The following is a 41,978-nucleotide window of genomic DNA, read 5'->3' as shown; positions in this document are numbered from 1 at the left end:
GGACGCCCCCGCGCCCGCCGCCGACGCCCCGCGCCCGCCGCCGCACTCGCCGTCGACGCGTTCTCGGCCTCGCCCTCGACCGTGTCCTGCGAGGGCGACCGCACGGCCGACCGCCCCGTCTCGCTCTCGTGGTCGACCAGCGGAGGAACGGCCGCCCGTCTCGCGACCGGCACGACCGGCACCGCGGCCGGCGACCCCGTCGAGCTCGCCGCGTCCGGATACGGCCTGACCGTCGCGTGCCGCGACTCCGAGACCCTCGTCGCTCTCACCGTCGAGGCGGCCGACGGCTCCACCGTCCAGCGCACCCTCGTCATCACCGCCGAGGACTGAGCACCCGCTCGACGCGCCCCGCACGGCAGAATGGAGCGCGATGACCTCCACACCGCCTCCGCTCGGCCTCCTCCTCGACGTCGACGGCCCCATCGCCAGCCCGATCAGCCGCACCATCGCGATCCCCACGATCGCCGACGACCTCGTGCGCCTCGCGAACGCGGGCATCCCGATCGTCTTCAACACCGGCCGCTCGGACGCGTTCCTGCGCGAGCGCGTGCTGCCCTCGCTCCTGGAGCGCGGGGTCTCGCCCGAGGCGCGCATCGTCTGCGTCTGCGAGAAGGGCGCCGTGTGGTTCACGGTCGACTACCGCGGCACCTCCGAGCCGATCGTCGACGAGTCGCTCGCGATCCCCGAGCCGGTCGCCCGCGACCTCGAGCGCATGATCCGCTCCGACTACGACGACCTCGTCTTCTTCGACGAGACCAAGCGCGCGATGGTCTCGGCCGAGCAGCTGGTCGACCTCCCCAGCGACGAGTACCTCGCACGCCAGCTCGTCTTCGACGCCGACGCCCTGCAGATCATGACCGCGGCCGGCCTCGGAGTCCAGCGCCGCGGCATCCGCTACCCGAACGACGCGGGCACGGTCGACTACCGCATCGACCCCACCGTCATCTCGACCGACATCGAGTCGAACCGCCTCGGCAAGGATCTCGGCGCCCAGCGCGCCGTCGAGCTGCTCGGCGCGACCGGGCCGATCCCGCAGCGCTGGCGCACCGTCGGCGACTCCCGCAGCGACTACGCCATGGCCGACTGGCTGTACGAGCACGCCTACGAGGTCGTCCACGTCGACGTCCGCCCGGCCGAGGGCGTCCCCGAGAAGCCCTATCCGATCCTCGTGGTCGACGACCTCGTCAACGATGCGGCCGGAGCGGCGGTGCTGCGCCGCTGGACCGAGCTCGTCGACGACGAGACGACCCCCGAGGCGGGCGGCGGGATCTCGCTCCACACGCGCTCCTGAGGGGCACCCGGAGCCGATCCGCCACCCCTCGTCCGCGCGGGGCCCGGCCGCTAGCGTTCGACGCATGAGAATCGCAGTCACCGGTGGATCCGGCAAACTCGGCCGCAGTGTCGTCTCCCGCCTCCGCGCATCCGGCCACGACGTCTACAACCTCGACCGTGCGGGGGAGCGGGGCCCGGGCTTCGTGCGCATCGACGTCGCCGACTACGGCCAGGTCGTCGACGCCCTCCAGGCCGTGGGCGATCAGTACGAGGGCATCGACGCGGTCGTGCACCTCGCCGCGATCCCCGCGCCGGGCATCGTGCCCGACATCGCCACCTTCCAGAACAACATGCTGTCCACGTTCAACGTGTTCCACGCGGCCATCCGCTCGGGCATCCGCAACGTCGTCTACGCCTCCAGCGAGACGGTGCTCGGCCTGCCCTTCGACGTGCCGCCGCCCTACATCCCGGTCGACGAGAAGTACCCCGCCCGCCCGGAGTCGGTCTACTCGCTCACCAAGCACCTCGAGGAGCAGCTCGCGATCGAGCTGTGCCGCTGGCACCCGGACCTGAAGATCATCGGCCTGCGCTTCTCGAACGTCATGGACGAGGCGGACTACGCGGAGTTCCCGTCGTTCGACTCCGACGCCCTGATGCGCAAGTGGAACCTGTGGGGCTACATCGACGGCCGCGACGGAGCGCAGGCCGTCGAGAAGGCGCTCGCGCACGACGCGACCGGCTTCGACCGCTTCATCATCGCCGCGGCCGACACCGTCATGTCGCGCCCCAACGACGAGCTGATCGCCGAGGTGTTCCCCGGTGTCGAGGTGCGCGGCGAGGTCGGAGCGAACCAGACCCTGCTCTCGATCGACCACGCCCGCGAGGTGCTCGGCTACGCGCCCGAGCACTCGTGGCGCGACTCGCAGCAGGGCTGATCGGGCGACTCCGCCCGCAGCACCCTGCAGATCAGCACCCCGCACGAACGCGACCGACCCGCCGGGATCCGAGGATCCGGCGGGCCGGTCGCGTTTCTGCGCGTGCGGCTAGCGCTGCATCAGCTGGGGATGTAGTTGAAGGTGTCGGGGTCGGGACCCGTGCGGTGGCCGCGGTCGAGCGCCGTGATGTCGGTCATCGACTCGTCGTCGAGCTCGAAGTCGAAGAGTGCGAAGTTCTCCTCGACGCGGGCGCGGGTGACCGACTTCGGGAACACGATGTCGCCGCGCTGGATGTGCCAGCGGAGCACGACCTGCGCGGGGGAGCGGTCGACGTTGCGGGCGATGCGGGTGATCGTGTCGTCCTCGAGCACCAGGCCCTGGGCGATGGGCGACCACGCCTCGGTCGCGATGCCGTGCTCGACGCCGTAGGCGCGGAGCTCGTCCTGGACCAGGTACGGGTGCACCTCGATCTGGTTCACGGCGGGCACGATGGTGGCCTCGGCGCGCAGACGGTTGAGGTGGTTGGTCTGGAAGTTGGAGACGCCGATCGCCTTCGCCTTGCCGCTGCGGTAGATCTCCTCCATCGCCTTCCAGGTCTCGAGGTAGTCGCCCACGTTCGGCAGCGGCCAGTGGATGAGGAACAGGTCGACGTAGTCGAACTTCAGCTCGCCCAGGGTCTGGTCGATGGCGGCGAGGGCGTCCTCGCGGGCGTGGAAGCCGTTGTTGAGCTTCGAGGTGACGAAGACCTCGGAGCGGTCGAGTCCGGAGGCGCGCACGGCCTCGCCGACGCCCGCCTCGTTGCCGTACATCTCGGCCGTGTCGATGTGGCGGTAGCCGACCTCGAGGGCGGTGAGAGTCGCGTCCTTCGTCTCGGCGGGATCGATCTGGAACACGCCGAAGCCCAACTGGGGGATCTCCACTCCGTTGTTGAGGGTGATCGTGGGGACCGTCGTGGCGTCCGTGCTCATACTGAGTCTCGTCCTTTCATCGGGGAGGCCGCGCGCTCGCGCCCGCGGCCAGGAGGCCAGTCCACGCCCGGAGCCCTGTCGGCTGCAACCCCTTGAACACTCAGGGAACGCCGAGCGGGCGCCTCTCGGCGTCACGCCCGGGTCGGTCGGGCCGGGGTCGCGGTGGCGTCGAGTCGACGGGCGGAGCGGTCCGCTGCCGACCCGCCGAGCAGCGCGGCGATCGCGAGGGCGAGCAGGAGGGGGAGGTGCCCGGTCACCGGCACCAGCGCCGCGATGATCAGCGGGAAGAAGAAGCCCAGGTAGGTGAGCGTGTAGAACGTCGCCGTGAGCCTCGCGAGGTCGTCGGGCGCCGCCATCGTCTGCACGGCCTTGAGCCCCGAGAGCAGGCAGATGCCGTAGCCGGCACCGAGGAAGGGGGCGGCGAGGAGCACGAGCCACGGCGAGCCCGTGAGGGCGGCCGGTGCGAGCAGGAGCGCCCCGACCGCGAAGCAGATCGTGCCGACCGGTCCGTTCCGCCCGCGCAGCGCGTGGTCGATGCGGGCCGCGAGCAGCTGCACCGAGGTCCCCACCCCGAGGGTGATCAGCATGACGAGGGTCGCGAACGCGATCCCGAGCGTGCCGAGCCCGCCGGTCACGAGGCTCGGTCCGACGGCGAACGAGAGGCCGCAGCTGCCGAAGACGAACGGCGCGATCGGAGCGACCGTGCCGCGGAACCGGCTGCGGTAGACCGCCGGAACGCGCAGGTCGCCCAGGAGCGAGCGCCGGTGCGGGCTCGACGTGCGCGTCTCGGGCGCGCGGAGCACCGCGATCAGGGTGAGGATCGTCACGCCGGCGTGCACGAGGTAGGGCAGCACGGTCGGGTTTGGCGCCCACTGGGCGAGCACCCCGCTGATCGCGGCTCCTCCGCCGAAGCCGATCGAGAGCGAGATCCCGCTGCGGCGCGCTCCGGTGCCCGCCGCCGCCGACAGCTCCTTCACCCAGCTGCTGCCGACCACGGCCGCGACGGCGACGCTGACCCCGGCGAGCAGGCGCGCGACGCAGAGCCCGGCGAGGTCCGTCCCCGCGATCGCGAACACGATGCTCGCGATCGCGCCGAGCGCCACTCCGGCCAGCATGATCCTCCGCCGGCCGAAGCGGTCGGACCACGCCCCGGCGAGGGCGAAGCCCGGCACGATGCCGATCACGTACACGGCGAGCAGCAGCGTGACCTCGGTCTGCTCGAAGCCGGCCACCTGCCGGTACATCACCATCAGCGGGATGAACTGGTTGCCGCCCCAGCCCAGGGCCGCCATCGCGGCGGCCACGAGCAACCACGACGACTCCGGGGTGCGAGGTGCGGACGGGGATCGGTCGGGGCGGGGCCGCATGGCGTCCTTCGGGTCGGGAGCACCCGGGCCGCTCGGCGCGGGAGCGGTCGCCGACCTCCGATTCTCGGGACACCGGCCGTGTCGGCGCAAGCTCCGCTTGCGGACGTGTCCGCAAGCGGACGTCGACATGGGCCGGAGCGCCGTCAGCATCTGGTGCTCGGAGCCCCAGGCCGCCCGCGATGACCGTCCCCGCGACGGCGGGAACGCCTCCCCGACGCGGCCGACCGCCAGGTCGGGCGTCAGACCGCGCTGTCCAACCGCAGCATCGCCTCGCGGGCGAAGGCCGACGCCCCGGAGCGCCACGTGCGCTCCAACGTCAGCACGTCGTCGCCCGCCGCGCGCGAGGCCGGGAGCTGCCGGGTCGCGGCCTCGAGGATCCCGGACGCGCCGTGCAGGCTCAGCGGCACCGCGCTCGCCGCGTGGATCGCGTCGATCAGCGGCCAGTCGAGCTCGGCCTCCGCGGCGTAGGTCCCGTGCACGTTCCCGACCGACGTCGCCAGCACGTGCGCACCCGACGCGGAGAGGAACGGAGCGACCAGGGCCGCGTCGGTGCGGCCCGACGGCAGCGAGGCGAGCGCGCGGTCCTCGTCGCCCGCGAGAGCGCCCAGCTCGGCCTCGACGACGACTCCGGAGCGGCGCACCGCCTCGGCCGTGAACGCCGCGTTCTCCTCGAACGGCAGAGCGCTGCCGTCGGCCAGCACCGCGTCCGTGCCGGCTTCGACCGAGCGGAGGATCAGGGCGAGGTCGGTCGCGTGATCGAGCTGCACCGAGACGGGCACCGCGGCACCGTCCGCCAGGGCGCGCAGCGCGGTGAGGAACCGCGGCCCGTGACGGTCGGCCGCGGTCTTCGGCGTGACCAGCAGGATCACCCCGCGGCCCAGCTCCTCCGCCGCGTCCACGACCGCGAGGGCCGTCGAGAAGTCGTAGCAGGTGAGGGCGCCGACCGCCCCGCCCGCCGCCTGCCGCTCGCGGATCAGGTCGTCCATCCGGACCCTCACGCGAGGCCGCCGGCGACGATCCAGACGACGTAGGTCAGGGCGAACCCGACCACGCCCAGGATCGTGGTGAGCACCGTCCAGGTGCGCAGCCCGTCGGCGACGCTGAGGCCGAGGTAGCGGGTCACGACCCAGAAGCCGGCGTCGGTGACGTGCGAGAGGCCGAGCGAGCCGAAGCCGACCGCGACGGTGATGATCGCGATCTGCAGCGCGGTGTAGCCGCCCTCGGCGACACCCGTGGCGAGCAGTCCGCCTGTCGTCACGATGGCGACGGTGGCCGAGCCCTGGGCGGCGCGCAGCACGAGCGACACCACGAAGCCGAGCACGATCAGGGGCACGCCGAGCGTGTCGAGCGTGCTCGCGAGCGCTCCGCCGATGCCGCTGGCCTGCAGGACCGCTCCGAACACCCCGCCGCCGGCGACGACGAGCAGGATCGACGCGATCGGCGGCAGCGCGCTCTCGAAGATCTCGTTGGTCTGCGTGAGCGACCAGCCGCGCTTGACCGGCAGCGCGAAGAACGCGATGCCGACGGCGACGAGCAGCGCGAGCACCGGGGTGCCGACGAAGACGCTGAGGCCGTGGGCGAAGGTGCCCTCGGGCAGGATCAGGGCGCCGACGGTGCCGACCAGGATCTGCACGATCGGGACGGCGACGAGCAGGATGATCAGCCCGGCGCGCGGAGGGGCGAGCTCGGTGCCGTCGCGGCCGACCGTGCGGATCGCGGAGGTGACCCCGCCGACCTCGGCGAGCTGCGCGGCGACCGCCGGGGCGAGCTCGTAGTCGCGGCGGTTCATGATCGCCGAGACGGCGTAGGAGAGGACGCCGAGGACCGCGCAGATGGGCAGCGCGATCAGGGCGATGAGCCCGACGTCGGCCCCGAAGACGCCCGCTCCGGCGACGATGCCGGGGTGCGGCGGCACGGCGACGTGCACGGCGAGCATCAGGCCCACCATCGGCAGGCCGAACTTCACCGGGCTGAGCCCGGCGACCTTGCTGAACGCGTAGATGATCGGGACGAGGACGATGACGCCGACCTCGAAGAAGACGGGGATCGCGACGAGGAACGCCACGATCGTCAGTGCCACGGCGACCCGCTTGGGTCCGAGCACGCGGGTGAAGTGGTCGGCGAGGCTCTGCACGCCGCCCGACACCTCGATCAGGCGGCCGAGGATCGCGCCGAGCGCGATGATGAGGGCGACCTTGCCCATCGTGCTGCCCACGCCGTTGGCGACGAGCACGAAGATGTCCTCGAGCGGGATCCGCGCCGAGACGGCGACGAGCACGCTGACCAGCAGCAGGGCCACGAAGGCGTGGATCTTGAAGCGGATGATGAGCACGAGCAGCAGGGCGATGCCCGCCGCGGCGATCCCCAGCAGGACCGGGGTGTCGAGGGTGACCGCCGGGGCGATCGGTGCGTCCGCGGCGCTGCGGATCGCGGTGGCGAGGTTCATCGGGCGTCCTTCGGGGTGAGGTGCTGCGGGGCGAGGACCTTGATGACGGCGGAGTCGTCGGCGGCGGCGAGGCCCTGCGCGGCTCCGAGCAGGTAGAGCTGCTCGGCGGCCGCGGCGATCGGAGTGGCGAGGCCGGAGCCCCGGGCGGCGGAGGTGACGATGCCCATGTCCTTCACGAAGATGTCGAGGCGGCTCAGCACCTCGGCGCCGTCCTCGTCGTAGGCCTGCAGCATCCGCGGTCCGCGGTTGCCGAGCATGAAGGAGCCCGCCGCGCCGGCCGAGAGCGTCTCGAGGGTGGCGGCGACGTCGAGTCCGAGCGCCTCGGCCAGGGCGAGCGCCTCGGCTCCGGCGGCGATGTGCACGCCGCACAGCAGCTGGTTGACCGTCTTGAAGGCCTGGCCGTCGCCGGCGCGGTCGCCGATGACGCTCAGCGTCGAGGCGAGCAGCTCGAGCACGGGCTGCGCCTTCGCGCGGGCCTCGGGGGCCGCTCCGACGACGATCAGCAGGTCGCCCGCTCCGGCGCGGACGGGCCCGCCGCTGAGCGGGGCGTCGACCAGGTGCACGCCGAGCGCGTCGAGCTCGGCGGCCACGGCGACGACGTCGTCGATCCCGACGGTGCTCGTCATGATCACGACGCGCCGGGCTCGAGGGTCGAGGCGACCCCGTTGGCGCCGAAGAGCACGTCGCGCAGCTGCGCGCCGTTGCGCACGGCCAGCAGCACGGCGTCGACGCCGGCCACCGCCCCGCGCGCGGAGTCGAACGGGGTGATGCCGGCGTCGGCGGCCAGCGCAAGGCGCGGCTCGGCGATGTCGAAGCCGTGCACGGTGAGCTCGGTGGCGAGGCGGGTGGCCATGGGCAGGCCCATGGCGCCGAGTCCGAGGACGGCGACGCGGTAGGAGGGGGTGGTCACGGTGGTCCTTCTTCCTGGGGAGTGGGGGAGGGGGTGCTCGCGGGTCACGCGACTGCGGTGGTGGGACGGGTCAGCGTGCCGACGACGGCGGCGAGCGAATCGTCGTCGCCGACGTTCCCCGCGAATACGATGTAGGGGATGCCGCGTGCGGGGCCGTCGACCGGCTCCCAGAGCGAGACGATCCCGGGCAGCATCGGGCCGCGCACGATCGCGTGCCTGATGCCGAGCCCGTGGGTGGCCACGTCGCTGGACGTGATGCCGCCCTTGGCGATGACGAATCGGGGGCGCGTGCGGGCGAGGACCCGCTGCACGACCTCGACGATCGCGGCCGAGACCCGGCGCGAGATGTCGAGGCTCTCGTCGGCGTCGTCCGTGCGGCGGAGGAGGCGGCTGGTGTGCACCGCGACGTCGCCGCGGCCCAGCGCGTCGACCGCCGCGTCGATCAGACCGTCGAGGTGGGCCGCGTCGCCGGCGAGCACGGCCTCGACGTCGATCTCGAGGGTCTGCTCCAGCGCGCCCTGCGCTTTGAGCACCGCGAGCTGGCGCGACGTGAGTCCCACGTGCGATCCGACGACGATCAGCCCGCCGACGGCGTCGCTCCCGTCGCGCCGAAGACGTCCTGCACCGTGAGCGGAGGGTGCACCTCCTGCCCGATGCGGGCCCGGACGAACGGCGGGCCGACCCGGAACAGGAACCGCTTGCCCTGCTCCTCCGCGGCCGCGAGTCCGAGGGCCAGCAGGCGCATGTCGTCCTCGTGCACCGCGTCGACGACGACCGGGACGGAGCCCGTCAGGGGCAGGAGCGCGCGGACGATGCCGTCCACTCCGCCGCGCAGGACGCTCAGGTCCAGGCGCACGACCTGATCGGCGCTCCAGCGGCCGTCCGTCTTCTCGGCGACGTAGTCGGCGAGGTCGGAGGAGGAGTAGCCGAACGTCGCATCGCGGGCGAACTCGGTCTCGGCGATCGGAGTGAGGCCGTCCGGCGTGCGCATGAAGTGGACGCCGCCGATCGTGACGCGACCGGCATCGGGGAACGCGGGCACCAGCAGCACGGCGTCGAAGCCGTGGCCCGTCGCCTCGCGCACCGTCTCCTCGATGACGTCGGTCTCGAGCGGGTAGTGGCCGCGCAGCGTCGAGTCGCCGCGGCTGACGAAGGCGATCGGAGTGCCGGTCCGGGCTGCCGCGGCACTCGCGTTCGCCACGATCTCGCGGTTGCGGCGGGCGGCGGACTCGGCGTCCAGGCTCCGCGTGTTGGTGAGCACGTAGACGGCGGGGGCGTCCTGAGCGAGCGCCCAGTCGAAGTCCTGCGGGTCCCAGGCGGTCAGGACCGGCAGGTCCGAGACCGACTGCGTGCCGGTGGGGTCGTCGTCCAGGACGATCAGGACCCGGGTGCCGCGCTCGACGGCCGCCGCGACGTCGGCCGCATCGACGGGGACGTGCTCGGGGTGGCCCGCGAGGGCGCTCGACTCTTCCATCATCACTCCTTTGTAGCTGATAGCAGATATCATACAAGTAGAAGGAGCGGCGTCAAGAGCGGGTCCGCCGGGACCGCTCAGCGCAGCGTCGGCAGGACGTGCTCGCGGAAGTCGTCGGCCGTCTGCTTCATGTGGTCGGCCATCGCGAGGCGGGCCTCCTCGGCGACTCCGCCCCGCAGGGCGTCGAGGACCGCGGCGTGCTTCGCGATCGCGTTGCGCTGGATCCGCTCGACGGCCGAGGTCTGCGCGCGCTTCTCGCGCATGACCCGGGAGAGCGGGGCGAACACCGTGCCGACGAAGACGTTGCCGGTCGAGCGCAGGATCACGTCGTGGAACGCGATGTCGGCCTCGACGAACGCCGCGACGTCCTCGTCGTCGTGCGCCGCGCGCATGAGGCTCAGCAGCCGCTCCAGGTCCTCGAGATCGGAGTCGGAGCGACGGGTCGCGGCGAGCGCGGCCGCTCCGCTCTCGATCATTTCGCGCACCTCGATCAGCTCGAGCTCGGTCGTGCCGGGGTCGGTGCCGTGCGCGGTCACCCGCAGGATCGCGCCCAGATCCGTCCAGAGCGAGAGGGGAGCGACCGTGCCGCGCTTCCCGCGCCGCACGTCGAGCACGCCCAGCCCCTGCAGGCGCTTCAGCGCCTCGCGCATCGTGACGCGGCTGACGTCGTGCTGCTCGGCCAGCTCCGCCTCGCTGGGCAGCTCGGAGCCGATCGCGAGGACGCCGGCGACGATGTCGTCGAGCAGGGCGTCCGCCACGGTCGTGACGAGGGAGGCGCGGACCACGGCAGGGTCTCCCGTCGGTAGAGGGCTTCCAGTGTACGGGCGCCGACCCGGCGCCCCGGGGGAACGACGAAGGCCCCCGGCACGGATGCCGGGGGCCTTCGGTCCTGCACCCGGAGGTGCGGGGCGCGTGACTACGCGCGGGACTTGCGGCCGGTGATCGCGCCGTAGACCAGCAGGACGATCAGGGCGCCGACGATGGCGAGGGCCCAGGTGCCCAGGTCGAAGAACTCCTCGAGACCGCGACCGAAGATCGCGCTGCCGATGAAGCCTCCGAGGAACGCGCCGACGACGCCGAGGACCAGGGTGATGACCCAGCCGCCGCCCTGACGGCCCGGGAGGATCGCCTTGGCGATGGCTCCGGCGATGAGTCCGAGGATGAGGAATCCGATGATGCCCATGATGTTTCTCCTTCGTGTTCGTGCTCGACCGGCCGTTCCGATGCGAGCGTCGACGCCTGTCGTGGGGGCGTCCCGTGAAGTTCTCTTCCGGTCAGCGGAGTGAGCGCTGCACCTTCGCGCGGGCCTTGTCCGCGATGGAGGCGAAGTGCTCGGCTTCGCGCTTCGAGGTCTTCTTGAGCTTCTTGCGCGTCTTCTTCGTGGCAGGGTCGTTCCACACGCCGAGTGCGAGGTGACGCAGCTCTTCGTAGCGGGCACGCCCGGCGCGAGCGCCGAAGACGTACGCTGCGAGAGCGACGAGCGTCAGCAGGACGAGGCGGGGATTCATGCGGTGACCCTTCCATCGGAGAGCACAGGGACGTGCTCGACCCCCATTTGACTCTCCTGCGCAGTGCGTGGCAATTCAGGGCCCGACCATTGACAGCGACCCCTCCGGCCTGGTTCGCGTGCGCGCAGTGGCGCATCCGCGCAGTTCCCGCTCGCCGGCCGTCAGTGCCGTTCCCGCTCGCGGTGCGTCAGGCGCGGGTTCCGGCGAAGCGCTCGTGCAGGTAGCCGCCGTAGCCGCCGTCGACCCGGTTGTCGCGACGCCCCGAGGTGACGACCTCGCCGCGGTCCGTCGCTCCGACCCGCGCCCCGATCGCGTGCAGCCGCTCGACCAGCCGCACGTCCTCGTGCAGCGGCTCCACGCCGAAGCCGCCGGCGAGCAGGTAGCAGCCCGCGCGCACCCCGAGGTTCGCCCCGTGGATGCTCCCGATCGACTGCTCCCGCTCGCGGGTGCGCTGCCAGCGGGCGTAAATCGCGGGGTCGAGATCGGCGGGATCCGGCCGCACGGTGCCGACGAGGACGTCGTGCCGGCGCGCGTGCTCGACGTGGGCGAGGAGCCAGTCGGCCGGGACCCGGGTGTCCGCGTCCGTGTTCGCGATCCAGATCCGCTCGACGGGGGCGGGAGCGGAGGAGAGCGCGTGCGCGATGCCCGCCGAGCGCGCCGCGCCGACCCCGCAGCGCTCGAGCTCGAGCACCTCGCGCCGGCCGCCCTCGCCCGCTCGGCGGTCGCGTCGGTGCAGCCGTCCGCCGCGATCAGCAGCCGCACGGCGAGCCCGGGGTGCGAGCGGAGCAGCCGCGTCGCGCTGGCCTGCACCGAGGCGACGAGTCCGCCGATCCGCTCCTGCTCGTCGTGCGCGGGCACGAGACGAGCACGTGCTCGAGGCGCCTCACAGCAGTCCCGTGCGGCGCGCCACGGAGCGGGGGTCGCGGGCGTGCACCTCGAGCAGCACGTCCTCCTCCTCGTGCCGCACGATCCGGTGCAGTCCGAGCCGGCCGACGGTGGCCTGCACGGCGTCGCCGTCGAGCTCGAGCCCGGCGATCGGGTGCCGCCAGTGCACCGTCACGAGCTCACCGGAGGAGGAGAGCGCGTCGCGGACGCCCCGCAGCACCCGCTCGAGGGTCGGGGCGCCGAGGTAGTAGCCGACCTCCGAGAGCACGATCAGGTCGAACGGCCCCTCCGGGATCCCGCGGGTGATGTCGTGGTGCTCGACCCGCACGTGGGGCAGCGGAGCGAGTCGGCGCGCCGCCCGGTCGACGGCGGCCTCCGACACGTCGACCGCGAGCAGCCGGTCGCAGCGCTCGGCCAGCGCCTCGGCGAGCACACCGATCGACGCGCCGATCTCGAGGGCGGAGTCGTAGCGCCGCTCCGGAAGGCTCGCCAGCGTCAGCGCTCGCTTGCGCTCCTCGTACCAGTGGCTCGTGTAGCCCCAGGGGTCCTCGTGCCGCGCGTAGAGCTCGTCGAAGTAGGTCGTCCGGCCGTCCATCATCTCGACCCTAGGCACGCGGCCCGCGGCGGGCGGCCACTTGTCCGCGGAGCCGCAGTGCGCTATCCGGTGACCCGGATCAGGTGGTCGTCGCCGAGGAAGTGCCGGAGGAAGAGCGGATGCAGCACCGCCGCGGACCCGTCCCCGCCCCGCCGCGTCTGGCTCGCGTACTCGCCCAGAGCCGCCCGGCGCCGCGCCCGCGCGTCCCCGTCGGCCTCTCCGCGCAGGAGGGACGACCACGGCACCGCCGCGTCGTCCGGCCGCGCCCAGTGCCACAGCCAGATCGGGGCGGCGAGCACCGGCTGGCCGCACGCGGGTCCGACCTCGGCGCACACCTCGCCGACCACGCGGTGGTCGCGGTGCCCGTCGCCCGCCCACGTCGAGAGCAGGAGCACCGTGCCCGCGGGTCCCGAGGCGCGACGGCGCACCTCGTCCGCGATGCGGTCGCGGTGCTCGGGGGTCGCGGAGTCGGGTACCTCGAGGAAGGCCAGGCCGATGCCGTCGCCGAGCCGGTCGAGCGCGGCCCGCGCCTCGCTCCGGCGCTCGGCGGCGATCGCGGGGGAGGGCTCGCCGTGGGAGGAGGCTCCGTCGGTCACGACCACCACGTCGACAGCGAGCCCCCGCCGGCGCGCGCGGGCGATCGTGCCCGCGCAGCCGAGCGTCTCGTCGTCGGCGTGCGCGGCCACCACCAGCACGCGCTGCACGCCCGCGAGCACCTCGGCCGAGGGGAGGCCGTCCCGGCGCCCGTCCTCCTGCCACACCTCGAGCGGCGTCCCCTCGAGGTGGCCGTCGAAGCTCACCACGCCGTCGAACCGCCGGAGGCGAGCACCGCCCGCCCGAGCGCCGCGTCGTCGCGCTCGGCGTGGTGCTGCCGCACGTAGAGGGCGAGGTCCGCGACCCGCTTGGCGTGCTCCTCGTCCAGCGCCAGCGGCGCGGGTCCGAGGGCGCGGCCGGCGCGGGCGAGGACCTCCTCGCACGCCGAAGCCACGCTCGCCCGCGTGCGCTTCGCCAGGAGCGCCCCGGCGGATCCGCTCGCCGCGCCGCCGTCGACGAGTGCGGACGACTCCGCCAGCGCCCGTCGGGCCGCCTCGAGAGCCGTGTCGACCGCGCCGAGGTGCGCGAGCAGGTGCGGGTCGTCGCGGCGCGCGGCGGCCGACGCGACGACGGCGCCGATGCCTCGCGCTCCGCCGTACCAGCAGGCCGCGACCGCGATGCCGCCCCAGGCGAACCCGGGACGCGAGAGGTACCAGCCCGCCTCGCCGACCGGCACGGCCGCAGCGCCGGAGAAGCGCACGGGCCCGCTCGGGATCTCCGCGAGACCGCGGGCGTGCCAGGCGCCCTCGAGGGGCGTCGCCGATCCGGCGCCGAGCCCGACGGCGAAGAGGCGGCGCTCGCCGGTGGCCTCGCCCACGTGCGCCGTGACCAGCGCCGCGTCGAGCCGGTCCGCCAGCGAGCACCACGGCTTCACGCCGTCCAGCCGCCAGCCGTCGCCGTCCGGGCGTGCGACGAGCGGGTCCTCTCCTCCCTCCGCCGCGAAGACCCCCCAGACGGCGGAGGGGGAGATGCCCACGTCGGCCGGAGCGAGCCCCGCCTCGGCCAGGATCGCGAGGGCGTCGAGGTGCGGCTCGACGGCGCGGGCGACACCGAGGTCGTGCCGCGCGAGGCGGGCCAGCAGTGCCAGAAGCTCGGCGGTGCGACCGGAACCCGGCAGCGGGGCGTCGGAGCCGAACGCGCGGGCGAAGGCGAGCGCGCCGGCCACGTCCGTGGGCAGCGGCGCGTGCAGGGGGAGGGCGGAGGTGAGCGGTTCCATCGGGGCCGACGCTACGCAGTGGGCGGTCCCCACCGCGCTGATTGCCCGGGCGGCCGGTCGGTGCTAGCCGCCGGATCCCGTCACAGCTCGAGGGCGTTGATCCGGTGCAGGAGGCGCGCGAGCCGCTCGACGTCGCCGTCCCCCCAGCCGCGCAGCTCCTCGTGCAGCTGCGCCTGATCCGAGGAGCGGATCTCGCGCAGCCGCGCGGCCGTCTCCGGCGTGACCGAGAGGATCGTCGACCGCCCGTCGGCGGGATCGGCGCCCGCGAGAGCAGGCCCAGCCGGTCCAGCGCCGTGATCTGCCGACTGAGCGTGGACTTATCGGTCTCGAGCAGCTCGGCCAGGGCCCCGGAGGAGACCGGCCCGCGCCGCTCCAGCGCCGACAGCGTCTTGTACCCGGCCGCCGTCAGCTCCGGATGCACGCGCTCGGCGTAGGAGCGCATCATCGCGCGCACCCGCCGGAAGAGCGTGCTCAGCTCGCCCTCGACGGAGGCGATGGCCGCGTCGACGTCGTGGGCGGGGGTCGGGCTCGCACCGGTCATGCCTCCATGGTGCCCCCTCCTCGACTTGCGTCGCACCGACTGGATGTCGTACGCTCTCCGAAGCCAAAGACCGCCGGTTTCCGGTGTGCGCACGAGCAGGGCCCCGGCCCCGCGAGATCGCCACTCGGACGAAGGATTCGCGAAGCGAATGGCCCGCGCAGGTGTGAACGAGATCATGACACGCGAGAGATCGCGTCTCCCGAAGCTCCGAGCGCCTGCGCCGGAGCTTTTTTCTTTGCGTGCCTTCGGGCTACCGGCACGAGAATTCACAGGAGTAGCCATGGCGAACAAGGAAGCCTCGGTTGCCGAACTCACGGAGAAGTTCCAGAGCTCGACGGCCGTTCTGCTGACCGAGTACCGCGGTCTCACCGTTGCGCAGCTGAAGACGCTGCGCAAGGACATCAGTGAGCACGCAACCTACGCCGTGGTGAAGAACACGCTGACCAAGATCGCGGCGAACAACGCCGGTATCTCGTCCTTCGACGACGAGCTCGCTGGCCCCTCGGCCATCGCGTTCGTGCACGGCGACCCCGTCGCCGTCGCGAAGTCGCTGCGTGCCTTCGCCAAGGCAAACCCTCTGCTCGTGGTGAAGGGCGGTTACTTCGACGGTAACCCCCTGACCGCAGAAGAGGTGGGCAAGCTCGCCGACCTCGAGTCCCGCGAAGTGCTGCTCGGCAAGCTCGCCGGCGCCTTCAAGGCCTCGCTGTTCGGTGCCGCATATCTGTTCAACGCCCCGCTGTCCAAGGCCGTTCGCACGGTCGAGGCGCTGCGCGAGAAGCAGGAGTCCGCGAGCTGACGTCTTCCTCCGGGAGACAGCGCACGCGGTTCGTAGACAAGAAAAACTAGGAGAAAAATCATGGCAAAGCTCACGCAGGACGAGCTCATCGAGGCCTTCAAGGAGCTCACGCTCATCGAGCTCTCTGAGTTCGTCAAGAAGTTCGAAGAGGTCTTCGAGGTCACCGCCGCCGCGCCCGTCGCGGCTGCCGGAGTCGCCGGCCCGGCCGCTCCCGCCGAAGAGGTCGAGGAGCAGACCGAGTTCGACGTCGTGCTCGAGGCCGCCGGCGAGAAGAAGATCCAGGTCATCAAGGAGGTCCGCGCGCTCACCAGCCTCGGCCTCGGCGAGGCGAAGGCCGTTGTCGATGGCGCCCCCAAGGCCGTCCTCGAGGCCGTCAACAAGGAGACCGCCGAGAAGGCCAAGGCTCAGCTCGAGGCCGCCGGCGCGACCGTCACCGTCAAGTAGTACTGCGCCGACCCCGGTCGGACAGCACTACCGCGCCGACCCCGGTCGGACAGCACTACCGCGCCAACCCCGGTCGGCGCATGCGCGCAGGGCGCCGTCTCCTCGGAGGCGGCGCCCTTCGCCGTTCCCGCGCCGTGTTCCCGCGGGCCGTGGAATCGCCCGGGCTCTAGAATCGGTGCGTGTCCGCTCCTGATCCGCTCGCAGGCCTGCCCGCGCGCGACGTGCCGCCGAGCGAGGTCTCGCTCAGCGAACTGCTGAGCGACTTCGTCTCCGTGACCCACCGCATCACCCGACTCGCCGCGCAGGCCACCGACAACCAGGAGTCGCAGGCCGTCTGGCGCACGCTCTCGGTCCTGCTGTCGATGGGGCCGATGCGCCTGGGCGAGCTCGCCTCGCAGAGCCGCGTCTCGCAGCCGACGATGACCAAGATCGTCAAGAACCTCGTCGACAGCGGCTGGCTCGCCCGCATCGCCGACCCGGACGACGCCCGCGCCTGGCAGATCCAGCTCACCGACGTCGGAGCCGCCGCCCTCGCGGCCTGGCGCTCCGAGCTGGGCGACGCCCTCACGCCGATCTTCGCCGACCTCGCCCCCGAGGACCGCCGCGTCCTCGAGCGCGCCGTCGAGATCATGCACGAGCGCCTGGTGGTCGGCCCCCGCCACTGACCGCCGATGTCGGTCCTGCCCGCTACCGTCCCTGCGTGACCCGCTTCCTGCTCCACGCCGACGCCGACGCGTTCTTCGCCTCGGTCGTGATGCGGCGGCGCCCGGAGCTGCGGAGGGTCCCGATGGCCGCCGTCGCGCACGTGTTCGTCGCCAGCGCCAACTACCCCGCCCGCGCGCTCGGGGTGCGCGGTGGCATGCCGGTGTCCGAGGCGCGGTCCCTGTGCCCCTCGCTCGTCCTGGTCGATCTGCCGCGCGACGAGATCGAGGAGGCGAGCGACGCGCTGTTCGACCTCTTCTCCTCCGCGGCCCGGGCTGTGGAGCCCGGCTCGATGGAGGAGGCGTTCCTCGACGTCGCCGCCTCGGACGAGTCGAGCGCCCTCGCCGCGGCTCGCGAGCTGCGCCGGAGGGCCGCCGTCGAGCTCGGCCTGCCCGTGAGCGTCGGCATCGGGTCCACGAAGCTGATCGCGAAGCTCGCGTCCCGGGCGGCCAAGCCGGACGGGCTGGTCCGCATCGACTCGTCCGAGGAGGCGGATCTGCGTGAGCGGCTGCCCCTGGTGGACGCCTGGGGCGTGGGACCGGTGAGCCTCGAGCGGCTCCGGGTCATCGGGGTCGAGCGGCTCGGTGACATCGACGCCGTCTCGGACGGGGAGCTGACGAGGGTCTGCGGTCTCGCGATGGCGCGGCGCCTGCGCGGCTATCGCGACGGGACCGACGACGCGGTCGTCCGTCCGGTCGAGCAGCGCCGCACGCTGAGCTCGGAGGGCACCACCGCCGGGTACGACCGCGCCGATCACTCCGCGTCCGAGCTGATCGGCACCTGCCTCGCCCGCGTCTGCCGTCGTGCCCGCCGCGCCGGGCTCGTCGCGACGGGTCTGTCCCTCTCGCTCCGCCCGGCGTCGGGTGCGCCCGCGATCGTGCTGCGACGGACCCGTGTGGAGGCCTCGGCCGACGAGGAGGAGTGGGGTGCGACGGCGCGGGAGCTGCTCGACGAGGCTCTGCCGCCTCCGCTCGTCGGAGTCGGCGTCGCGCTCACCGGCCTCGTGCCGCGGGAGAGCGCTCCGCTCGCCCTGTTCTGACGACCGGCCGCACGCCACACTGGGGTCGTGCGCATGCGACTCGAGCTCGTCCCCCTGCCCGTCGCCGATGTCGATCGGGCGGTGGCCTTCTACAGCGGCGTCGTCGGGTTCGAGGTCGACCACGACGTCCGTCCGACCGAGGGGATGCGCATCGTGCAGCTGACCCCGCCCGGCTCGGCCTGCTCGGTCGTCCTCGGCACCGGCATGGGCCTGGATCCGGCGGACGGCGTGGTGCGCAACCTCCACCTCGTCGTCGACGACCTCGCCGGAGCGCGCGCCGAGCTGGTCTCGCGCGGGCTCGACATCAGCGAGGTGCACGACATGGGCGGGGTCCTCTACGCGTACTTCGCCGATCCGGACGGCAACTCCTGGGCGCTGCAGCAGATCGGCGCCGACGCCCGCCCGCCGGCCTGACTCGGGCTCAGCCCTCGGGCCACTCCACGCGGGCCTGCACCTCGGGGTGCTTGCGGAGCCACGCGGCGATGAACGGGCAGCGGGGCACCACGGTGCCCCCCGCCTCCGTCACGGCGGCGACCGCGGCGCGGGCGAGGGCGCTGCCGAGGCCGTGGCCCTCCCAGGCGTCCTCGACGACGGTGTGGGTGAAGACGACGCGGTCGCCGCGGAGGGAGTACGCGGCGTAGCCGGCCGTCTCTCCTCCGATCGAGATCTCGAACCTCGATCGCTCGGGGACGTCCTGGACGACGGGGGAGTCGGAGTCGGTGTCGCTCATGCTCCGATTCTGCCCCTCAGGCTCCGATCCGGGCCCCTCGCGGTGCCGAGGTGCTGGTGCGGATCACGAGCGACGCCGGGATCGTGGTGTGCCGTGCCGGGGGAGGAGCCTCCCCGCGGGCGAGTGCCGCCAGGGCCTCGAGGATCAGCTCGACGGCCAGCTCGCCCTGCTGCCGCGGGTCCTGGCGGATCGACGTGAGCCCGAAGAGGTCGGCCAGCGGGTGGTCGTCGATGCCGATGATCGACACGTCCTCCGGGATCGACAGCCCGAGCTCGCGCGCGGCCAGCACGATGCCGATCGCGATCTCGTCCGAGGCGGCGAAGATCGCCGTGGGGCGGGTGCGCGGGTCGCCCAGCACCTGGCGTCCGGCGCGGTGCCCCCCGGGGATGTCGAAGGTGGTCGGGGTGAAGGTGCTCTCGTCGAACTCGAGCGCCGCCGCCTCGAGGGCCTGGCGGAAGCCGACGAGGCGCTTGGTGTGCACGCGGAAGTCCATCTCCTCCTCCGCCAGGCCGCCGATGTGCACGATGCGCTCGTGGCCGAGCGAGAGCAGGTGCTCGGTCGCGAGCCGCGCGGCCGCGACGTCGTCGATGCTGAAGGTGGGGATCCCGGGGAGCTCGCCGCCGATGCCGACCACCGGCTTCCCCAGCGCGAGGAGCGCCTCCGTCTCGCCGGGGGAGATCTCGAGGGTCACGGCGACGATCGCGTCGACGCGCTTGCGGACGAGGTAGTACTCGAAGACGCTGCGCCGCGCGTCGCGGTGCTTGTCGATGTTGTAGAGCAGCAGGTCGTAACCGGCCGCCAGGAGGGCGTGCTCGATGCCGTCGATGATGCCGCCGAAGAACCACTGGTTGATCACCGGGATGATCACCGCGACGTTGTTGCTGCGGCCGGTGACCAGGCTCGAGGCGTTCGCCGAGACCACGTAGCCCAGGCTCGCGGCGGCCTTCTCGACCCGCTGCTTCGTGCCGGCGGAGACGTAGCCGCGACCACTCAGGGCACGGGAGACCGTGGCCTTGGAGACCCCGGCGAGCTCGGCGACCTCTTCGATGCCCGTCACGGCGTACCTCCCGTCCCGTCCGGCGTCGATGCTGGAAACGGTTCCAGGAAGTTATACCCCTTCCGTGGGGTCGCCACCATTCCGCGCCGAGGCCGAGCACCGCCGTTCCGCGGCGCGATCCGCGGTTCGACGCCGAATCGTTATCTGAGAGAGCGCTCTACCGCGGGCGTTGTGGTTTCATCGAAGTTGTGGAAAGGTTTCCCTCCGTGGGAGCCCTGCCCACGTGAAACCGGTGATCCGCACGGAGGACCTCCTTGCGGCACTCGAGTCTGACGGGCCTCGCCCTCGGCTGAACCACCACTCAATGAGGAGGAACCATGCGGTCATCCCTGCACCGCCGTATCACCCTTCCGGTCGCCGTTCTCGCGGCCGCCGGAATCGCGCTCGCCGGCTGTTCCGGCGCCAGCGACCCCAACGACCCGAACGCGGGCGGCGGCACCGGCAACTCCGTCGGCACGGCCGACGGCGTCGTGAACGTCTACGGCACCATCAACGGTGACGAGGCCACGCTCCTCGAGGAGTCCTGGGCCGCCTGGGAGGAGGAGTCGGGCATCGACATCAAGTACACCGGCGACAAGGAGTTCGAGAAGCAGATCGGCATCAAGGTCCAGGGTGGGGACACCCCCGACCTCGCGATCTTCCCCCAGCCGGGTCTGCTCGCCGACACCGTGCCTCCGGCAAGGTCCAGGAGCTGCCCGAGGGCGCCCTGACCGAGGTGCAGAACAACTGGTCCGAGGACTGGCAGAAGTACGGCCAGGTCGACGGCACCCAGTACGGCGCTCCGCTGATGGCGAGCGTCAAGGGCTACATCTGGTACTCCCCGGCCAAGTTCGCCGAGTGGGGCGTCTCTGTCCCCACCACGTGGGACGAGATGGAGGCGCTCGGCAAGACGATCGCCGAGAAGACCGGCGGACCGTCCTGGTGCGCGGGCTTCAACTCCGGTGAGGCGTCGGGCTGGCCCGGCACCGACTGGATCGAGGACGCCGTCCTCCGCGAGGCCGGTCCCGACGTGTACGACTCCTGGATCGCGGGCGACACCCCGTTCACCGACCCCGAGATCAAGGCCGCGTTCGACTCCGTCGGCTCGATCCTCCTCGACCCGACCCTCGTCAACGCGGGCTACGGCGACGTCTCGTCGATCAACTCCACCGCCTTCGGCGACGTCGCGCAGAACATCGCCAACGGCACCTGCGCGCTGACCCACCAGGCGTCCTTCTTCGAGGGCTTCCTGATCTCGGCCGGCGCCGACGTGTCCGAGGACGGCGACGTCTGGGCCTTCCTCACCCCGCCGATGTCGGCCGAGGACCCCCAGGCCGTCACCGGTGGTGGCGAGATGGTCGCCGCCTTCTCGAACGACGAGGACACCGCGAAGGTCCAGGAGTACCTGGCCAGCGCCGACTGGGCCAACAGCCGCGTCGCGCTCGGTGGAGTCATCTCGGCCAACAAGGGACTCGACGCCGAGAACGCCGGCAGCGACATCCTGAAGGACTCGATCGCCATCCTGCAGAGCGAGGACACCACGTTCCGCTTCGACGGCTCGGACCTCATGCCGAAGTCCGTGGGTGCCGACAGCTTCTGGAAGGGCATGGTCGACTGGATCGACGGCTCGAGCACCGACCAGGTCCTCGAGGAGATCCAGGCCGGATACACCTCCTAGCAGCCTGACGACGAGGGCCGCCGCTCCCTGGGCGGCGGCCCCTCGTCGTGACTAGGCTTCACCTGAGTTCAGAGTCGCACTCGAAAGGGCGTCCATGTCCGCATTCTTCCAGTGGCTCGCGAGCATCCCCCCGCTCGCGCAGATCCCGCTCATCCTCCTCGCGTTCGCGGCAGTCGTCGCGATCATCCTGTTCTTCGTCGAGGTCGCGCCCCGCCGCGGCACCGGCTACACGCTGCTGCGTCTCGCGGTCACCGTGCTCCTGCCGGTCGTCCTGCTCCTGGCGTTCGGCCTCTACAACTCCGTCATGTGGGTCGCGGTCGTCGCGGCCGTGCTGGGCGGCGCGCTGTTCCTGCTCGACTTCCGATCCCGCAAAGGCGCGGGCTACGGGCTCCAGCTGGTCGCGTTCATGGCTCCGGCCGCGTTCTTCATCCTGATCGGCCTGATCTACCCGACGATCACGACCGCGCTGAACGCCTTCATGAAGAACGACGGATCCGGCTTCGCCGGGCTCGACAACTTCGTCTGGGTCTTCACGAGCCCCGACGCATCACCGCCTTCCTCAACACGGTCGTCTGGGTGCTCCTCGCCCCGATCACCGCGACGGCCATCGGCCTCGCGTACGCCGTCTTCATCGACAAGAGCCGCGGCGAGAAGTTCTTCAAGCTGCTGGTCTTCATGCCGATGGCGATCTCGTTCGTCGGCGCGTCGATCATCTTCAAGTTCTTCTACGACGTGCGCCAGGGCGAGCAGATCGGTGTGCTCAACGGCATCCTGACCGCGTTCGGCGCCACTCCGGTCGACTGGCTGGGCCTGGAGCCGTGGAACACGCTGTTCCTCGTCGTCGTGCTCATCTGGACGCAGGCCGGCTTCGCGATGACGGTGCTCTCCGCCGCCATCAAGGGCGTCCCCGCGGAGCAGCTCGAGGCGGCGTCGCTGGACGGCACCAACGCGTGGCAGTCGTTCTGGAACGTCACCGTGCCGGGCATCCGCTCCTCGATCGTCGTGGTCCTGACGACCATCTCGATCGCGTCCCTCAAGGTCTTCGACATCGTCTCGGCGATGACCGGCGGCCGCTCCGACACGACCGTCCTGGCCTTCGAGATGGTGCGCCAGTTCCAGCTCGGAGCCCGCAGCGGCTACAGCGCGGCCCTCGCGGTCATCCTGTTCCTGCTCGTGCTCCCGATCGTCGTCTACACGCCCGCCAGCTCGCCAAGCAGAGGGAGATCCGATGAGCGTCACGCCCACCCCGATCCAGGTCCCGGTCGACCGCACCACCGAACGGCGCCTCGCCCGTGGGGAGTCGAGGATCGAGACGGCCAGCGGCAAGGTCCGCAAGGCCACCACCTCGCGCGGAGCGACACTCGCGGCGGCGATCATCGCCGCCATCTGGACGATCCCGACCCTCGGCCTGTTCATCTCGTCGTTCCGCCCCGCGAACGACATCAAGACGACCGGCTGGTGGACGATCTTCGCCAACCCGGGCTTCACGCTCGACAACTACGTCAACGCCATCAACTCGGGCGACAGCCTGACGTTGGGCAAGGCGTTCGTGAACTCGCTCGTCATCACGCTGCCCGCGGCGCTGATCCCGATCACGATCGCGAGCCTCGCGGCGTACGCGTTCGCGTGGATCGACTTCAAGGGCCGCAACACGCTCTTCGTCCTGGTGTTCTCGCTCCAGATCGTGCCGATCCAGATGGCGCTCGTGCCGCTGCTGCAGCTGTTCTCGGACGGCCTGCGCATCGGCAACCTGTACATCCTCCCCGGGCTCGGGGTGAACGGGTTGGACGGCTCGTACGCGAAGGTGTGGATCGCGCACACGATCTTCGCCCTGCCGCTGGCGATCTTCATGCTGCACAACTTCATCTCGGAGATCCCGGGCGAGGTCATCGAGGCGGCGCGCGTGGACGGAGCCGGCCACGGCCAGATCTTCTTCCGCATCGTCCTGCCGCTCGCGGTGCCGGCGATCGCCTCCTTCGGCATCTTCCAGTTCCTCTGGGTGTGGAACGACCTGCTGGTCGCGACCGTCTTCACCTCCGGGCAGGGGCTGCCGATCACGAAGGCGCTGCAGGATCTCTCGGGCTCCTACGGCCAGTCGTGGGAGCTGCTCACGGCGGGCGCGTTCATCTCGATCATCGTGCCGCTCATCGTGTTCTTCGCCCTCCAGCGGTTCTTCGTCCGCGGCCTCCTCGCGGGCGCCACCAAGGGCTGATCTCCTCACCCTCGAACGGCCCGGGACTCCTGCTCAGCAGGGGCCCCGGGGCTGTTCGGCGTTCCGCGCCGATCGGGTGGAGCGCAAGCACGGATCCGCCCTGGGCGGAAGCGGGAGAAGGTGTCGGCGGCCGGGGTTATGGTCGAGCGATGAGCAGGATGGGCGACGTGGCGGCGAGCGGCGGCATGCGCCCGGGAGCGGTGCGCGGCAGGATCTCGAGCAGCGATCCCGACAGCCAGCGGCGGCAGAACGAGGAGGCCCCGCGGGTCGAGCACCTGCTGCGGCGGATCGCGGATCTGTTCCGCGCGCACCGCGCCAAGCTGACGCTCACGGTCGTCCTCGTCCTCGTCGGCGCCGCCCTCACGGTCGTGCCGCCGCTGCTCACCCAGCTCGCCTTCGACCGCGGCCTGTTCCCGCCCGACGGCACCCCGGATCTCCCGGTCCTGCTCGAGCTCGTCGGCATCATGGTGCTGGTCTGGGTGCTCTCGGCGATCCTCGGCGTCTGGCAGACGCTCCTCACCGCCACGGTCGGCAACTCCGTGATGGGCGAGCTGCGCATCCGCCTCTTCCGCCACCTGCAGGCGATGGAGCTCGGCTTCTTCACCCGCACCCGCACCGGAGTGATCCAGTCGCGCCTCGCGAACGACGTCGGCGGGGTCGCCAGCGTCCTCACCAACACGGTGTCGAGCGTGCTCGGCAACACGGTCACCGTGATCGCGGCCGTCGTGGCGATGCTGCTGCTGTCGTGGCAGATGACGATCGTCGCGCTCGTGCTCATGCCGGTCCTCGTGATCGCCCAGCGCCGCGTCGGCCAGGTCCGAGCGCGCATCGCGACGAAGACGCAGGAGTCGCTCTCCGAGATGACCGCGATCACCCAGGAGACCCTCAGCGTCTCCGGCATCCTCCTGGCCAAGAGCTTCGGCCGCCAGGAGTCGGAGGTGTCGCGCTACGCCGACGAGAACGGCCGCCAGATCGAGCTGCAGGTGCGCCAGCAGATGTCCGGCCAGTGGTTCTTCGCGACGGTGCAGATCTTCCTCTCGGTGATCCCCGTGGTCGTCTACCTCGCCGCCGCGTGGCTGATCCTCGGCGGCACCACGGTCACCGCGGGCACGGTCGTCGCGTTCACCACCGTGCAGGCCCGGCTGATGTGGCCGCTCCTCGGGCTCATGCGGGTCGCCCTGGATCTCCAGACCGCCGGCGCGCTCTTCGCCCGCATCTTCGAGTACCTCGACCTGCGGCCCGCGATCACCGACCGCGCGGGGGCCCGCGACGTCGACGGGGAGCTCGGCCGCGTCGAGCTCGACGACGTCGTCTTCCGCTACCCCGACCAGACCGAGGAGGTGCGGCCGACCCTCGACCACGTCTCCGTCTCGATCGCGCCGGGCCAGTTCGTCGCCTTCGTCGGTCCCTCCGGAGCGGGCAAGACGACGATCTCGTACCTCGTGCCGCGCCTGTACGACGTGACCGGCGGCGCGGTGCGCTTCGCCGGCACCGACGTGCGCGAGCTGCGCCAGGAGTCGCTCGTCTCGCACATCGGCATCGTCAGCCAGGAGACGTACCTCTTCCACGCGACGATCGGCGACAACCTGCGCTACGCCCGTCCCGACGCGACGCAGGAGGAGCTCGAGTCGGCCGCGCGCGCCGCCAACATCCACGACACGATCGTCTCGTTCCCCGACGGCTACGACACCCTGGTGGGCGAGCGGGGCTACCGCCTCTCCGGCGGGGAGAAGCAGCGCCTCGCGATCGCGCGCGTCCTGCTGAAGGACCCGGCCGTCCTCATCCTCGACGAGGCGACGAGCGCCCTCGACACCGTCTCGGAGCGGATCGTGCAGGCCGCCCTCGACGACGCGTCGCGCGGCCGGACCACCATCGCGATCGCCCACCGCCTCTCGACGGTCGTCTCGGCCGACGTCATCCACGTGGTCGCGGCCGGCACCATTGTCGAGTCGGGCACGCACCGCGAGCTGCTGGCGCTCGACGGGCTCTACGCCTCCCTCTACGCCCAGCAGGCCGAGTCGTCCGTCACCGCCTGAGCCGCACGCCGTCGCCCCGAGTGGGCCCGGACCGGGCTCTGTCGGTGGAGCAGGCCCCGGTCCGCGTCCCCTCGGCGTCAGGTGCTGACGCCAGTGGTCGCCGACCGGGCGCTGCGAGCGGTGCGAAGCCCACTTCGCGCCCACTCGCCGCCGATCGTTCCTAGTGGATCGACGTCGGCGAGTCCGGCTACTCGCAGGCGATCCCGTCGCCGTCGCGGTCGAGCTTGCGGCTGTAGCCGGCATCGCCTGTACGGATGGGAGCGGCTCCTGCGGCCCGGACCGCTGTGCAGTTCTCGTAGTACGTCGAGGCGCCCGCGGGAACCGGCACGGCAGCGGCTGGCGCCGAGGGCGCGGCCGCCGCCGCGGGGGCGACGACAGCTTGCGCCGTCGCGGCAGCCGCGGCGGCGGCCGACTCCAGCTCGGCGATGCGCGACTCGCGGGAGGCTATCGTCGTCGCCGATACTGACGCCTCAGCGGTGAGAGCGTCGATCCTCGACTGCAGTCCTGCAGCCGAGGAGGTGGCCGTGGCGAGGTCGGAGACCGCGGCCGCGACATCCTCCTCCTGCTGGGCGAGAGCGTCCTGCGAGGTGTCCAGCTGCTGCGTGACCGTGTCGAGCTGTTCCTGGAGGTCGGCCTTGTCCGAACCGGCGGTGCCCGTTCCGACGAGCGAGCCGAGCGTGAGAGCACCGACCGACGACCAGACCAGCGCCCAGAGGGGGACGCGCCGCGGCTTCTTCTCCTCGGGGCGTCGAGCCGAGGGCAGGGGAGGGGGCCAGGAGGCGTCGTTGGTCGTGTCGGTCGTCATGGTGAGGCCCCTGCGCTGGTGAGTGGACGCCCGTGAACGGGGCAGACTCACAGTAATTTAAGCGACAGGTGACGGCAAACGGGGTTTTTACGGACGCGCGTCAGGCGGCCGGGCGGGCCTCGAGCATCCGCTCCATCAGCGAGATCTCGGCCTCCTGCGCCTTCACGACGGAGGTCGCGAAGTCGGTCGCGACGCGGTCGCGGCTGCGCGAGAGCAGCGCCTCGGCCATGTCGATCGCTCCGCGGTGGTGCGCGATCATCAGCTCGAGGAACATCCGGTCGAGGTCGCGGCCCGAGGACGCGGTGAGGGCGCGGATCTGATCGGGGGTCGCGAGGCCGGGCATGCTCGAGGGCACGACGCCCTCCTCCGTGCCCATGCCCATCGACGAGTGCTCGTCGGCGGCGCCTCGAGGGTCGGCCGGCCCATCCAGGTCATCGACGGCTCGGGGGAGGCCTGGGGCAGGTTCCACGAGACGAGCCAGCCGAAGAGCTGGCCGGCCTGCTGCTGCTGCGTGAGCAGGATGTCGGTCGAGATCGTCAGGACCTCGCTGTCGGTGCTGCGCTCGTGCACGATCAGCGCCAGCTCGGCGCCCTGGAGGTGGTGCACCTGCATGTCGCGGGCGAAGCCGGCCTCGGCGCTCGTCGAGGACGGGGTCGCGGTCGGCGCGAACGGTGCGAGCGCGCCGATCACGTAGCCGCCGGCGGCGCCCAGGAGGAGGGCGACGACGGCGACCGCGGCGACGAGGAGGCGGCCCCGGGCGTCGGCTGCCGCCCTCACTGCTTGCCGGGGGCGTCGATGCCCCCGGTGCACGGCGCACCGGGCTCGGGGGCGGTCGACGCCTGCCAGAAGCGCTCGACGAAGGCGTCGATGCGCGGGTCCTCGGGGGAGTCGATCGCGACCTGGGCGTCCCAGGCGCTGAGCACGATCGGCGACTCGAGGCCCTCGTACGGCGAGACGACGGTGTAGGTGTCGGGCAGCGCGGCGATCAGCTCGTCGACCTCGCTCTGGGGGAGGGAGGGGTCGTAGGTCGCCCACACGGCGCCGTGCTCGAGGTCGTGCACCGCGTTCTCGTTCGGGACGGGCTGGTCGTACACGCCGCAGTTCATCCAGACGGCGTTGTGCTGCCCGCCCGCCGGGGGCGTCTGCGGGTACTCGACCGCGCCGGTGACGTGGTCGGCCTCGTTCTCGAAGGTCTGCAGGCCGTCGATGTTGCGGGCCTCGACGATCTGCTGGTTGCCGATCACGGTGACGGCCACGATGCCGCCGATCGCGAGGATCGCGAGGGCCGAGAGCGAGACGATCCAGATGCGGCCGCTCTTCTTCTTGCGCGCCTGCTCGCGCTTGTAGGCCTCGACCTTCTCCTGGCGGGCGCGGTTCTTGGCGGACATCGTGTCTTTGGGCACGGCGGCGTTCTCTCGTTCCATCCGGGGGCGGTCGCGCCGTCGCGCGGCGCAGGCGCCCTGAGAGGCGCTCTCAGAGGATAACGAGACAGGCTCCGGATCGGATCAACGCGATCGGCGCCGGGTTCGGCCGGGCGGCTCAGCCTGCGAAGGTCAGCCAGAGCAGCAGTGCGTTGAGCACGATGAGGAACACCGCCGCGAGCACCGCTCCCAGCGTCGTGAACCAGCGGTTCGCCTGATCGCCCATCAGTCGGCGGTCGCGCGTCAGGATGACCAGCGGCACCAGGGCGAACGGGATGCCGAACGAGAGCACGACCTGGCTGAGCACGAGCGCGCGGGTCGGGTCGAAGCCCACGGCGAGCACGACGAGCGCGGGGATCAGCGTCACGAGCCGCCGGGTGACGAGCGGCACCCGCACGTGCAGCAGGCCGTGCATGATCTCGGCTCCCGCGTAGGCGCCGACCGAGGTCGAGGCGAGCCCGGAGGCGAGGAGGCCGACCGCGAAGAGCGTCGCGATCACGGGGCCCAGCGCCGCTCCGATCGCCGCGTGCGCGCCCTCGAGGCTGTCGGTGCCGGCGACGCCCGCGAGGGAGTGGGCGGCGAGGAGGAGGATCGCGAGGTTCACGGTGCCCGCGATCGCGAGCGCGACGGTGACGTCGATCCGGGTGGCCGTGAGGATCCTCCGGCGGGCGCCGACGCCGTCGACGCGGCCGAAGCGGTCGCGGGCGAGGGCGGAGTGGGCGTAGATGGCGTGCGGCATGACGGTCGCGCCGAGGATCGACGCGGCGAGCAGAACCGACTCCGAGCCCTCGAAGCGCGGCACGAGCCCCGCGACGGCCGAGCCGGCGTCGGGCGGATCGACGACGACCCCGATCGTGAAGCCGACGGCGATGACCACCATCAGCGCCGTGATGACGCGCTCGAAGGGCCGCGCCCCTCCGCGGGTCTGGATGAGCAGGAGAGCGAGCGACACGGCGCCGGTCACCAGACCGCCGACGAGCAGCGGCAGCCCGAACAGCAGGTTCAGCGCGATCGCGCCGCCGATCACCTCGGCCAGGTCGGTCGCCATCGCGACGACCTCGGCCTGCACCCAGTAGGCCCGGCGGCCCCAGCGGCCGCGCAGCCGGTCGCCGAGCAGCTCGGGGAGGCTGCGGCCCGTCATCAGCCCGAGCTTGGCCGAGAGGTACTGGATCAGCCACGCCATGAGGTTGCCCAGGACCACCACCCAGACGAGCAGGTAGCCGAAGCGGGCGCCGGCCGTCATGTTGCTGGCGACGTTGCCGGGATCGAGGTAGGCGACTCCGGCGACCATGGCGGGCCCGAGCAGGCGCAGGAGTCGGCCGTCGGCCGGACGCCGCGGAACGGCGGCGATCGGAGTGGTCATGCTGGTCCGTTCCGCGCGTCTCGGGGGGCGTCTCGAGCGGGCGTCGACACGGCCGCGGAGCCCCACGATAGGGCACTCGGAGCACCCGCGTCACGGGGCCCGCGCGGGTTCCCGGCACCGGTTCAGGGCCTCCCGTCACATGCCGAACAGCGGTTGCTACGCTTTTCCCATGACCCTCGATCGAGCCCTGCCAGCACGCCCGGAGACCGGGATGGCCTACGCCGAATCGGTGCTGGACCTCATCGGGGACACCCCCCTCGTGAAGCTCGGACCGGTCGCGTCCGGAGTGCGGGCCACCGTGCTCGTGAAGGTGGAGTACCTCAACCCCGGCGGCTCCTCGAAGGACCGCATCGCCACCCGCATCATCGACGCGGCCGAGCGCGACGGGCTGCTGAAGCCCGGCGGCACGATCGTCGAGCCCACCAGCGGCAACACGGGCGTCGGCCTGGCCCTCGTCGCCCAGCAGCGCGGGTACCGCTGCGTCTTCGTGCTGCCCGACAAGGTCGGCGAGGACAAGCGCAACGTGCTCACGGCCTACGGAGCCGAGATCGTCGTCACGCCGACGGCCGTCGAGCCGACGGACCCCGACTCCTACTACTCCGTCTCGGACCGCCTCGCCCGCGAGATCCCCGGCGCCTTCAAGCCCAACCAGTACGCGAACCTCAACGGGCCGCTCAGCCACTACGAGACCACCGGTCCCGAGATCTGGCGCGACACCGCCGGCCGCATCACCCACTTCGTCGCCGGCGTGGGCACGGGCGGCACCATCAGCGGCACCGGCCGGTACCTCAAGGAGGTGTCGGACGGCGGCGTCCAGATCATCGGCGCCGACCCCGAGGGCTCGGTCTACTCGGGCGGCGGCGGGCGCCCCTACCTCACCGAGGGCGTCGGCGAGGACTTCTGGCCCAGCGCCTACGACCCGAGCGTCGTCGACCGCATCATCGCCTCCAGCGACGCCGAGTCGTTCGCGATGACCCGCCGGCTCGCCCGCGAGGAGGGGCTGCTCGTGGGCGGCTCCAGCGGACTCGCCGTGTCGGTCGCCCTCAAGGCGGCCGCCGACCTGGGCCCGGACGACGTGGTCGTGGTGCTGCTGCCGGACGGCGGCCGCGGCTACCTCGGCAAGATCTTCAACGACCGGTGGATGCGCTCGTACGGGTTCCTCGAGCACGGCGAGGAGAGCACGGTCCGCGACGTCCTGCGCGCCCGCGCCGCGAATCCGCAGACCGGCGAGCTGCCCGACCTCGTGCACGCGCACCCCAGCGACACCGTCCGCGACGCGATCGAGATCATGACGACGTACGGCGTCTCGCAGCTGCCGGTGCTCTCGGCCGAGCCGCCCGTCGTGATGGGCGAGGTCGTCGGAGCGGTCGACGAGCGCGAGCTGCTCGACCGCGTCTTCAGCGGCGCCGCGTCCATGACCGACCCGCTCGGCCCCTCCGCCGGCGACCCGCTGACGCTGATCGGCCTCGGCGAGAGCGTCTCGGCCGCCCGGGCCGCGCTCACCGACCGCACCGCCCTCCTCGTCACCGACGAGGGCAAGCCCGTCGCGGTGATCACGCGGCAGGACCTCCTCTCGTTCGCCAGCGCGTGACCGGCGCACCCCCCTCCCCGACTCCTCTCGACCCGGAAAGCACGCTCATGCCCAAGAAGCAGCACTTCGACACCCGCGCCATCCACGCCGGACAGGAGTTCGACCCCACCACCGGCGCCGTCGTACCGCCCGTCTACATGACGTCGACCTTCGTCCAGGACGGCATCGGAGGGTTCCGCGGCGGCTACGAGTACGCCCGCTCGGCGAACCCGACGCGCGACTCCCTTCAGGAGCTGATCGCGTCGATCGAGGGCGCCGACGTCGCGTACTCCTTCGCCTCGGGCCTCGCCGCCGAGGACACCCTGCTCCGCGCCGCGCTCGCCCCGGGCGACCACATCGTGCTCGGCAACGACGCCTACGGCGGGAGCCACCGGCTGATCGACCGCGTGCACGCCGCGTGGGGCATCCGCAACACCGCCGTCGACATGTCGAACCTGCGCGAGGTCCAGCGCGCGATCGTCCCCGGCGAGACGAAGATGCTGTGGGTCGAGACCCCGTCCAACCCGCTGATGACCATCAGCGACATCGCGGAGCTGGCCGACCTGGCCCACGCGCACGACCTGATCGTCGTCGTCGACAACACCTTCGCCTCCTCCGCTCTGCAGCAGCCGCTGGCACTGGGCGCCGACGTGGTCGTGCACTCGACCACGAAGTACCTCGGCGGCCACTCGGACGTGGTGGGCGGCGCGCTCGCGCTGCGCTCGGGCCCCCTCGCCGAGAAGATCGGGTTCCTGCAGTTCGCGGTCGGAGCGATCTCGAGCCCGATGGACGCCTGGCTGACCGTGCGCGGCATCAAGACGCTCGCGATCCGGATGGAGCGGCACTCGGCCAACGCGCAGAAGGTCGCGGAGTTCCTCGCCGAGCACTCGGCGGTCACGGCCGTGCACTACCCGGGGCTGCCGACGCACCCGGGCCACGAACTGGCGAAGCGCCAGATGTCGGGGTTCGGCGGCATGCTGTCGGTCGAGCTCGCGACGCCCCGCGCCGCGCGCAAGTTCGCCGAGTCGACGGAGCTGTTCCAGCTCGCCGAGTCGCTCGGAGGAGTGGAGTCGCTGATCGGCTACCCCAGCGAGATGACGCACGCGTCGGTGAAGGGCACCCCGCTCGAGGTGTCGGAATCGCTCGTGCGGCTCTCGGTCGGCATCGAGGACGCCGACGACCTGATCGCGGACCTGTCGGCGGCGCTGCCCAAGCGCTGACGCGCGGGCGCGGGAGGCCTGGCCCGAAGGTGCGGGGGAGTGGCAGGAAGTAGCGGGACGGCCACATCCGGCCACTGCGAGGATCGGCGCATGACCTCCTCGCGCCGCCTCGTCGACCTCAGCCACACCGTCTCGGACGGCCTCGTCACCTACCCGGGGCTGCCCGCGCCGCGCATCCGGCCGCACCTCACCCGCGAGGCCTCGCGCGCCTCCTACGCGCCGGGCACCGAGTTCGCTCTGGACGTCATCGAGATGATCGGCAACACCGGCACCTACCTCGACAGCCCGTTCCACCGCTACGACGGCGGCACGGACCTGGCGGGCCTGGACCTCGCGACCCTCGTCGACCTGCCGGCGCTCGTCGTGACCGCGCGGGGCGAGCGGGCCGTCGGGCCGGAGGCGTTCGCCGGCCTCGACGTGCGCGGCGCCGCCGTGCTGCTCGCGACCGGCTGGGACGTCCACTTCGCCACGGCCGAGTACGCGCGCGACGCCCCGTTCCTCACCGAGGACGCGCCCGAGCGCTCGTGGCGGGCGGAGCGGTGCTCGTCGGCATCGACTCGCTGAACATCGACGACACCCAGGGCACCGGGACGCGCCCGGCCCACTCCCTCCTCCTGGGCGCCGGGGTGCACGTCGTCGAACACCTGACGGGCCTCGCCGAGCTGCCCGCCTCCGGGGCGCGCTTCACCGCCGTGCCGCCGAAGGTGAGCGGATTCGGGACCTTCCCGGTGCGCGCGTTCGCCGTGGTCGACGGGGCCTAGCGCTCCGGAGGCCCGCCGACGGCTCCGGTTATCCTGGAGCGATGCATCCCGCCCTCGCCGCGCTCGGCCGCCGAGTACGACCTCGCACCCGGCTCGCCGCGCTCGGTCGGAGGGTGCGCCCGAGGACCCGCCTCCTGGCCGCGTCCCGCCGGGTCCGGGCCGTGCCCCGCCGGCTCCGCGAGCGCCGCGCGGCGGCCCTCGCCGCGCGTCCGATCGACCACCCCGCGTCGCTCGCGTTCCGCGTCGAGCTCCTGGCGCTGGACCTCGCCAACCGCTTCTCGCGCCGACCGGTGGTCGACCCCGACGGCGAGGTCGTGGTCACGATGACCACTCACGGCGACCGCATCCGGCGCGTGCACGTGGCCCTGGAGTCGATCGCGCGCGGTGACGCCCGGCCCGCCCGGCTGGTGCTCTGGCTCGACGACCCGGCGCTCGCCGCCGACCTGCCCCCTGCGATCGAGCGGCTGCGCCGCCGAGGTCTCGAGGTGCGCCTGGTGGACGGCTACCGCGTGCACACGAAGTACTACCCGCACCTGCTCTCGGGCCGCGCGGGCGAGCGCGACCTGGTCACCTCGGACGACGACATCGTCTACCCGCCCACGTGGCTGCGCGGCCTGCTCGACGCCCGCTCCCGCTATCCGAGCGAGACGGTGCTCTGCTACCGCGCGCACCGCGTCGGCCTCGTCGACGGAGCGGTCGCCCCGTACACGAGCTGGCGCCCGGTCGAGGACACCCGGGCGTCCTTCGACGTGTTCGGCACCTCCGTGTCGGGGCAGCTGTTCCCCCGCGCCCTGATGGAGGAGGTGGCGCGGCACGGCGACGCGTTCCGCGAGGTCGCCCCCGACGCCGACGACATCTGGCTGCACGTGCGCGCCGTCGACGCCGGGTACCGCATCGCCCAGATCGAGCCCCGCGCTCAGCTGTTCCCCTTCGTCCCGCGGACCCAGCAGACCGGTCTGTACCTCGTCAACTACTGGGACGGCGGCAACGACCGCCAGGCCCGGGCGAGCTACACCGACGCCGTGACCGCCCGCCTCCGCGACGACGCCACTCCCGATCGCAGGTGCCCCCCGCATGACCACCGACAGCCCGCCGCTGCGGCTCCTCTTCGTCAGCAACCTCTACCCGCCGCAGGTCCTCGGCGGCTACGAGATGACCTGCGCGCGGGTCGCCGAGGCGATGGCGGCGCGCGGCCACACGGTGCGGGTCCTGACCACGCCCACCTACCTCCCGCCCGAGCCCTCGCCGGTCGAGGTGCACCGCACGCTGAGCCTGCGGACATACTTCCCGCTGCCGCGGACGGGCGGCGAGATCGCGCAGCTGATGCACCACGAGAGCGCGGTGTCGCGGTTCGAGAACACGCGCATCCTGCTCGAGGAGCTGCGCGACTTCGCTCCGACGCACGTCGTCGCCTTCAACCTCGTCGGCCTGGGCGGGCTCGCGCTGATCGACCTGCTGCGCGCGGTCGACGCGAGCTGGATGTGGAACCTGGGCGACCGGGTCCCGAACCAGCTCGTCGACGGCCTGCCCGAGCAGGTGCTCGCCGTGTACGGCGCGGACGACCCGCGGCACTTCGCCCGCGGCGAGATCGTGGCGGTGAGCTCGGCCCTGGTCGAGGCGATCGAGGCCGGCGGGCGGCCGCTCGGCGACGTCGAGGTCATCGGCCGCGGAGTGAGCACGCCGCCGGACACGGGCGCGGAGCGCGCCTACCGCGACGGCGGGACCACCCGCTTCACCTTCGCCGCGTCGCTGGGCGAGCACAAGGGCGTCGACCTGGTGCTCCGAGCGGCCGCGGCGCTGGCGGAGGACACGCGCGACTTCCGCATCGACCTGTACGGCGACGGCGACGTCGAGGGCTACCGCGCCCGGGCCGCGGAGGCGGGCCTGGACGGGATCGTCGTGTTCCACGGAGCGCGCCCGCGCGAGGAGGTGCTCGCCGCGCACGGCCGAGCCGACGCGTTCCTGTTCCCGACCTGGTCGGGCGAGGCGTTCGGCGTCGCTCCCGTCGAGGCGGCCGCAGCGGGCTGCGTGCCGATCGTGACCGGCACGAGCGGAGTGGCCGAGTTCCTGATCGACGGAGTGGACTGCCTCAAGATCACCCGCTCGACCGACTCCCTGCTCGCCGCGATGCGCGACGTGGTCACGGGAGCCGTCGACCTGGAGGCCCTCGGCCGGCGCGGGCGGGCGACGGCGCGCGGTCCGCTCTCGTTCGAGCGGTCGGTCGAGCTGATCGAGCGCTCGCTCGTGCGTCGCACCAGACCGGGCGGCCTCGCGGAGCGCACCGCCGACACCGGCCTCGAGGCCGCCATCATGGACAAGGACCGCCGGGCGATGGATCTGCTCCACCGCCGGCTCTCCGGACGGGACGACGACGATGACCAGTGACGACCAGTACCGGGAGGCCCCCGGCTCCGTGCCGACGAAGCTCGGCCGGGGCGGACTCGCCCTGCGCGAGGCCGTGCACCGCCTCGTGGCGCCGTACTTCGAGCAGGCGCGCCTGCGCACCGAGGAGGTCCGCGCCGAGACGGCCGCGCTGCGGGACGAGCTGACGGTGGTGCGTGCCGAGCTCGCCGCCCTGCGCGAGGAGCTGCCGCCCCTGCGCGCGGCGTCCGACGAGCTCCGGGCGGCGCTGGCGGAGGCCGTCGCGGGCGCGACCAGGCGGCCGGGGCGCGACGCGACGTCTCGACGAGGCCGACGGGCGCGCGACGGAGGCCGAGGAGCGGCTCCGGGGCGTGGAGCTCGAGCTGCGCGCGGTCACGCGCCGCGTGGCCGACGTGGTCGACGCCGGTCTGTGACTCTCTGCGACCGATCGTGAGCGAGTGCTTGTGATTCCCTGAGCAGACCTGGATGATCGCCCTGAGCGGCCGATCTGCGCCGCAGCGACATCAGCATCATCCGGGGGGAAGCACGTGGACTCACGCGCGCGCACCATCATCGGCGGCCTGGGGTCCGCCGTCGTCCTGTCCATCACCGCGGCGGGGGTGCTCGTCGGAGCCGGGCCCGCCGCCGCCGACGAGAAGGACGGCATCGCCGCCAACGGCGGCATCGTGCAGCTGGACTTCGGCCCGGAGTGGGCGGGCTGGACCGCCGTGGCGGGCTCGCGGGTCCCGGGATCGGGTGGCGGCGTCACCTGGACGACTGCGTCCCTCGACACCGAAGGCGACGGCAGCGTGACGACGTATGCCGGCCCGGTGGACGTCTACCTCTCGAACCCGAGCGACCCCACGGACGATCCGCCGCTCGACACGTACTCCGTCACCGCGTACCGGGGCGAGACGTCCGTGTGGACGATCGACACTGCGACGAAGGAGGGAAGGCTCCTCGCGCTGCCGGTCCCCGATGTGCCGAGCCTGGACGAGCTCGAGAACGGCAGGCTGATCCCGCTCACCGACTACGACATCGCGCCTGCCCAGTACGAGGCGGGTGTCGCCTTCGACCTCGCGGTCAGCGGTCTCCAGTTCGACTCCGACACGCCGTTCGACCTCGACGACCTCGCTGTCACCGGTTACCTGTACTCCGGAGGGGGGACGTCCGACTCCTCCGGACCGGCGCAGCTCGACCTCCGCGTGATCGAGTACGGCGCCTACACGCAGACGATCCCCGCCGAGTTCACGACCGACCCGCACACCTACGCCTCCTACGACGAGTACGGACGCCTCATCGCGGCCGCGACTCTCGACGGCGGCGCGTCGAGCGGGGGCCCTGCCGCGACGCCGGCGCCGACCGCCACGGCCGCTCCCGTCGCTCCGTCGACCCCGGCTGCCGTGACGACCTCCGGCAGGACCGGACGCGGCACGCTCGCCAGCACCGGTGCCGAGACGGCCGGGCTCGCCGCCGGCGGCGCCGCGCTGCTCCTCGCCGGGGCCGTGTCGCTTCTCGCCGTGAAGCGCCGCGCCTCGCGCGCCTGATCCGAGCACGCTCCCGGGAGGGGAGGCAGGGCATCCGCCCCGCCTCCCCTCCGGTGCGTCCGGGGCCTCAGGCCGGGACGGCCGTGCGCGCCAGCAGCTCGGAGATGCGGCCCGTGCAGCCGCCGCAGCCGGTTCCGGCGCGGGTCGCGGAGCCGATGCAGGCGACGGTGTCGTTCCCCGCGGCCGCCGCCTCGGCGATGGTGCCGGCCGAGACGCCGTTGCACCAGCAGATCGTGGCGTCGGGAGCGAACGGGTCGCCGGTGGGCGCGGCGCCCGCGTCCGGGGCGTCCAGCCGCAGGAGGCTCGAGCGGTCGGCGGGCAGCTCGGAGCCGCGCTCGAACAGAAGCGTCAGCTCGGCGCCCACGCGCGGCAGGCCGACCGAGACGAAGCCGCGGAGCACGCCGCCGACCGTCACGAGCTTGGCGTAGCCGCCGCGGGCGGGGTCGGCCCAGACCGTCACCTCGGCGTGGTCGGCGCACGAGACGGAGTGTGGAGTCGCGTCCCACGGCTCCGGAGTCGGGTCGCCGCCGGCCACGAGGTCGACGCCGTCGGCCTTGAGCATGACCACGGCGTGGCGCGCCTCGGGCATCCGCTCGTCCGCCTCGCGGCCCGCGGACTCCGCGGTGATGCGCGCCGCGAGACGGTCGGCCTGCTGCCAGCCGGGTCCGATCAGTCCGCTGGGCCCGCCCTCGACGCGGCCGTCGGGCAGAGCGGAGCCGCGCGGGGCGACGTGCGCGCAGTCGCCGATCGCGAAGACGTCGGGGTCGCTCCAGCTGCGCTGGTGCTCGTCGACGAGGATCCCGGTCGAGACCGCGAGGTCGGCGCTCGCCGCGAGCTCGGTGCGCGCGCCGACTCCGCAGGACAGCACGAGCAGGTCGCCCTCGATCTGCTTGCCGTCGGCGCAGACGAGCGCCTGGAAGTGCGCGCCTCCGAGGTCGTCGTGCGCGAGCAGGATGCTCTCGGAGCGGGCGTGCGAGACCATGTCGACGCCGGCCGCGCGGGCCGCCGAGGCGAGCATCCGCCCGCCGCCGTGATCGAGATTGCGACCCATGGGGATGTCGCCGTGGTAGACCACGACCACCTCGGCGCCCTGCTCGGCGGCGGCGAGCGCGAACTCCACGCCGAGCACTCCCGCGCCCAGTACGACGATGCGCGAGCCGGCGCGGACGGCCTCGCGGACGACGTGCGCGTCGGCGAGGTCGCGGAGCGCCACGACGCGGTCGGGCAGCGGACTCGCGCCCTGATCGAGGGTCTCGGGGGAGGCGGAGCGCACCCGGCGGTCGCGGCGCGAGCGCTCCATGCCGGCGAGGGTGGGCACGTTCGCGCGCGCGCGGTCGCGAAGACGAGCCGGTCGTAGGCGAGGCGCTCGTCGTCGTGGAGGCGGACGACGTGGCGAGCGCGGTCGAGGCCGACGGCGGCGGCACCGAGACGGAAGACGACCCCCGCCTCCTCCGCCGTCGCGCGGTCGCCGAGGTCGAGGCGCTCGCGCGCGGCCCGGCCGACGGCGTACTCGGCGAGCAGCACGCGGTTGTAGGCGTCCTCGGGCTCGGCTCCGACCACGGTCAGCGCGACCGCGCCGGAGCGGACGGCGGGCAGAAGCTCCTCGACGAAGCGCGCACCGACGGGGCCGTAGCCCAGGAGCACCACGCGCTCGGGGGTCTCAGACGGCATCGGGCACTCCTTCCGCGCGGACCCAGACGCGGGTGCGCTTGAACTCCGGCATGGACGAGATCGGATCGACGACCGCCTCCGTCAGCAGATTGGCGCACTGGCGCCCCGCGTAGTGGAAGGGCAGGAACACCGTGTCGTGGCGGATGTCGGCGGTGACGCTCGCGCGGGCGGTGACGACTCCGCGCGCGTTGCCCACAAAGACGGGGGCCCCGTCGCTCACGCCGAGTCGCGACGCGGTCGCCGGGTGGATCTCGAGCCGCGCCTCCGGCCGCGCGGCGTCGAGCTCGGCGACCCGCCGGGTCTGCGTGCCCGACTGGTACTGCTGCAGGTAGCGACCGGTGATCAGCGTCAGCTCGTCGCCGCGGTCGACGACGGAGCGGTCGGCGGCCGAGACCGCGACCAGCCGCGCGCGGCCGTCGGGGTGGCCGAAGCGCTCGCCGAAGAGGCGCGGGGTGCCGGTGCTGCCGACGGGGTAGGGCCAGTAGGCCTCCGCTCCCGTGTCGAGCAGGGCGTGCGAGAGTCCGGAGTAGTCGGCCGGGCCGCCGGCGGACGCGCGCGCCAGCTCGTCGAAGACCTCCGACGGCACGGTCGACCAGGTCGAGGGCGCGGCGAGCCGGCGGGCGAGCTCGCTCAGGATCCAGAGCTCGCTGCGGACGCCCGACGGCGGCTCGAGGGCGCGGCGGCGGCGCAGCACCCGGCCCTCGAGCGAGGTCATGGTGCCCTCCTCCTCCGCCCACTGCGGCACGGGGAGCACGATGTCGGCGAGCGCCGCCGTCTCGGAGAGGAAGAAGTCGCAGACGACGAGGGTGTCGAGCGCCTCGAGTCCCGCCCTCACCGCGTCGACGTCGGGCGCCGAGACGACCACGTTCGAGCCGTGCACGAGCAGGCAGCGGACGGAGCGGCCGAGCTCGCCCAGCAGCGCGACGGCGGGGAGGCCGGGTCCGGGGATCGACGCCTCGTCGACTCCCCAGACTCCGGCGATGTGGCGTCGCGCCTCCGGGTCGCGGATCGAGCGGTACCCGGGCAGCTGGTCGGCCTTCTGGCCGTGCTCGCGGCCGCCCTGCCCGTTGCCCTGCCCGGTCAGGGTGCCGTAGCCCGAGCCCGGGCGGCCGACCAGGCCGAGCACGAGCGCCAGGTTGATCGCCGCGGTGGCGGTGTCGGTGCCGTCGACGTGCTGCTCGACTCCGCGGCCCGTGAGCACGTAGGAGCGGCCCTCGGCGAGCCGCCGCGCGGTGCGGCGCAGCAGCTCGACCGGCACGCCGGTGACGGAGGAGGTGCGCTCGGGCCACCACGACGCGACGCTGCGGCGGACCGCGTCGAACCCGGTCGTCCGGGCCTCGAGGTACTCCGCGTCCGCGAGCCCCTCGGCGAGCACGAGGTGGGTGAGCCCGAGCAGCAGCGCCAGATCGGTGCCGGGGGCGGGCTGGAGGTGGATCCCCGCGCCGTCCTCGGTGAGCCGGGCGGTCGCCGAGCGGCGGGGATCCACGACCACGAGACCGCCGCGCGAGCGCGCCCCGGCGAGGTGCGCCAGGAACGGCGGCATGGTCGCCGCGACGTTCGAGCCGAGCAGGAGGATCGTGTCGGCCTCGTCGAGATCGGCCACCGGGAACGGGAGTCCGCGATCGACTCCGAACGCCCGGTTGCCGGCCGCCGCGGCCGAGGACATGCAGAACCGGCCGTTGTAGTCGATCCGCGAGGTGCCGAGGGCGATCCGGGCGAACTTGCCCAGCTGGTACGCCTTCTCGTTGGTGAGACCGCCGCCGCCGAACACCGCGACCGCGTCGGCGCCGTGGCGCTCGCGGGTCGCGACGACCGCCTCCGCCACCGCGTCCAGCGCCCGCTCCCACGTCACCTCGGCGAAGGAGCCGTCCGCGCCGCGCATCAGGGGAGCGCGCAGCCGCTGCCCGCTCGCGAGCAGCTCGGCCGACGTCCAGCCCTTGGCGCACAGCCCGCCCCGGTTGGTCGGGAACTCCCGCCCGGCGACGGCGATCGGCGTCGGTGCGTCGACCGGCGTCAGCGTCATCGCGCACTGCAGCGCGCAGTAGGGGCAGTGGGAGTCGACGCCCGCGGGGGCGGACGGTGCGGCGGCGGTCTCCATGCCTAGATCCTGGTCCCCGTCGTCGCGGCGAGGCGGAGGTAGACGCCCGCCGTGATCGCGAGCATCACCGCGTAGGCGCCCACGAACCAGCCCAGGGCCGTCGTGTAATCGCCGAACTCGGTCTTGGAGAAGCCCAGGAGCTGCGGGATCACGAAGCCGCCGTAGGCGCCGATGGCCGAGATGAGGCCGAGAGCGGCCGCCGCCTTGCGCTGGGCGCCGACGCCGTCGCTGCCCGACTGGCGGGCGCGCAGGGCGAAGACGGTGGGGATCATCCGGTAGGTCGCCCCGTTGCCGATGCCCGCCGCGGCGAACAGCACGAGGAAGCCGAGGAGGAACAGCCAGAAGCTGCCCAGCGGGAGGGTCGCGATGACCCCGACGATGCCGGCGCCCATCGCGATGAACGCGACGATCGTGACCGGCGCCCCGCCGAAGCGGTCGGCGAGGCGACCGCCGTAGGGGCGCGAGAGCGAGCCGACGAGGGCGCCGAGGAAGGCGAGCGTGAGGGTCGCGGAGCCGACGGCGAAGGTCGAGTACTCGGGGAACGTGTCGGCGATCAGCTTGGGGAAGACCCCCGCGAAGCCGATGAAGGAGCCGAAGGTGCCGATGTAGAGCACGGCGAGGATCCACAGGTGCGGCTCGCGCAGAGCGGCGAGGGAGGCGGCGACGTCGGCCTTGGCGGTGGAGAGGTTGTCCATCCGCTTGTACGCGCCGATCATCGCGACGACGATCAGGGGCACCCAGATCCAGCCGGCGAGCGGCAGGTTCACGGTCGCGGCGGCGCCGATCGTGATGGCGATCGGCACGATCAGCTGGGCGACGGCGGCGCCCAGGTTGCCGCCCGCGGCGTTCAGCCCGAGCGCGTAGCCCTTCTGGGCGTGCGGGTAGAAGAAGGTGATGTTCGCCATGGAGCTGGCGAAGTTGCCGCCGCCGAAGCCGGCGAGCGCCGCGATGAGCAGCATCACTCCGAAGGGCGTCTCGGGGTTCCCGACCGCGAGCGCCAGTCCGATGCTCGGGATGAGCAGCAGCGCCGCCGACACGATGGTCCAGTTGCGCCCGCCGAAGCGGGGCACCATGAAGGTGTACGGGATCCGGAGCGTCGCCCCGACCAGGCTCGGCATCGAGATCAGCCAGAAGATCTCGCCCGTGGTGAAGTCGAAGCCCGCCGCGGGCAGCTGCACGACGACGACCGACCAGAGCTGCCAGACGACGAAGCCGAGGAACTCGGCGAAGATCGACCAGCGCAGGTTGCGGCCGGCGACGGAGCGCCCCTCCGCCTCCCACTGAGCGGGGTCCTCGGGGTCCCAGCCGTCGATCCAGCGGCCTGGCCGGCGGGTGATGCCGGAGCCGAGTGCGGCGGTGGCGGGGGCGGTGGTCGGTGGTGCAGCAGTCATCGTGGTCCTCCGGGGAAGGGTCGGCGCGCGCGGGGGCGGGCTCGGGAAGGGGAGGTGGAGCGGTGGTGGTGCTGGGAGAGCGGAGTGCTCAGGCGTGGCGCCCGAACAGCTCCGAGACGATGTCGACGAGCTCGCGCGCGGGCGGGTCGACGGCGGTGAGCAGAGGGGCGGACGCGACGTCGGCGCCCGCGGACGCGGCCAGCCCGGTGAAGTAGCCGGGGGCCAGGAGGTAGGTCGAGACGACGACGCGCTCGCCGGGGTGGGCGGCGCGCTCGGCGGCGACCGCGTCGGCGACGCGCGGCTCGGCGGCCGAGATGAACGAGACGCTCACCTCGCGCCCGAGCTCCGCGGCGAGCAGGCGCCCCGTGGTCCAGCAGTCGGCGACC

General features: G+C 72.6%; 42 protein-coding genes and 4 pseudogenes. 20 read left to right on the top strand and 26 right to left on the bottom strand.

Features of this window, described 5'->3' with window-relative positions; translation table 11 throughout:
* The 3 genes from B0T42_RS20040 to B0T42_RS12035 all read left to right on the top strand — a co-directional run.
* The coding region (locus B0T42_RS20040) for a hypothetical protein (protein ID WP_158078112.1) at positions 1–330 on the top strand (330 nt) is incomplete at its 5' end.
* A gap of 40 nt (positions 331–370) precedes the next feature.
* Positions 371–1,291 (top strand): HAD family hydrolase, encoded by a 921-nt coding sequence (locus B0T42_RS12040; protein WP_077223351.1) that lies wholly within the window; start codon positions 371–373, stop codon positions 1,289–1,291.
* A gap of 64 nt (positions 1,292–1,355) precedes the next feature.
* Complete coding sequence (locus B0T42_RS12035; RefSeq protein WP_077223350.1) at positions 1,356–2,207, top strand: NAD-dependent epimerase/dehydratase family protein; 852 nt, start codon at positions 1,356–1,358, stop codon at positions 2,205–2,207.
* A 119-nt stretch (positions 2,208–2,326) separates the two neighbouring features.
* Here B0T42_RS12035 and B0T42_RS12030 read toward each other — a convergent pair whose 3' ends face one another.
* The 15 genes and pseudogenes from B0T42_RS12030 to B0T42_RS22725 all read right to left on the bottom strand — a co-directional run.
* Positions 2,327–3,175, bottom strand: a complete 849-nt coding sequence (locus B0T42_RS12030) for an aldo/keto reductase (RefSeq protein WP_077223349.1) — start codon at positions 3,173–3,175, stop codon at positions 2,327–2,329.
* 131 nt (positions 3,176–3,306) lie between these two features.
* Positions 3,307–4,542, bottom strand: a complete 1,236-nt coding sequence (locus B0T42_RS12025) for an MFS transporter (protein WP_342418245.1) — start codon at positions 4,540–4,542, stop codon at positions 3,307–3,309.
* Positions 4,543–4,781: 239 nt separating this feature from the next.
* Positions 4,782–5,528, bottom strand: coding sequence for a class II fructose-bisphosphate aldolase (locus B0T42_RS12020; protein WP_094742750.1), 747 nt, complete (start codon positions 5,526–5,528; stop codon positions 4,782–4,784).
* An 8-nt stretch (positions 5,529–5,536) separates the two neighbouring features.
* Positions 5,537–6,988 (bottom strand): GntP family transporter, encoded by a 1,452-nt coding sequence (locus B0T42_RS12015; protein WP_077223346.1) that lies wholly within the window; start codon positions 6,986–6,988, stop codon positions 5,537–5,539.
* Positions 6,985–7,853, bottom strand: a pseudogene (locus tag B0T42_RS12010) (NAD(P)-dependent oxidoreductase). The gene B0T42_RS12015 and the pseudogene B0T42_RS12010 overlap by 4 nt, the downstream one beginning before the upstream one ends.
* A gap of 89 nt (positions 7,854–7,942) precedes the next feature.
* Entirely contained in the window at positions 7,943–8,458 is a 516-nt protein-coding gene (locus B0T42_RS22735; protein WP_446737376.1) for a nucleotide-binding domain containing protein, read from the bottom strand.
* A 17-nt stretch (positions 8,459–8,475) separates the two neighbouring features.
* Positions 8,476–9,375, bottom strand: coding sequence for a four-carbon acid sugar kinase family protein (locus B0T42_RS22730; RefSeq protein WP_446737375.1), 900 nt, complete (start codon positions 9,373–9,375; stop codon positions 8,476–8,478).
* 74 nt (positions 9,376–9,449) lie between these two features.
* Positions 9,450–10,157, bottom strand: coding sequence for a FadR/GntR family transcriptional regulator (locus B0T42_RS12000; RefSeq protein ID WP_077223345.1), 708 nt, complete (start codon positions 10,155–10,157; stop codon positions 9,450–9,452).
* A gap of 131 nt (positions 10,158–10,288) precedes the next feature.
* Positions 10,289–10,555 carry a GlsB/YeaQ/YmgE family stress response membrane protein gene (locus tag B0T42_RS11995; RefSeq protein ID WP_055790998.1) on the bottom strand — a complete coding sequence of 89 codons (267 nt, stop codon included), beginning with the start codon at positions 10,553–10,555 and terminating at the stop codon, positions 10,289–10,291.
* 91 nt (positions 10,556–10,646) lie between these two features.
* Entirely contained in the window at positions 10,647–10,880 is a 234-nt protein-coding gene (locus tag B0T42_RS11990; protein ID WP_077223344.1) for a hypothetical protein, read from the bottom strand.
* A 187-nt stretch (positions 10,881–11,067) separates the two neighbouring features.
* Positions 11,068–11,616 carry a glycosyltransferase family 2 protein gene (locus B0T42_RS11985; protein ID WP_077223343.1) on the bottom strand — a complete coding sequence of 183 codons (549 nt, stop codon included), beginning with the start codon at positions 11,614–11,616 and terminating at the stop codon, positions 11,068–11,070.
* 147 nt (positions 11,617–11,763) lie between these two features.
* A complete protein-coding gene (locus tag B0T42_RS11980) occupies positions 11,764–12,360 on the bottom strand; it encodes a class I SAM-dependent DNA methyltransferase (RefSeq protein WP_077223342.1) in 597 nt (198 codons plus the stop codon).
* A 62-nt stretch (positions 12,361–12,422) separates the two neighbouring features.
* The gene (locus tag B0T42_RS11975) at positions 12,423–13,163 is read right to left on the bottom strand and encodes a PIG-L deacetylase family protein (protein WP_077223353.1); all 741 of its coding nucleotides are present in this window, start codon (positions 13,161–13,163) and stop codon (positions 12,423–12,425) included.
* Positions 13,157–14,170: an acyl-CoA/acyl-ACP dehydrogenase gene (locus B0T42_RS11970; protein ID WP_077223341.1), complete on the bottom strand. Its 1,014-nt coding sequence runs from the start codon at positions 14,168–14,170 to the stop codon at positions 13,157–13,159. Before B0T42_RS11970 ends, B0T42_RS11975 begins: the two co-directional genes overlap by 7 nt.
* A gap of 265 nt (positions 14,171–14,435) precedes the next feature.
* A pseudogene (locus B0T42_RS22725) lies at positions 14,436–14,612 on the bottom strand (MarR family transcriptional regulator); the annotation flags it as partial.
* 379 nt (positions 14,613–14,991) lie between these two features.
* Here B0T42_RS22725 and rplJ point away from each other — a divergent pair.
* From rplJ to B0T42_RS11940, 5 genes are all read left to right on the top strand, one after another.
* Complete coding sequence (rplJ, locus tag B0T42_RS11960; protein WP_055791018.1) at positions 14,992–15,507, top strand: 50S ribosomal protein L10; 516 nt, start codon at positions 14,992–14,994, stop codon at positions 15,505–15,507.
* 60 nt (positions 15,508–15,567) lie between these two features.
* The gene (rplL, locus tag B0T42_RS11955; protein WP_055791021.1) at positions 15,568–15,951 is read left to right on the top strand and encodes a 50S ribosomal protein L7/L12; all 384 of its coding nucleotides are present in this window, start codon (positions 15,568–15,570) and stop codon (positions 15,949–15,951) included.
* Between the two features lie 179 nt (positions 15,952–16,130).
* A complete protein-coding gene (locus B0T42_RS11950; RefSeq protein WP_236720258.1) occupies positions 16,131–16,616 on the top strand; it encodes a MarR family winged helix-turn-helix transcriptional regulator in 486 nt (161 codons plus the stop codon).
* 35 nt (positions 16,617–16,651) lie between these two features.
* Complete coding sequence (locus B0T42_RS11945) at positions 16,652–17,692, top strand: Y-family DNA polymerase (RefSeq protein ID WP_077223340.1); 1,041 nt, start codon at positions 16,652–16,654, stop codon at positions 17,690–17,692.
* A 27-nt stretch (positions 17,693–17,719) separates the two neighbouring features.
* Complete coding sequence (locus tag B0T42_RS11940) at positions 17,720–18,106, top strand: VOC family protein (RefSeq protein ID WP_201788533.1); 387 nt, start codon at positions 17,720–17,722, stop codon at positions 18,104–18,106.
* A 7-nt stretch (positions 18,107–18,113) separates the two neighbouring features.
* Here B0T42_RS11940 and B0T42_RS11935 read toward each other — a convergent pair whose 3' ends face one another.
* Positions 18,114–18,422 (bottom strand): GNAT family N-acetyltransferase, encoded by a 309-nt coding sequence (locus B0T42_RS11935; RefSeq protein WP_077223338.1) that lies wholly within the window; start codon positions 18,420–18,422, stop codon positions 18,114–18,116.
* Positions 18,423–18,438: 16 nt separating this feature from the next.
* The gene (locus B0T42_RS11930; protein WP_077223337.1) at positions 18,439–19,479 is read right to left on the bottom strand and encodes a LacI family DNA-binding transcriptional regulator; all 1,041 of its coding nucleotides are present in this window, start codon (positions 19,477–19,479) and stop codon (positions 18,439–18,441) included.
* 317 nt (positions 19,480–19,796) lie between these two features.
* Between B0T42_RS11930 and B0T42_RS11925 the strand changes: the two are divergent.
* The 5 genes and pseudogenes from B0T42_RS11925 to B0T42_RS11910 all read left to right on the top strand — a co-directional run bounded on the left by B0T42_RS11925 (position 19,797) and on the right by B0T42_RS11910 (position 25,384).
* Positions 19,797–21,136 (top strand): annotated as a pseudogene (locus B0T42_RS11925) (ABC transporter substrate-binding protein).
* A 94-nt stretch (positions 21,137–21,230) separates the two neighbouring features.
* Positions 21,231–21,911: a hypothetical protein gene (locus B0T42_RS21390; protein ID WP_236720257.1), complete on the top strand. Its 681-nt coding sequence runs from the start codon at positions 21,231–21,233 to the stop codon at positions 21,909–21,911.
* A pseudogene (locus B0T42_RS21385) lies at positions 21,800–22,261 on the top strand (carbohydrate ABC transporter permease); the annotation flags it as partial. The gene B0T42_RS21390 and the pseudogene B0T42_RS21385, both read left to right, overlap by 112 nt.
* A gap of 103 nt (positions 22,262–22,364) precedes the next feature.
* Complete coding sequence (locus B0T42_RS11915) at positions 22,365–23,348, top strand: carbohydrate ABC transporter permease (protein WP_077223336.1); 984 nt, start codon at positions 22,365–22,367, stop codon at positions 23,346–23,348.
* A gap of 158 nt (positions 23,349–23,506) precedes the next feature.
* Positions 23,507–25,384: an ABC transporter ATP-binding protein gene (locus B0T42_RS11910; RefSeq protein ID WP_077223335.1), complete on the top strand. Its 1,878-nt coding sequence runs from the start codon at positions 23,507–23,509 to the stop codon at positions 25,382–25,384.
* 187 nt (positions 25,385–25,571) lie between these two features.
* Here B0T42_RS11910 and B0T42_RS20680 read toward each other — a convergent pair whose 3' ends face one another.
* The 5 genes from B0T42_RS20680 to B0T42_RS11885 all read right to left on the bottom strand — a co-directional run bounded on the left by B0T42_RS20680 (position 25,572) and on the right by B0T42_RS11885 (position 28,973).
* Complete coding sequence (locus B0T42_RS20680; protein ID WP_077223334.1) at positions 25,572–26,189, bottom strand: excalibur calcium-binding domain-containing protein; 618 nt, start codon at positions 26,187–26,189, stop codon at positions 25,572–25,574.
* Between the two features lie 100 nt (positions 26,190–26,289).
* Entirely contained in the window at positions 26,290–26,532 is a 243-nt protein-coding gene (locus tag B0T42_RS22005; RefSeq protein ID WP_269087523.1) for a DUF305 domain-containing protein, read from the bottom strand.
* Positions 26,448–26,966: a DUF305 domain-containing protein gene (locus tag B0T42_RS22000; RefSeq protein WP_077223332.1), complete on the bottom strand. Its 519-nt coding sequence runs from the start codon at positions 26,964–26,966 to the stop codon at positions 26,448–26,450. Before B0T42_RS22000 ends, B0T42_RS22005 begins: the two co-directional genes overlap by 85 nt.
* Positions 26,963–27,592, bottom strand: a complete 630-nt coding sequence (locus B0T42_RS11890; RefSeq protein WP_236720256.1) for a DUF3105 domain-containing protein — start codon at positions 27,590–27,592, stop codon at positions 26,963–26,965. Before B0T42_RS11890 ends, B0T42_RS22000 begins: the two co-directional genes overlap by 4 nt.
* 136 nt (positions 27,593–27,728) lie before the next feature.
* Positions 27,729–28,973 (bottom strand): Nramp family divalent metal transporter, encoded by a 1,245-nt coding sequence (locus tag B0T42_RS11885; RefSeq protein ID WP_077223330.1) that lies wholly within the window; start codon positions 28,971–28,973, stop codon positions 27,729–27,731.
* Positions 28,974–29,184: 211 nt separating this feature from the next.
* On the opposite strand from B0T42_RS11885, the gene B0T42_RS11880 reads away from it, so the two are divergent.
* The 7 genes from B0T42_RS11880 (at position 29,185) to B0T42_RS21370 (ending at position 36,432) form a co-directional block, all read left to right on the top strand.
* On the top strand, positions 29,185–30,564 hold the full coding sequence (locus B0T42_RS11880; protein ID WP_077223329.1) for a cystathionine beta-synthase: 1,380 nt from the start codon (positions 29,185–29,187) through the stop codon (positions 30,562–30,564).
* 47 nt (positions 30,565–30,611) lie between these two features.
* Positions 30,612–31,763 carry a cystathionine gamma-synthase gene (locus B0T42_RS11875; protein ID WP_077223328.1) on the top strand — a complete coding sequence of 384 codons (1,152 nt, stop codon included), beginning with the start codon at positions 30,612–30,614 and terminating at the stop codon, positions 31,761–31,763.
* 90 nt (positions 31,764–31,853) lie between these two features.
* Entirely contained in the window at positions 31,854–32,327 is a 474-nt protein-coding gene (locus tag B0T42_RS11870; protein ID WP_236720255.1) for a cyclase family protein, read from the top strand.
* Positions 32,303–32,524, top strand: coding sequence for a cyclase family protein (locus tag B0T42_RS21375; RefSeq protein ID WP_236720254.1), 222 nt, complete (start codon positions 32,303–32,305; stop codon positions 32,522–32,524). Before B0T42_RS11870 ends, B0T42_RS21375 begins: the two co-directional genes overlap by 25 nt.
* Positions 32,525–33,598: 1,074 nt before the next feature.
* Positions 33,599–34,909 carry a glycosyltransferase family 4 protein gene (locus tag B0T42_RS11860; protein WP_077223326.1) on the top strand — a complete coding sequence of 437 codons (1,311 nt, stop codon included), beginning with the start codon at positions 33,599–33,601 and terminating at the stop codon, positions 34,907–34,909.
* Entirely contained in the window at positions 34,899–35,339 is a 441-nt protein-coding gene (locus B0T42_RS11855) for a hypothetical protein (RefSeq protein ID WP_077223325.1), read from the top strand. Before B0T42_RS11860 ends, B0T42_RS11855 begins: the two co-directional genes overlap by 11 nt.
* A 94-nt stretch (positions 35,340–35,433) precedes the next feature.
* Positions 35,434–36,432: an LPXTG cell wall anchor domain-containing protein gene (locus tag B0T42_RS21370; RefSeq protein ID WP_077223324.1), complete on the top strand. Its 999-nt coding sequence runs from the start codon at positions 35,434–35,436 to the stop codon at positions 36,430–36,432.
* A 67-nt stretch (positions 36,433–36,499) separates the two neighbouring features.
* Here the strand turns inward: B0T42_RS21370 and B0T42_RS11845 are convergent, their stop codons facing one another.
* From B0T42_RS11845 to B0T42_RS20035, 4 genes are all read right to left on the bottom strand, one after another.
* Entirely contained in the window at positions 36,500–37,732 is a 1,233-nt protein-coding gene (locus B0T42_RS11845; RefSeq protein WP_342418242.1) for an NAD(P)/FAD-dependent oxidoreductase, read from the bottom strand.
* A gap of 360 nt (positions 37,733–38,092) precedes the next feature.
* Positions 38,093–40,201: a molybdopterin oxidoreductase family protein gene (locus tag B0T42_RS11840; protein WP_077223323.1), complete on the bottom strand. Its 2,109-nt coding sequence runs from the start codon at positions 40,199–40,201 to the stop codon at positions 38,093–38,095.
* A gap of 2 nt (positions 40,202–40,203) precedes the next feature.
* Entirely contained in the window at positions 40,204–41,592 is a 1,389-nt protein-coding gene (locus tag B0T42_RS11835) for an MFS transporter (RefSeq protein ID WP_077223322.1), read from the bottom strand.
* A gap of 88 nt (positions 41,593–41,680) precedes the next feature.
* The coding region (locus B0T42_RS20035) for a sirohydrochlorin chelatase family protein (protein WP_476748436.1) at positions 41,681–41,978 on the bottom strand (298 nt) is incomplete at its 5' end.

It is taken from the genome of Rathayibacter rhapontici, assembly GCF_001995175.1.
Classification (GTDB): Bacteria; Actinomycetota; Actinomycetes; order Actinomycetales; family Microbacteriaceae; genus Rathayibacter.
Note: the sequence above shows the minus strand (reverse complement) of the source record. Positions and strands in the feature narration are given on the sequence as shown.

Bases quoted from the DNA above. Each gene is read 5' to 3' on its own strand.
- B0T42_RS12040 (WP_077223351.1), top strand. From the start codon at position 371: ATGACCTCCACACCGCCTCCGCTCGGCCTCCTCCTCGACGTCGACGGC.
- B0T42_RS12035 (WP_077223350.1), top strand. From the start codon at position 1,356: ATGAGAATCGCAGTCACCGGTGGATCCGGCAAACTCGGCCGCAGTGTC.
- B0T42_RS12030 (WP_077223349.1), bottom strand. From the start codon at position 3,175: ATGAGCACGGACGCCACGACGGTCCCCACGATCACCCTCAACAACGGA.
- B0T42_RS12025 (WP_342418245.1), bottom strand. From the start codon at position 4,542: ATGCGGCCCCGCCCCGACCGATCCCCGTCCGCACCTCGCACCCCGGAG.
- B0T42_RS12020 (WP_094742750.1), bottom strand. From the start codon at position 5,528: ATGGACGACCTGATCCGCGAGCGGCAGGCGGCGGGCGGGGCGGTCGGC.
- B0T42_RS12015 (WP_077223346.1), bottom strand. From the start codon at position 6,988: ATGAACCTCGCCACCGCGATCCGCAGCGCCGCGGACGCACCGATCGCC.
- B0T42_RS22730 (WP_446737375.1), bottom strand. From the start codon at position 9,375: ATGATGGAAGAGTCGAGCGCCCTCGCGGGCCACCCCGAGCACGTCCCC.
- B0T42_RS11995 (WP_055790998.1), bottom strand. From the start codon at position 10,555: ATGGGCATCATCGGATTCCTCATCCTCGGACTCATCGCCGGAGCCATC.
- B0T42_RS11990 (WP_077223344.1), bottom strand. From the start codon at position 10,880: ATGAATCCCCGCCTCGTCCTGCTGACGCTCGTCGCTCTCGCAGCGTAC.
- B0T42_RS11980 (WP_077223342.1), bottom strand. From the start codon at position 12,360: ATGGACGGCCGGACGACCTACTTCGACGAGCTCTACGCGCGGCACGAG.
- B0T42_RS11970 (WP_077223341.1), bottom strand. From the start codon at position 14,170: ATGGAACCGCTCACCTCCGCCCTCCCCCTGCACGCGCCGCTGCCCACG.
- rplJ (WP_055791018.1), top strand. From the start codon at position 14,992: ATGGCGAACAAGGAAGCCTCGGTTGCCGAACTCACGGAGAAGTTCCAG.
- rplL (WP_055791021.1), top strand. From the start codon at position 15,568: ATGGCAAAGCTCACGCAGGACGAGCTCATCGAGGCCTTCAAGGAGCTC.
- B0T42_RS11935 (WP_077223338.1), bottom strand. From the start codon at position 18,422: ATGAGCGACACCGACTCCGACTCCCCCGTCGTCCAGGACGTCCCCGAG.
- B0T42_RS21390 (WP_236720257.1), top strand. From the start codon at position 21,231: ATGTCCGCATTCTTCCAGTGGCTCGCGAGCATCCCCCCGCTCGCGCAG.
- B0T42_RS11915 (WP_077223336.1), top strand. From the start codon at position 22,365: ATGAGCGTCACGCCCACCCCGATCCAGGTCCCGGTCGACCGCACCACC.
- B0T42_RS11910 (WP_077223335.1), top strand. From the start codon at position 23,507: ATGGGCGACGTGGCGGCGAGCGGCGGCATGCGCCCGGGAGCGGTGCGC.
- B0T42_RS20680 (WP_077223334.1), bottom strand. From the start codon at position 26,189: ATGACGACCGACACGACCAACGACGCCTCCTGGCCCCCTCCCCTGCCC.
- B0T42_RS22005 (WP_269087523.1), bottom strand. From the start codon at position 26,532: ATGCCCGGCCTCGCGACCCCCGATCAGATCCGCGCCCTCACCGCGTCC.
- B0T42_RS11885 (WP_077223330.1), bottom strand. From the start codon at position 28,973: ATGACCACTCCGATCGCCGCCGTTCCGCGGCGTCCGGCCGACGGCCGA.
- B0T42_RS11880 (WP_077223329.1), top strand. From the start codon at position 29,185: ATGGCCTACGCCGAATCGGTGCTGGACCTCATCGGGGACACCCCCCTC.
- B0T42_RS11875 (WP_077223328.1), top strand. From the start codon at position 30,612: ATGCCCAAGAAGCAGCACTTCGACACCCGCGCCATCCACGCCGGACAG.
- B0T42_RS11870 (WP_236720255.1), top strand. From the start codon at position 31,854: ATGACCTCCTCGCGCCGCCTCGTCGACCTCAGCCACACCGTCTCGGAC.
- B0T42_RS11860 (WP_077223326.1), top strand. From the start codon at position 33,599: ATGACCACCGACAGCCCGCCGCTGCGGCTCCTCTTCGTCAGCAACCTC.
- B0T42_RS11855 (WP_077223325.1), top strand. From the start codon at position 34,899: ATGACCAGTGACGACCAGTACCGGGAGGCCCCCGGCTCCGTGCCGACG.
- B0T42_RS11845 (WP_342418242.1), bottom strand. From the start codon at position 37,732: ATGGAGCGCTCGCGCCGCGACCGCCGGGTGCGCTCCGCCTCCCCCGAG.
- B0T42_RS11840 (WP_077223323.1), bottom strand. From the start codon at position 40,201: ATGGAGACCGCCGCCGCACCGTCCGCCCCCGCGGGCGTCGACTCCCAC.
- B0T42_RS11835 (WP_077223322.1), bottom strand. From the start codon at position 41,592: ATGACTGCTGCACCACCGACCACCGCCCCCGCCACCGCCGCACTCGGC.